The sequence below is a fragment of the Bradyrhizobium sp. MV1.5 genome (assembly GCF_055807615.1).
Genome location: NZ_JBVVPL010000008.1, coordinates 90,860 through 146,903, shown reverse-complemented (window position 1 = coordinate 146,903; position 56,044 = coordinate 90,860). Strand labels below are relative to the sequence as shown.

General features: G+C 63.0%; 52 protein-coding genes and 1 tRNA gene (1 of these 53 only partly in view). 24 read left to right on the top strand and 29 right to left on the bottom strand.

All coding sequences use genetic code 11. The annotated features are described in order from the left end of the window. The 6 genes from AC0L2J_RS10790 to dnaG form a co-directional block, all read right to left on the bottom strand. Positions 1-596, bottom strand: partial view of a non-canonical purine NTP pyrophosphatase gene (locus tag AC0L2J_RS10790; protein WP_473389248.1) — the 5' portion only. 52 nt of this gene lie to the left of the window's left edge; only the first 596 of its 648 coding nucleotides appear in the window; the start codon lies at positions 594-596; its stop codon lies off the left edge, out of view. Next, positions 593-1,285 (bottom strand): SIR2 family NAD-dependent protein deacylase, encoded by a 693-nt coding sequence (locus AC0L2J_RS10785; RefSeq protein ID WP_473389244.1) that lies wholly within the window; start codon positions 1,283-1,285, stop codon positions 593-595. Before AC0L2J_RS10785 ends, AC0L2J_RS10790 begins: the two co-directional genes overlap by 4 nt. A gap of 131 nt (positions 1,286-1,416) precedes the next feature. Then, entirely contained in the window at positions 1,417-2,037 is a 621-nt protein-coding gene (locus AC0L2J_RS10780; RefSeq protein ID WP_473389241.1) for a methyltransferase domain-containing protein, read from the bottom strand. After that, a complete protein-coding gene (locus tag AC0L2J_RS10775) occupies positions 1,997-3,583 on the bottom strand; it encodes an HTH domain-containing protein (protein ID WP_473389237.1) in 1,587 nt (528 codons plus the stop codon). The genes AC0L2J_RS10780 and AC0L2J_RS10775 overlap by 41 nt, the downstream gene beginning before the upstream one ends. A 143-nt stretch (positions 3,584-3,726) precedes the next feature. Then, complete coding sequence (rpoD, locus tag AC0L2J_RS10770) at positions 3,727-5,877, bottom strand: RNA polymerase sigma factor RpoD (protein ID WP_473389234.1); 2,151 nt, start codon at positions 5,875-5,877, stop codon at positions 3,727-3,729. A gap of 377 nt (positions 5,878-6,254) precedes the next feature. Then, complete coding sequence (gene dnaG, locus AC0L2J_RS10765) at positions 6,255-8,264, bottom strand: DNA primase (RefSeq protein WP_473389232.1); 2,010 nt, start codon at positions 8,262-8,264, stop codon at positions 6,255-6,257. A gap of 159 nt (positions 8,265-8,423) precedes the next feature. On the opposite strand from dnaG, the gene AC0L2J_RS10760 reads away from it, so the two are divergent. Further along, positions 8,424-8,987, top strand: coding sequence for a chlorite dismutase family protein (locus AC0L2J_RS10760; RefSeq protein ID WP_473389230.1), 564 nt, complete (start codon positions 8,424-8,426; stop codon positions 8,985-8,987). Here the strand turns inward: AC0L2J_RS10760 and AC0L2J_RS10755 are convergent. Both AC0L2J_RS10755 and AC0L2J_RS10750 read right to left on the bottom strand, forming a co-directional pair. Then, positions 8,984-9,382, bottom strand: coding sequence for a gamma-glutamylcyclotransferase family protein (locus AC0L2J_RS10755; protein ID WP_473389228.1), 399 nt, complete (start codon positions 9,380-9,382; stop codon positions 8,984-8,986). The genes AC0L2J_RS10760 and AC0L2J_RS10755 overlap by 4 nt on opposite strands. Before the next feature lie 89 nt (positions 9,383-9,471). Further along, a complete protein-coding gene (locus AC0L2J_RS10750) occupies positions 9,472-10,383 on the bottom strand; it encodes a transglutaminase family protein (protein ID WP_063993870.1) in 912 nt (303 codons plus the stop codon). A gap of 91 nt (positions 10,384-10,474) precedes the next feature. Between AC0L2J_RS10750 and AC0L2J_RS10745 the strand changes: the two genes are divergently transcribed. Beyond that, positions 10,475-11,281: an N-formylglutamate amidohydrolase gene (locus AC0L2J_RS10745; protein WP_473389226.1), complete on the top strand. Its 807-nt coding sequence runs from the start codon at positions 10,475-10,477 to the stop codon at positions 11,279-11,281. A gap of 11 nt (positions 11,282-11,292) precedes the next feature. Here the strand turns inward: AC0L2J_RS10745 and AC0L2J_RS10740 are convergent, their stop codons facing one another. After that, complete coding sequence (locus AC0L2J_RS10740) at positions 11,293-11,913, bottom strand: LysE family translocator (RefSeq protein ID WP_007614658.1); 621 nt, start codon at positions 11,911-11,913, stop codon at positions 11,293-11,295. Positions 11,914-12,078: 165 nt separating this feature from the next. On the opposite strand from AC0L2J_RS10740, the gene AC0L2J_RS10735 reads away from it, so the two are divergent. Genes AC0L2J_RS10735 through AC0L2J_RS10725 form a run of 3 tightly spaced genes read left to right on the top strand, consistent with a single transcriptional unit; the run spans position 12,079 to position 13,365 of the window. Next, positions 12,079-12,393, top strand: a complete 315-nt coding sequence (locus AC0L2J_RS10735) for an ArsR/SmtB family transcription factor (protein WP_007614659.1) — start codon at positions 12,079-12,081, stop codon at positions 12,391-12,393. Then, positions 12,386-12,856 (top strand): SRPBCC family protein, encoded by a 471-nt coding sequence (locus AC0L2J_RS10730; RefSeq protein ID WP_473247134.1) that lies wholly within the window; start codon positions 12,386-12,388, stop codon positions 12,854-12,856. The genes AC0L2J_RS10735 and AC0L2J_RS10730 overlap by 8 nt, the downstream gene beginning before the upstream one ends. Then, complete coding sequence (locus tag AC0L2J_RS10725; protein ID WP_473389224.1) at positions 12,853-13,365, top strand: SRPBCC family protein; 513 nt, start codon at positions 12,853-12,855, stop codon at positions 13,363-13,365. Before AC0L2J_RS10730 ends, AC0L2J_RS10725 begins: the two co-directional genes overlap by 4 nt. A gap of 18 nt (positions 13,366-13,383) precedes the next feature. On the opposite strand, the gene AC0L2J_RS10720 is transcribed toward AC0L2J_RS10725, so the two are convergent. Beyond that, the gene (locus AC0L2J_RS10720) at positions 13,384-13,605 is read right to left on the bottom strand and encodes a hypothetical protein (protein ID WP_473389222.1); all 222 of its coding nucleotides are present in this window, start codon (positions 13,603-13,605) and stop codon (positions 13,384-13,386) included. Between the two features lie 361 nt (positions 13,606-13,966). Between AC0L2J_RS10720 and AC0L2J_RS10715 the strand changes: the two genes are divergently transcribed. Further along, a complete protein-coding gene (locus AC0L2J_RS10715) occupies positions 13,967-14,773 on the top strand; it encodes a transglutaminase-like domain-containing protein (protein WP_473389220.1) in 807 nt (268 codons plus the stop codon). Beyond that, on the top strand, positions 14,773-14,964 hold the full coding sequence (locus tag AC0L2J_RS10710; protein ID WP_473389216.1) for a hypothetical protein: 192 nt from the start codon (positions 14,773-14,775) through the stop codon (positions 14,962-14,964). The genes AC0L2J_RS10715 and AC0L2J_RS10710 overlap by 1 nt, the downstream gene beginning before the upstream one ends. Positions 14,965-14,991: 27 nt before the next feature. Here the strand turns inward: AC0L2J_RS10710 and AC0L2J_RS10705 are convergent, their stop codons facing one another. Continuing rightward, positions 14,992-15,765 carry a DUF2189 domain-containing protein gene (locus AC0L2J_RS10705; protein ID WP_473389212.1) on the bottom strand — a complete coding sequence of 258 codons (774 nt, stop codon included), beginning with the start codon at positions 15,763-15,765 and terminating at the stop codon, positions 14,992-14,994. Between the two features lie 312 nt (positions 15,766-16,077). Here AC0L2J_RS10705 and AC0L2J_RS10700 point away from each other — a divergent pair, with 312 nt between their 5' ends. Next, the gene (locus tag AC0L2J_RS10700) at positions 16,078-18,306 is read left to right on the top strand and encodes an ATP-binding protein (RefSeq protein ID WP_473389208.1); all 2,229 of its coding nucleotides are present in this window, start codon (positions 16,078-16,080) and stop codon (positions 18,304-18,306) included. On the opposite strand, the gene AC0L2J_RS10695 is transcribed toward AC0L2J_RS10700, so the two are convergent. The 6 genes from AC0L2J_RS10695 to AC0L2J_RS10670 form a co-directional block, all read right to left on the bottom strand. Next, positions 18,307-18,750: a hypothetical protein gene (locus AC0L2J_RS10695; protein WP_007614669.1), complete on the bottom strand. Its 444-nt coding sequence runs from the start codon at positions 18,748-18,750 to the stop codon at positions 18,307-18,309. It abuts the gene before it with no gap. 81 nt (positions 18,751-18,831) lie between these two features. Further along, positions 18,832-19,299, bottom strand: coding sequence for a MarR family winged helix-turn-helix transcriptional regulator (locus AC0L2J_RS10690; RefSeq protein ID WP_007614671.1), 468 nt, complete (start codon positions 19,297-19,299; stop codon positions 18,832-18,834). 9 nt (positions 19,300-19,308) lie between these two features. Beyond that, on the bottom strand, positions 19,309-20,919 hold the full coding sequence (locus AC0L2J_RS10685) for an acyl-CoA synthetase (protein WP_473389204.1): 1,611 nt from the start codon (positions 20,917-20,919) through the stop codon (positions 19,309-19,311). A gap of 10 nt (positions 20,920-20,929) precedes the next feature. Continuing rightward, positions 20,930-22,066: an epoxide hydrolase family protein gene (locus tag AC0L2J_RS10680; RefSeq protein WP_473389200.1), complete on the bottom strand. Its 1,137-nt coding sequence runs from the start codon at positions 22,064-22,066 to the stop codon at positions 20,930-20,932. Positions 22,067-22,288: 222 nt separating this feature from the next. Next, on the bottom strand, positions 22,289-22,744 hold the full coding sequence (locus tag AC0L2J_RS10675) for a GatB/YqeY domain-containing protein (RefSeq protein ID WP_007614677.1): 456 nt from the start codon (positions 22,742-22,744) through the stop codon (positions 22,289-22,291). A gap of 33 nt (positions 22,745-22,777) precedes the next feature. Next, positions 22,778-23,506: an alpha/beta fold hydrolase gene (locus tag AC0L2J_RS10670; RefSeq protein WP_063993883.1), complete on the bottom strand. Its 729-nt coding sequence runs from the start codon at positions 23,504-23,506 to the stop codon at positions 22,778-22,780. 146 nt (positions 23,507-23,652) lie between these two features. On the opposite strand from AC0L2J_RS10670, the gene carA reads away from it, so the two are divergent. Then, entirely contained in the window at positions 23,653-24,843 is a 1,191-nt protein-coding gene (carA, locus tag AC0L2J_RS10665) for a glutamine-hydrolyzing carbamoyl-phosphate synthase small subunit (RefSeq protein WP_473389197.1), read from the top strand. A 166-nt stretch (positions 24,844-25,009) separates the two neighbouring features. Continuing rightward, positions 25,010-25,534: a hypothetical protein gene (locus tag AC0L2J_RS10660; protein WP_473389193.1), complete on the top strand. Its 525-nt coding sequence runs from the start codon at positions 25,010-25,012 to the stop codon at positions 25,532-25,534. A 182-nt stretch (positions 25,535-25,716) separates the two neighbouring features. Here the strand turns inward: AC0L2J_RS10660 and AC0L2J_RS10655 are convergent, their stop codons facing one another. After that, positions 25,717-26,241, bottom strand: a complete 525-nt coding sequence (locus tag AC0L2J_RS10655) for a Dps family protein (RefSeq protein ID WP_473389189.1) — start codon at positions 26,239-26,241, stop codon at positions 25,717-25,719. Positions 26,242-26,354: 113 nt separating this feature from the next. Here AC0L2J_RS10655 and AC0L2J_RS10650 point away from each other — a divergent pair, with 113 nt between their 5' ends. Further along, positions 26,355-27,056, top strand: coding sequence for a class I SAM-dependent methyltransferase (locus AC0L2J_RS10650; RefSeq protein ID WP_473389185.1), 702 nt, complete (start codon positions 26,355-26,357; stop codon positions 27,054-27,056). A 280-nt stretch (positions 27,057-27,336) separates the two neighbouring features. Here the strand turns inward: AC0L2J_RS10650 and AC0L2J_RS10645 are convergent, their stop codons facing one another. Beyond that, complete coding sequence (locus AC0L2J_RS10645) at positions 27,337-27,708, bottom strand: ArsR/SmtB family transcription factor (protein ID WP_473389181.1); 372 nt, start codon at positions 27,706-27,708, stop codon at positions 27,337-27,339. Positions 27,709-27,820: 112 nt separating this feature from the next. On the opposite strand from AC0L2J_RS10645, the gene AC0L2J_RS10640 reads away from it, so the two are divergent. From AC0L2J_RS10640 to greA, 3 genes are all read left to right on the top strand, one after another. After that, a complete protein-coding gene (locus tag AC0L2J_RS10640) occupies positions 27,821-28,990 on the top strand; it encodes an MFS transporter (protein WP_473389178.1) in 1,170 nt (389 codons plus the stop codon). Positions 28,991-29,135: 145 nt separating this feature from the next. Then, positions 29,136-32,600, top strand: coding sequence for a carbamoyl-phosphate synthase large subunit (gene carB, locus AC0L2J_RS10635; RefSeq protein ID WP_063993887.1), 3,465 nt, complete (start codon positions 29,136-29,138; stop codon positions 32,598-32,600). A 212-nt stretch (positions 32,601-32,812) separates the two neighbouring features. Beyond that, a complete protein-coding gene (gene greA / locus AC0L2J_RS10630; RefSeq protein ID WP_007596674.1) occupies positions 32,813-33,286 on the top strand; it encodes a transcription elongation factor GreA in 474 nt (157 codons plus the stop codon). Positions 33,287-33,438: 152 nt separating this feature from the next. Here the strand turns inward: greA and AC0L2J_RS10625 are convergent, their stop codons facing one another. Then, complete coding sequence (locus AC0L2J_RS10625; protein ID WP_007596676.1) at positions 33,439-33,918, bottom strand: Lrp/AsnC family transcriptional regulator; 480 nt, start codon at positions 33,916-33,918, stop codon at positions 33,439-33,441. A gap of 265 nt (positions 33,919-34,183) precedes the next feature. On the opposite strand from AC0L2J_RS10625, the gene trxB reads away from it, so the two are divergent. The 5 genes from trxB (at position 34,184) to AC0L2J_RS10600 (ending at position 38,051) form a co-directional block, all read left to right on the top strand. Further along, the gene (gene trxB / locus AC0L2J_RS10620) at positions 34,184-35,149 is read left to right on the top strand and encodes a thioredoxin-disulfide reductase (protein ID WP_473389173.1); all 966 of its coding nucleotides are present in this window, start codon (positions 34,184-34,186) and stop codon (positions 35,147-35,149) included. 5 nt (positions 35,150-35,154) lie between these two features. Beyond that, positions 35,155-36,078 carry a LysR family transcriptional regulator gene (locus AC0L2J_RS10615; RefSeq protein WP_007614700.1) on the top strand — a complete coding sequence of 308 codons (924 nt, stop codon included), beginning with the start codon at positions 35,155-35,157 and terminating at the stop codon, positions 36,076-36,078. A 461-nt stretch (positions 36,079-36,539) separates the two neighbouring features. Beyond that, the gene (locus tag AC0L2J_RS10610) at positions 36,540-37,448 is read left to right on the top strand and encodes a 4-hydroxy-tetrahydrodipicolinate synthase family protein (RefSeq protein WP_473389169.1); all 909 of its coding nucleotides are present in this window, start codon (positions 36,540-36,542) and stop codon (positions 37,446-37,448) included. A gap of 178 nt (positions 37,449-37,626) precedes the next feature. Continuing rightward, the gene (locus tag AC0L2J_RS10605) at positions 37,627-37,773 is read left to right on the top strand and encodes a hypothetical protein (protein ID WP_473389165.1); all 147 of its coding nucleotides are present in this window, start codon (positions 37,627-37,629) and stop codon (positions 37,771-37,773) included. Positions 37,774-37,871: 98 nt separating this feature from the next. Beyond that, entirely contained in the window at positions 37,872-38,051 is a 180-nt protein-coding gene (locus tag AC0L2J_RS10600; protein WP_473389160.1) for a hypothetical protein, read from the top strand. A gap of 77 nt (positions 38,052-38,128) precedes the next feature. On the opposite strand, the gene AC0L2J_RS10595 is transcribed toward AC0L2J_RS10600, so the two are convergent. Then, positions 38,129-38,806 carry a ParA family protein gene (locus AC0L2J_RS10595; protein WP_007596685.1) on the bottom strand — a complete coding sequence of 226 codons (678 nt, stop codon included), beginning with the start codon at positions 38,804-38,806 and terminating at the stop codon, positions 38,129-38,131. A 437-nt stretch (positions 38,807-39,243) separates the two neighbouring features. Then, positions 39,244-39,594 carry a hypothetical protein gene (locus tag AC0L2J_RS10590; protein WP_473389156.1) on the bottom strand — a complete coding sequence of 117 codons (351 nt, stop codon included), beginning with the start codon at positions 39,592-39,594 and terminating at the stop codon, positions 39,244-39,246. Between the two features lie 321 nt (positions 39,595-39,915). On the opposite strand from AC0L2J_RS10590, the gene AC0L2J_RS10585 reads away from it, so the two are divergent. The 3 genes from AC0L2J_RS10585 to AC0L2J_RS10575 are packed head-to-tail and all read left to right on the top strand — an operon-like array spanning position 39,916 to position 42,953. Next, positions 39,916-41,082 carry a CaiB/BaiF CoA transferase family protein gene (locus AC0L2J_RS10585; protein ID WP_473389152.1) on the top strand — a complete coding sequence of 389 codons (1,167 nt, stop codon included), beginning with the start codon at positions 39,916-39,918 and terminating at the stop codon, positions 41,080-41,082. Then, positions 41,079-42,008 (top strand): HpcH/HpaI aldolase/citrate lyase family protein, encoded by a 930-nt coding sequence (locus tag AC0L2J_RS10580; RefSeq protein ID WP_473389146.1) that lies wholly within the window; start codon positions 41,079-41,081, stop codon positions 42,006-42,008. Before AC0L2J_RS10585 ends, AC0L2J_RS10580 begins: the two co-directional genes overlap by 4 nt. A gap of 6 nt (positions 42,009-42,014) precedes the next feature. Then, positions 42,015-42,953 (top strand): AEC family transporter, encoded by a 939-nt coding sequence (locus AC0L2J_RS10575; protein WP_473389143.1) that lies wholly within the window; start codon positions 42,015-42,017, stop codon positions 42,951-42,953. A gap of 290 nt (positions 42,954-43,243) precedes the next feature. Here the strand turns inward: AC0L2J_RS10575 and tenA are convergent, their stop codons facing one another. Continuing rightward, complete coding sequence (gene tenA, locus AC0L2J_RS10570; RefSeq protein WP_473389141.1) at positions 43,244-43,918, bottom strand: thiaminase II; 675 nt, start codon at positions 43,916-43,918, stop codon at positions 43,244-43,246. A 431-nt stretch (positions 43,919-44,349) separates the two neighbouring features. Between tenA and AC0L2J_RS10565 the strand changes: the two genes are divergently transcribed. Continuing rightward, a complete protein-coding gene (locus AC0L2J_RS10565; RefSeq protein WP_473389136.1) occupies positions 44,350-45,678 on the top strand; it encodes a TIR domain-containing protein in 1,329 nt (442 codons plus the stop codon). A 1-nt stretch (position 45,679) separates the two neighbouring features. Here the strand turns inward: AC0L2J_RS10565 and AC0L2J_RS10560 are convergent, their stop codons facing one another. The 4 genes from AC0L2J_RS10560 to AC0L2J_RS10545 form a co-directional block, all read right to left on the bottom strand. Next, entirely contained in the window at positions 45,680-46,255 is a 576-nt protein-coding gene (locus AC0L2J_RS10560; RefSeq protein WP_473389132.1) for a molecular chaperone TorD family protein, read from the bottom strand. A gap of 11 nt (positions 46,256-46,266) precedes the next feature. Next, entirely contained in the window at positions 46,267-47,331 is a 1,065-nt protein-coding gene (locus AC0L2J_RS10555) for a hypothetical protein (protein ID WP_473389128.1), read from the bottom strand. A 524-nt stretch (positions 47,332-47,855) separates the two neighbouring features. After that, positions 47,856-47,932: transfer RNA gene (locus AC0L2J_RS10550), tRNA-His, on the bottom strand. Between the two features lie 194 nt (positions 47,933-48,126). Beyond that, positions 48,127-48,558, bottom strand: coding sequence for a phasin (locus AC0L2J_RS10545; RefSeq protein WP_007596705.1), 432 nt, complete (start codon positions 48,556-48,558; stop codon positions 48,127-48,129). 651 nt (positions 48,559-49,209) lie between these two features. Between AC0L2J_RS10545 and AC0L2J_RS10540 the strand changes: the two genes are divergently transcribed. Continuing rightward, entirely contained in the window at positions 49,210-52,578 is a 3,369-nt protein-coding gene (locus AC0L2J_RS10540; RefSeq protein ID WP_473389122.1) for a PAS domain-containing sensor histidine kinase, read from the top strand. Between the two features lie 134 nt (positions 52,579-52,712). Here the strand turns inward: AC0L2J_RS10540 and AC0L2J_RS10535 are convergent, their stop codons facing one another. Both AC0L2J_RS10535 and serA read right to left on the bottom strand, forming a co-directional pair. Further along, positions 52,713-53,885, bottom strand: a complete 1,173-nt coding sequence (locus AC0L2J_RS10535) for a thiolase family protein (protein WP_106940730.1) — start codon at positions 53,883-53,885, stop codon at positions 52,713-52,715. A 259-nt stretch (positions 53,886-54,144) separates the two neighbouring features. Next, entirely contained in the window at positions 54,145-55,734 is a 1,590-nt protein-coding gene (gene serA / locus AC0L2J_RS10530) for a phosphoglycerate dehydrogenase (protein WP_027565337.1), read from the bottom strand. Positions 55,735-56,044 lie beyond the last annotated feature (310 nt).

Here is a 56,044-nt window from a genome sequence, read left to right as displayed (position 1 = left end):
ACCAGCGCTTTAGCCGACTGCGATAGTTCTACTTTTCTCTTCAGGCCTAAGTTGGCGTCCGCAACGATCTCGGAATAGGTCATGCTTTCACCTTCGGGTATGAAAATCGGATCCCAGTAGAACTCCCGAACCCCGGCAGGCCGCTCCGCGAGCGTCCCAGCTGTCTCCCCCTGAAAGCACCGAACGCTCAGCCCATCGCAGTATCCAACTACAGCACGCGCGACCACTTTCCGTCCCTTGCTTTGAGTCTCGGAAATGAATTTTTCCGCGCCAAGCGCGTCCCACATAGGCTGGGTGAGCCCACCTGGATAATTCGCACCAAGATAGCTCTGAAAAATCAAGCCGGCGTGTTCTACGATACATGGAACCAGCAGATTTTTGTAAGCGGCTACAGCTTTGTGCCGAACCATCGCCTCGATATCTCGCTCAAGAGGCTCAGATGGCTTACCGTCACGAAATTCAAACTTGAAAGCCTGCCCTACGAGTACGCGACCACCAGTCGGGACAGTTATTGACACAGAGCGGCAAATCTCTTCGACTTCCGCCTTCTTGTAAGCACTCGTGGTTGAATAGACGATCAGGATTGCGGCCGTCACGACGATAACTCCGTCAACAACTCAGCAACAGCGCGCGTTCGATCCAAATCAAACGTCGAAATCACCTCAATCTTTCTCTCTCGAAACAGCTGCAATTCGAAGTCAGATGGATTTGTAACAACGATGTATGCTCGTTTACCTGCAAAGGAATGAGGCAGTTCACCGAACTTCTCATTCACTGTTCTGAACAGGTACGCAATATTTGGATCACGAAAACTATAGCCAACAAAAAGTATCGCCCTACCAAGTATGTCTGATCGGAGTTTGAGATCCATCGCGGATTCAAGCCGCATCCGTCGCTCGTAGTGAGATTCGGAGAGCACCATCTCGTCTGGCGCGTTAAAATCTCCATGAAATTTGATGACGTGAGTATCGTCACCGTGATTCAGATCTCTTTCCGATGTGGTGACTTGCACGGCCCTCCCATGCAGTCGAAGAGAGCACTCCAAGAAGTCGTCAAAATTCGTCGTGTAAAATAACTTGCACTTGGTCAGGCTCGCCAGCGCTGCATGGATTGTTGATTTATGCAGCTCGCCATCAGTCGGCTGCATTTGCGCGAATAGCCAATTGGTTAGCGGAGCAATACCGTTTTTCTTCAAGCGGAAGTACTCGAGGATTTGCAAGTCGGTCCCTCGAAAACGAAGAAGCTCCGGATTCTCGGAACCGAGTTGGCGCACCGCTTCATCCACCAACTCTGTCCAGGAGAGCCCTCTTCTCTCCACCCCACTCGCCATCCACGTTGCGGACATAGAGACGCCGGCGCCGACGAATGGCAAAACTCTTCCATCTCGATAAAGACGGCGCAGCTCCGGTGGACATATCATAGCGGCTTCCGCGCCAAAATTCTTGTTAGCGAATGGTGGTGGGGAATCTTATTGTGAGGATGCTCTTCATGCAGAGTTTCGTCGGAAAGGGCCTCGACATGCCAATCTTGATAGAGATCGACGTAAAATTTATGGGGCAACAGGCACGGCTCAAACCCAGGGTGAGCCGACAGATCGTGATCTCGATCATTAAATGAGCAGATTACGTGATAGCCGCCCGCCTTCGTTGAACTTGCGAGCCTTTCGTGGAGAGCCAAGATGTGAGCCATACTTGGCAAGCAGTGATACAGTCCGTACGAAATAACGACATCGTATTGCGCAGCAAGCAAGCAATCACTGATGTCTCCTTCCATCCATTCCACATCGACGTCCGAATGAAGAATCCGTGCGTGAGCTAACGCCACCCCTGAAATATCCACAGCCTGTACCCGAGCTCCCATCTTGGATAGGAACGCCGCATTCTTTCCTTCACCGCAGCCGGCGTCTAAAACAAGTAGATCGGTACAACCACTTAGTTTCGTGAGCAATTTTTGGACGTAACTTCCAGGCTCGCTCCCCCAGAAGCAGGGACAAAATTTATATCCCTCGTCGTATCCTCCTTGATTTCGCATCGTCATATAAATTCAACTCCGTGCCTAATCTGTCGAGCGCCGCATCGTACTCACTTCGACCTGTCCAGTTGTATATTATAGCATCTGCATCTTGAATGAGATAGCGCACGTCTCGTTCTACTGGAGCGTTGTAAAGCTCGAAGAACTTTCCCGGCGAAATACTTCTCCGCTCGCGAGCAGAGTACAACTTATACGCAATATCCGGTGCGGCTTGAACATAAACTGTCGCCACATCTCGGCTTGAGAACTCACGGATTAAATCCAGCGTTTCTCGATGTCTTATGCCATCTACAACAACCCGTGGAGCACCACTTGCATTAGCAAGATTACATATCGCGCGCGCCAATCTACGCGGACCAACCTTTGAACTGATAAATCGCTCCGCCGCTGCCTGGAACACGCGCCGGCTTGTGCGCGGTATGGGAGGCAGCTGAAGAATTTTCGCGAGGACCTTGCCGCTATTGATCTCTCGATAGTTGAGCCAATCGCGGAAGAACTCCGTTGCCGCCGACTTTCCTGATCCAATCGTTCCAGCAACAACAAGCAGATGCGCGCCGCCGAATGGTTTCTTTCTGATTACCCTATACGAAGGCTGAGACTCCACAACGGGGCGGAAAAAGGCTCGCCAGCAAAGCTGGGACCAATACTCAAACTCATTCAGATCGACTTCGTCTTTAGCTGTGTCAATCCATTCGAGCTGATTGATTGAGGCCTCTCCGCGACGAGGGCTCGACCATGCGATCCAGTCCTTCACCCTATATTCAAAGACCACAGCCACATGCCGACGTCCCACGTCTGACGAGTCATCATTGATCACACCGAGATAGCTTAGCTTCCCATCAGCCACGCCTTGTGAAATGTCATGACTAAGCTCTTCACCTAACTCTCGTAGCGCGCTGCTCTTGATACCAAGGTCATCATGAGAGAATAGCGTGTGGTCGTGCTCGGTGACGTGTCCGCCAAATCCGATACAACGACTTCCTCGAAGGAAGGCGGCAATATTGTTGTAGGAGCCTCGCCTAAACGAGAGCACTTTCTTTTTGTGCGTCACCAAGACGTACGTTAAGACCTGCTTTCGATCGTCCAGGGTTTCAGCCTGAATTCTGGGAATGTAGGAAACCTCGCCAGATCGAAATAGCTTCCCTAACATTGCTGGCTGCAGTAGCCGAAAACCTTGAAAATCTAGATACTGCTTATAATGCTCGCGCGGCACTGTGAGTGCATGTTCTAGCGGTGACGGATATATCCGACGGGCCGTTGTGAAGGGTTTGGCATACCTTGGCGCCTCTTCCGCTATTGAGAGCAAGTCCGAACTCTCGGAAAGGGGACTACCCAATAAATAGCGAAGATAAAACCTTCCTCTCCGCGTTCTGATGAATCTCGACTGTTCGCCCTTTTCGAGAATATCAATACTCAAGCGAGCTTGCATCGACTTTTGCGGAGTCTTGCTGTCCCAGCTCTCTACGAAGCCGTCCTCAATTCCAAGATTGACAAGATCACGAGCTCGTAACGGGAGCTTGTGCTTTGCCAGCACCCGTTCGGCAACTTCCAAGTACCTTTGGCTCCGCGCCATCTGGTCACTACGTTTTCTTTGGAGATGCTTGGTCCGCAATTTTCTCGATTGGAACAGAAACATAAAAGAAAAGGACGAGCAAAGCTCGTCCTTTTCGACTTCTGCACATTATCCAGTGAGGCTCAATTGTCCAAGAAGCTCCGCAGCTTCCGCGACCTGCTCGGATGCTTCAGCTTCCTTAGCGCCTTCGCCTCGATCTGACGAATACGCTCTCTCGTCACCGAAAACTGCTGGCCGACTTCTTCCAGCGTGTGGTCGGTGTTCATGCCGATGCCGAAGCGCATGCGCAGGACGCGCTCTTCGCGCGGGGTGAGCGAGGCGAGCACGCGCGTGGTGGTTTCGCGCAGGTTGGACTGGATCGCGGCGTCGATCGGCAGGATCGCGTTCTTGTCCTCGATGAAATCGCCGAGGTGTGAATCCTCTTCGTCACCGACGGGCGTTTCCAGCGACAGCGGCTCCTTGGCGATCTTGAGGACTTTTCGCACTTTCTCCAGCGGCATGCCGAGCTTCTCGGCCAATTCCTCAGGAGTCGGCTCGCGGCCGATCTCGTTGAGCATCTGCCGCGAGGTGCGCACGATCTTGTTGATCGTCTCGATCATGTGCACGGGGATGCGGATGGTGCGCGCCTGGTCGGCGATCGATCGGGTGATCGCCTGCCGGATCCACCACGTCGCGTAGGTCGAGAACTTGTAGCCGCGGCGGTACTCGAACTTGTCGACCGCCTTCATCAGGCCGATGTTGCCTTCCTGGATCAGGTCGAGGAACTGCAGGCCGCGGTTGGTGTATTTCTTGGCGATCGAGATCACGAGACGGAGGTTGGCTTCCACCATCTCCTTCTTGGCCTGGCGGGCTTCGCGCTCGCCCTTCTGCACCGAGTGCACGATCTTGCGGAACTCGATGATCTCCAGGCCGGTCAGCGCAGCTAACTGATGCACCTCGTGGCGGAGGTCCTTGATGCGGTCCTTCTCGTGGTGGACGAAGTTCTTCCAGCCCTTGGCCGACAGCTTCGAGACACGGTTGAGCCAGCGCGGATCGAGCTCCGAGCCGGTGTAGTTGCGCAGGAAGTCCTCGCGCGCGACGCCGTGGCTGTCGGCAAGGCGCATCAGGCGGCCCTCATGCGAGACGAGGCGCTTGTTGATGTCGTAGAGCTGCTCGACGAGTGAGTCGATACGCGCCTGGTTGAGGCGCAGCGACTTCACCTCGACGATGATCTCGTCCTTGAGCTTGCGGTATTTGCGCTCCTGGTGCGGTGAGAGCGAGGGGCCGTGCGAGGTGCTCTCGAGCTGGTTCTGGATGTCCTGCTCTTGCAGCTTGCGCAGCTTCTTGTAGCTGTCGGCGATCTTGTCGAAGATCTCGACGACCTTCGGCTTGAGCTCGGCCTCGATCGCCGCAAGCGACATCTGGTTCTCGAACTCGTCGTCCTCGTCCATGTCGGCTTCGGCGGCGGACTCCGCGGGATCCTTCGCGGCCTCGCCGGCATTGCCGGGCGCAGGCGCGGCGCGGAACGGGGTCGGCGACGGCGGTGCGGCCGGCGGGGCGACATGCGCGGGCGCGGCACCGGTGGCCTGGCCGCCTTCGGCCGGCGCTTCACCGGTCTCGCCGTTGGGACCCGCGATCATGGCATTGTTCATGCCGGCCTTGGCGTCGGGCCCGGCATAGGTGGCTTCGAGATCGATGATGTCGCGAAGGAAGATCTTTCCTTCGTTGAGCTCGTCGCGCCAGATGATGATGGCCTGGAAGGTCAGCGGGCTTTCGCACAGCCCTGCGATCATCGCCTCGCGGCCGGCCTCGATGCGCTTCGCGATCGCGATTTCGCCTTCGCGCGACAGCAGCTCGACGGTGCCCATCTCGCGCAGATACATGCGCACGGGATCGTCGGTGCGCTCGCCCGGCTCGCTTTTCTTGACCTCGGTGACGGCCTTCTGGGTGACTTCGACGAGCTCGTTGTCGGTCTCGTCCTCGCCGCTCTCGTCCTTGTCCTCTTCGCCTTCGCTATCGTCGGCTTCGGTGACGTTGATGCCCATGTCCGAGAGCATGGACATGATGTCCTCGATCTGCTCGGGAGAGGTCTGGTCGGACGGCAAAACTTCGTTGAGCTGATCGAAGGTCACGAAGCCGCGCTTCTTGGCCTGCTTGATCATCTTCTTCACGGCCGCGTCGGACAGATCGAGCAACGGCGAGGGCGCGTCCTGGGAGTCCTTCTCCGGCGCGTCCGCTGCCTTGTCGTCTTTTTCCTTGTCCTTCGCCTGCAGCGTCTTTGCCTTGGTGGCCATCCATTGCTCCTAAACGCGTTTCACACAGACGTTCGCCGCGCCCGCGTGAAATCACTTGAACCTGTTGCTCGATGCTCTCGCTTCGTCAGATCTCGACACGGAAAGGGCGGCGCGGACCTCTTGTCGCCACCCCCGACCTTTCACTCGCCGGATTTGCCTAACGCTTCGTAGAGCCTCTTTGTCGCAGCGGATGCAGGTGTAGTGCCAACAGCAATTGCGCGGATTCATTCCTGACGCGTCTGTTCTGCCTGCGGCCGCCTGGTGGCCAAAGTGCTACAAGACCGTTAAGCCTCGATTAACCCTGTTTTTGCCGCCAAACCTCGGATTTGGCGAGTCTTTTAGCGGTTCCGGTCCCGGCCGTCCGCATGATTCTTTCATCACACGCTCTTCTGGAACCGGCCCGACAGCTCGCCAAAACCCTCGATCAGGGCCTCGGTGCCGTCGACTTCGCCTATCCGAGCCTTGACGTCGCGCAGCCACGCCATGTTGGCCTCGCTGGGATCCTCCCCCAAGGCCATCTCGGCGTCTTTCAGCTCTCTAAGTAGTGAATGGTACTGCCGATGCAAGGCGACCAGCTGATGCCAGGTGGAGAGAACGTCGTCCCGTGCGGCGCCCTCGCGGGCGCCCCACACCGCCGCGGTCGTGATGCCGCCCTCAACCCGTTGAAGCGCTTGCGAAAATCCACCCTTCTCAAGGTCGCTGCGCATCTTCTCGGCGAGCTCGCCGGGGTCCGGCGAATGGTGATGGTCGTTGGCGAAGGCGGCGATGATGCCGGCCCGGAGCTTGTGAACCTCGGGATGGGCGAGCTCCAGGGCCGCGACTTCCTCGAGATGGTCGTGCAGCAGCCAGGGATGGTTGATCAGGATTTGCAGGATCAGGGCCTCGCGGCGGGAAATCGCGCTGCGCTGGCCGCGCATGATCGGGCTTGCCGCAAGCTGCGCGCTCGCCGCCTGGTAGGGTCCGGAGGGCAGCTGGATCGGACCGGGCGGGCCGCGGCGGCCTCCACCAAATCCCTGGCCGCCGAATCGATTCGCGCCGCCCCCACCACGGGGCTGGAACTGGCGACCCGGGCCGGGGCGGAAATTGCCACGGCCGCCAAAGCCGCCGCGCCCGCCTTCGGGGGCAAAGGCGCGCTGAAGTCGCTCGGCAAGATCCTGCCGATAATAGCGCCGCACCACCTCGTCGCGGATGCCGTTGGAGAGCTCCTTGATGCGCGCCTCCAGCGCGGCACGGCGCTCGGGCGTGGCGAAATTGCCGCCTTCGAGCTCGCGCGACCAGATCATCTCGGCGAGCGGACGCGCCGCCGCGATCACCTCCTCGATCGCGCCGCGACCGCCGGAGCGCACGAGATCGTCGGGGTCCTGCCCCTCCGGCAGCAGCGCAAAACGAAGACTCTTGCCCGGCGCCAGGAAAGGCAAGGCGAGGTCCGCGGCACGATAAGCCGCCTTCTGGCCGGCGCGGTCGCCGTCGAAGCAGAGGATCGGCTCGTCCGCCATCTTCCAGAGCAGCGCGAGCTGGTTTTCGGTGAGCGCGGTGCCGAGCGGCGCCACGCTGCCGGCAAAGCCCGCTGTGACCATGGCGATGACGTCGACATAGCCTTCGACCACGATAAGCGCGCTGCCGTCATGGGTGGCTTTGCGCGCCGTCTGGTGGTTGTAGAGATTGTCGCCCTTGTGGAAGAGCGGCGTCTCCGGCGAATTCAGGTACTTGGCCGGAACGTCCTTCTCCAGCGCGCGCCCGCCGAAGGCGATGACGCGGCCGCGCAGATCCGTGATCGGAAACATCACGCGATCGCGGAAGCGATCGTAGGGCACCGGGATGTCGTTGCCGGCCACCAGCATGCCGGTCTCGACCATGTCGTCGACGGAGACGCCGAGCTTGCCGAGATGCTCCTTCAGCGCGAACCGATCGGACGGCGCATAGCCGAGCCGAAACTGCAATTGCGTCGCAGGCGAGATCGCACGATCGGCGAGATAGCCGCGCGCCTTGGCGCCGACGCGCGAGGCCAGCGTCTCGGCGAAGAACTTCGCCGCGAGATCCATAACGTCATGCAGCGAGCGGCGCCGCTGCTCCTGACGCGCCGCATCCGGCGTCACCGCCGGCAGCGGCAGGCCCGCCATATTGGCGAGCCGCTCCACGGCCTCCGCGAACGGCAGGCCGTCGGTCTCCATCACGAAGCTGATGATGTCGCCGTGCTTGCCGGAGGAGAAGTCGTGGTAAAAACCCTTCTGGTCGTTGACGAAAAACGACGGCGACTTCTCCTGCTGGAACGGCGACAGCCCCTTCCACTCCCGCCCCGCCTTCTTCAGCTTGACGCGCTTGCCCACGACTTCGGAGACCGAAAGCCGGGCACGCAGCTCGTCGAGGAATTGGGGCGTGAAGCGCATCAGATTGATTTCTGGGGTGAGTCGGGCGTTTTGCCAACGAATAGGCATATAAGGATGGCCCCGGGAAATACGAAGCACTTGGGGCTTCTCCCGGCTATTCACAGGTCGAAGATTCGACAGAGGCCTTGAACCCGCCCCGGTTCCACGCTTCCATGGGCGATGTTCAGGACCTTCCGAGGCGGCCAGAGCGGGGGTTGGCGCATCACCTCGATTTCCCCGGTGACGGGCGAGCCCCTCGCGTTCATGCCGGCGCTGTCGGTCACCGACAGCGAGGCCATCGCGCTGCCGCTCGTGCCCTCGCGCAATGCCTGGCGGCTGGTCGGCGCCGCAAGCAGCTTGCGCTACACCGAGCGCGCCGAGAAGCAGCAGCTGATTGCCGTGCAGGCCGGCCTCGGCCGGCTGGAAGCAACCAGCGCGGCGCTGATCCCGATCCGCAAGTCGCAGGCCTGGTGGGATCTGACCCAGGAAGAGCGCCGCAGGATCTTCGAGGACAAATCGCATCACATCGCGAGCAGCCTGCGCTACCTGCCCGCAATTGCACGCCAGCTCTATCATTGCCGCGACCTCGGCGGGCCCTTCGATTTCCTGACCTGGTTCGAATTCGCACCCGCGCACGCCTCGCTGTTCGAGGAGCTGGTGGCGATGCTCAGGCGGACCGAGGAGTGGAGCTATGTCGAGCGCGAGGTCGACGTGCGCGCGGTGAAGGAAGTGCTGTCGGCCTAGTGATCGAGGAAGCGGCCGGATTCGATGCGCGGCAGATCGGTGACGGGCCAGTTGTAGATGTAAGTCCAGGCCGGTGCCGTCACGCCATCTGCGTCTGTCACGTCGACCAGTCTGCGCAGATATTCGGTCGGCTCCGGAAAGCCCTCGCCGCAAGCCTCGTACATGTCGAGCTCGCGCAAGAGTTCGTCGGGCACGCGCAGGTGAAAGAGTTCGCCGTGGACGCGGTCGGACGGCACATCGGAGAGCAGCAGCCCCGGATAGTGCTTCACCAGAACGAGCCGGCCGCCGCAGGTCGCTTCGCCCAGAAAGTCCGCGTGGCCCGCAAGCAGCCGCGCCATCGGATGATCGAAGCCGCGCATCAGCGTGCCGTAGACGAAAAGACGATTGGAGGTCATGGGGCTCTTTAGCTGCGAATGATGCGGAGCGACAGCGCCACATATTCCAGTGTGGTCCTGGCTTTCGTCAGGACGACGACGGTGAGCGGCTACGAAACCTCCGCTTCCAGCTCCTCGCCGCTGCGTTGCTCGTCCGACACCACCCTGATGGTGACGTCCATGGCGTCGAACGCGCCCGCAGGGCCGATATAGACGCCGTGCAGCGGGATCGCCTGGCGCGGATCGCGTGCGACCGCGACGCGGATGAGATCGCGGGTGCCGACGATGCCATTGGTCGGATCGAACTCGATCCAGCCCGCGCTCGGCAGGTAGACCTGCACCCAGGCATGGGTCGAACCACCGCCGACATGGCGCTGCTCGATATCCTCCGGCAGGAAGATGTAGCCGGAGACGAAGCGTGCGGCGAAGCCGAGATGGCGCAGCGCCTCGATCATGAACAGCGCGTAGTCGCGGCAGGTTCCGCTACCGGACTGCAAGGTGTCGAGCGGATGCTGCGTGCCCAGTTCGTGGCGCTTGCGATACTTGAACCGCTCGCGGATGCCGTGGGTCATGCCGCTCAGGATCTTGAAGGTCGGCGTCGGCGCGTCCTCGTCGAGAAAGCCGCGCGCCCATTCCGCGATCTCGCCGTCGGGATCGGTATATTGCGGCGTGATGTAGTGGACGAGGTCGGGAAACTCCTCGTCATCATACGCGAACGGATAGAAATAGGCCGAGTCGTCCGGCGTCAGCGCGAACTCCTCCACCGGATTGTGCTCGACGGTGACGTGCCAGTCGAAGACCAGCGCGTCCGCGCGCTCGTCGAAATTCGCGATCGCGACGGAATTGCCGAACACGTCGTGGATCCAGTGCAGCGACATCGGCTCGGGTGAGATCTCGAGCCTGGAGTCGAGCACGCGCAGATCATGCCCGTCGCGCGGACGCAGCATGATCCTGTGTTCGCCGAACGCCACGGGGCGGGTGTAGCGATATTCGGTCTTGTGATGAATCGTCAGCAGCGGCATCGTCAGGCAATCATGGTGATGTCGGGCGGACCAATCTATAGCAATCCCGCCCGATTCTTCGGGGTGACTGCTGTTTCATTAGGCAATCAGGATGGCTTTAGACACAATCGAGGCGACCAATCAACTCCTCGGCGAGGGTGACGTCCTTCCGGTGCACGAGGTGAATGCGCAAGGGACGTCGCCTTTTTTGCTCACCTCGGACCACTACGGACGGGTCCTGCCGGCTGCGCTGGGCGATCTCGGCGTCGCGGGAGGCGAGCTAACGCGGCATATCGCCTGGGACATCGGCATCGCGGGGGTCGCCGACCGGCTGGCAGAGATGCTGGGCGCACATCTGATCGCCCAGCGCTATTCGCGGCTGGTGATCGACTGCAACCGCCCGCCCGCCGCAATGAGCTCGATCCCCGTGATTTCCGAAGCAACCGCGATCCCGCGCAACGAGGGAATTTCGGAGCAGGAGCGCAAAGCGCGCAGACACGAGATTTTCGAGCCCTATCACCGCCATATCGATGCCGCGATCGACCGCCGCGTGCACGACAAGCGGCCGACGGTGCTGGCGTCGCTGCACAGCTTCACCCCCGTTTACGCCGGCGTCGCGCGTCCCTGGCACATCGGCGCGCTCTACAATCGGGACACCGTGCTGCCGCAGCTGCTGCTCAAGCATCTGCGCGGCCAGGGCGATCTCGTCGTCGGCGACAACGAGCCCTACGCGGTGGACGACCTCACCGACTACACCATCCCCGTGCACGGCGAAGCCCGTGGTCTCGTCAACACCGGCATCGAGATCCGCCAGGATCTGATCGCCGACCAGTCCGGCCAGCAACAATGGGCCGAGCGGCTGGCGCGGATTTTTGCAGAGATCGAGCTGGAGCTGCGGGCGCAGAGGCTGGTCGACTAGCCCGATGGCGGCTATTTCGCCCTGGTCAGCGCCAGCCAGATGCCGCCGCCGATCATGAAGCCGCCGGAGATGCGCGACATCATGCGGGTGCGGCGAGCCGAAAAGAACTTTCGAGCCCGCCCCGCGGCGATGGCGTAGAGCGCGTCCGTCATCACCGCAGTGACCATGAAGGTGGCCCCCAGCAGCGCGACCTGCGGGAAGTGGTCGCGGTTCATGTCCATGAACTGCGGGATGAAGGCGCCGAAGAACACCAGCACTTTCGGGTTCGACAGCAGCACCAGGAAACCTTGCAGGAAGAATCCGCCGCGCGGCGGCGCCGGCGGCTGGTCCACATTGACGCCCTCGACCGGCGCCCAGATCAGCTTGACGCCGAGCCAGACCAGATAGGCGGCGCCGGCAAAGCGCACCCAGTCGAACCAGTAGCCCATGGTCGCCATCAGCGAGGTCAGGCCGACCGCGACGATGCCGATGACGATGGCGAGGCCGGCCTGCGCACCGGCCACATTGGTCAGCGCCGCACGCGTGCCGTGGCGCAGCCCGTTGGCGATGACGAGGGTGACGATCGGCCCCGGCAGCAGCGCGAGCGCGACGCAGGCGGCAAGGAAGGCGAGATAGGCTTGCAGAGACATCATGGGGAGGACTCGCTGACAGCGGTTTGGGGCATTAATGCATGGCACTCATTTTCCGTCCAGCGCCGCCGTCACCCACGTCTTCGTCTCGCGTCTCCAGGAACACGAGCACCACGCGCTACATCACCATCTTGACAGGCAACCATTCGGTTGCATATTATCGCGGCCATGGATGAGGTCTTCAAAGCGCTCGCCGATGCGTCACGACGGTCGCTGCTCGACAGGCTTCACGCCAGGAACGGCCAGACGCTGAACGAGCTCTGCGAAGGTCTCGCGATGACGCGCCAGGCGGTGACCAAGCACCTTGCGATTCTGGAAGAGGCCAATCTGGTCACGACCATCAGGCACGGCCGGGAGAAGCTGCACTATCTCAATCCGGTTCCGATCCATCAGATCGGCGAACGCTGGATCAAGAAATTCGAGCGCGGCAAGCTCGCCGCACTCGGCGAGTTGAAACGCCAGTTGGAGAAGCGTGATGAGTAATCCGCAATTCGTCTATGTCACCTACATCGAGACCACGCCAACGAGATTGTGGGAGGCGCTGACATCGAGCGAGTTCACCAAGCAATACTGGTTTGGCGCTGAGGTCAGATCCGACTGGAAAATCGGCTCCCCTTTCGCGCTGCTGCTGGACGGCGAGACTACCGATTCCGGCGAGATCCTCGAAGCCGATCCGCCGCGGCGGTTGTCCTACAGCTTCAAGCACCAGAAATACGAGGAGCTGCGCGGCGAACCGATATCGCGCGTCGTGTTCACCATCGAACCGTTCGGCTCGCTCGTGCGTTTGACCGTGCTGCATGACGGCTTCGTCGAAGGCGGCAAATATCTCGGCGCCGTTTCCAACGGCTGGCCGGCGATCCTGTCCGGTCTCAAGAGCCTGCTGGAAAGCGGCAAAGTGCTGGCCATTCCGCGCGCAGCCCTCAACAAGGGATTCGATGCAAGATGAACCTCGATCAGTTCAAGCCGCTCACCGTCTACACGATTTACATCGCCGCGACGCCGGACAAGGTGTGGGAGGCCCTGACCTCCGCCGAGTTCAGCCGCAAATATTTTTCCGGCTTTGCGGTTGAGATGGAGCCAAGACTCGGCGGCAAATTCGTCGTGCGCGCGCCTGACGGATCGGAACACATCTCGGGCGATGTGTTCGAATACGATCCGCCGAACAAGCTGACGGTGACGTGGAACGTCAACTGGCCCGACCTCGTCGCGAAGCTCGGCACCACGCTTGTCACTTACGAGATCGAACAAGCCGGCGAGGCCGTCCGCCTCACCATGAGCGAACGTCACGATCGTTCGCTCAGCGACGACATCCTGTCCGGCGGCCGCACCGGCTGGCCCGCAATCCTGTCGGGGCTGAAGAGCCTGCTGGAAACGGGCAAGGCGCCGCAGATCAAGATGGCGCCGCCGGCGCAGATGCTGGAAGCGTTGAAGGCAATGGGTATCAAGACGCCGTAGCGGGCGAACTCCGCGCCGTCATCGCTTCTTCTTCACCGGCGGATTGATTTCGTCGATCTTGCGACTGCAATCCGCTTCCGAATCGTGCGGGCCCGAGACAAAGGTCCCGCTGACCTTGATCGCGTACCAGCCCGACTCGACGCCGAGCCGGAGCGCTTCTTCTGTCTTGACGTGCCGTGGCGAGAGAGCTTGCATCGGTTGAGTTTGCATCGGGTGCTTTCGGTTGGCGTTCGATCTCATGATCGATCGCGGTGAAACCTTCAGGCGTCTGCGGCACGAGGCTGCCGCGTCCAACTCACCCGCTGGAGCGGGCAATATGCGCGACGACCGCTGTTACGACGTCGCTACGGGTCGGCTCCGCCGGTGCGAGGGAATGAGGCGCTTCACGTCGCGCGAATAGTCGTGGCGCTGCATAGGCGCAGAAACGACAGATCTTTCGACATTCCCGCACCGTGCGCGCAATCGCAGCAATTAGCTATCGTTTTCTCGCCCGTGTCGCGCTTTTGAGGCGCCAAATGCCCCGCGCGACCGAATAGGCCGTCAAAGCCTTGTGATCGGCCGCTTCGTAGCCATGTTACGAGCTTAGCCAAGGGAAAATCGTATGAAGCTCCGCGTCGGGTTTGAGATGCTGTACGAATTCCCGCAGCCCACGCCTATGATCATGGTGTTGGGCACGCACTTCACCCGCGCCTCCGACGTCATCGTGCCCGACCTGCTGACCACGAGACCCTCGGTGCCGATCACCCCCTATCGCGACCTCTTCGGCAATTGGTGCAGCCGGATCGTGGCGCCGGCCGGCGCCTTTCGCCTTGCCGGCGATGGGGTCGTGAGCGACAGCGGCCTGCCCGACCCGGCGTTTCCGAACGCAGCTCAGCACGCCGTCGAGGCGCTGCCGACCGACACGCTCGTCTATCTGCTCGGCAGTCGCTACTGCGAAACCGACCGCCTGTCGGATATCGCATGGAAACTGTTCGAGCACACTCAGCCGGGCTGGGCGCGGGTCCAGGCCATCTGCGATTTCGTTCATCGTCACATCGCTTTCGGCTATGAGCACGCACGCGCAACCAAGACGGCGCGGGAGGCCTACGACGAAGGCAAGGGGGTGTGCCGCGACTATGCTCATCTTGCCATCGCGTTCTGCCGCTGCATGAACATCCCGGCGCGCTACTGCACCGGCTATCTGAGCGACATCGGCACGCCGAAGCCCTGGGCCGTGGGAGATTTCGCCGGCTGGTTCGAGGCTTATCTCGGCGGAAGCTGGCACATGTTCGATCCCCGCAACAACACGCCCCGGATCGGCCGCGTGCTGATCGCGCAAGGACGCGATGCCGCGGACGTCCCGATCACCCAGACCTTCGGTCCGAATAAGCTGGTCAATTTCAAGGTATGGACCGACGAGGTTGCCTGATGGCAGACAGCAGCGTTGCGCTCAGCGCCAATGAATTTGCGTCCTTGGCCGAGATCGCCAAGGGCAAGGCGCAAGGCGAAATTCCGCAAGCGCACGGCGAGCGCCTGACCAACCTCGGTTATGCGATCAGGCGCCTCGGCGCCCTCGAACTGACCTCATCCGGCGCGCGCCGGCTGGCAACGGGCGAATAGCTCGCTGCCGTTGCGTCCGGCTGCCTGTTACGCCACCGGCACCACGATCCGCCGATAAAGATGCCAGGTCGCGTGCCCGAGCACGGGCAGCGTCACCACCAGCCCCAGAAAATACGGCAGCGCCGAGACGATCAGGACCATCACGATCACCGCGGCCCAGCCAATCATCGGCAGCGGGCTGGCCACGACCGCGCGCACGCTCGTCACCATCGCCGTGACGAAATCGACCTCACGATCGAGCAGCAGCGGAAACGACACCACGGTCAGCGAAAACAGGATCAACGACAGCACCGCGCCGACCGCATTGCCGATGCCGAGGAACAGCAGGCCCTCGTTCGTGGTCAGCACCACCGTCATGAATTCCTGCAGGCTCGAGAACGAGGCATGCAGGCCGAGCAGCAGCGCAATCAGAAGCCGCACCTGATACATCCAGACCACGAACACGAACAGCGTGACGAAGGCCATCCAGCCGATCTCGCTGCGCGCGCGCACGGCCGACCAGATCGCGCCGGGCGAGACGGGGTCGCCGCGCTCGCGACGGCGGCTGACTTCGTAGAGACCGATCGCCACGAATGGCCCGAGCAGCGCGAAGCCGGCGGCGAGCGGATAGACCAGATAGACCATGCCGAACGCGGTGAAGCACAGCATGATGGCGATGCCGCCGGCGGCGTAGAGCCCGCCGAAGCAGAGGCCGTAAAGCGGCAGCGCCTGGAAATCACGCAGGCCCTCGACCAGCGCCTCGGCGATATCGGTCGCCGCGACGGGACGCACCACCGGATCGACCTTGCCCGAAATAGACATCAGCTTCCTCCTCGTTGGACAGCGCGATCTTCGTCGCACGCGGATTGACATCGATCTTAGCGTCCCCGCAGCCGGCACGCACGCGAGTTGGCGGCCGGACGACGGTATCCCGAAGCCGCCGGCGCAGACCCGGGAAAACCGCCGCGCCGTCGGCGGCGCTCCCTTCAGGAGGCTCATCCGTGGTGCACGCGGCCCGAAATCTTTCCCCGTCGAGGACTTTTTCGGCCCCTTGCCTATGGACTGAGCGGAGGGTGGTGCCGCAAATTGGGTCTTTGAACGAACGCGCGATGACCAGGATGGACCGTCCCACCGATGAGCTTGCGTACCCGGCTACTGATACTCGTCATCGCGGCCATGCTGGTGCCGGCGAGCCTCGTCGGGTTGCGTTTCGTGCAGAACCGGAGCAGCGAAATCAACGCCGCCCTAGCCAATCTGGCAGCCTCGGCCGACGACATTGCGAGTGATCTGGGCGAGAAGATTCAAGGCACCGCGCAGCTTCATTACGGTCTGGCCCGTGCGCGCGACCTCGACACGCGCGACAAGGCGGCGTGCTCGGCGTTTCTGTCGGATGTGCGCGAGGAATACCCTCAGTTTACGGGAATCCTGACCATCGATCCGGACGGCAGCCTGTTCTGCGACTCGCTGCGGACCAACCGCACCCTCGATCTGAGGGATCGCGCCTATTTCAGGCAGGCCCTGGTCTCGCGCAGCGTCGTGGTTGAGCCGGTATTCGGCCGGCTGACCGGAACATCGGTGCTCCAGATCGCATATCCGGTGCGATCGGAGGCGGGCGCGCTGAAGCTGGTGCTGCTCGCCTCGTTCAACCTGCGCAAATTCGCCGAGTATCACCACAAGCGGCTGCTCGCCGAGAAGGATATCCTGCTCATCGACGCCAAGGGCACCGTTCTCGTCGCCCCCTCGACAGCCGGCTGGTCCGCGCCCGTGGGCGCGTCGATTGCAGGATCCGACCTGCTCCGCTTCGCGACGGCTCCCGATCAAAAAGCATTTCAGGAAGTGACCGATCGCGACGGCCGCACGCAGGTCTGGGCCGTCGCCCACTCGCCTTCGATCCGTGATGCCGGCCTCTACATCCTGGTCGGACGCTCCAAGGACGGATTGGTCGCGGCGGCGAATCGCCGGCTCTACGAGGACATGGCGATCCTCGCGGTGGCCTTGCTGCTGCTGCTGGCCGGCGTATGGATCCTCGCGACAGTGAGCGTCGGCCGCCAGGTCGGGCGGCTCGCCAACATGGCGAAGAGACTCGGGCTCGGAGATCTCAGCGCGCGAATTCCCCCTCCCCATCCGCTTGGCGAGCTGGGCGGATTGATGACCCTGCTCAACGGCACCGCCGAGTCGCTCGAGCAGCAACGCGCGGCCATCGCGGACCTCAACCAGAAGCTCAGCCAATCCCAGAAGATGGAGGCCATGGGCCAGCTCACCGGCGGCGTGGCGCATGATTTCAACAACCTCCTCACCGTCATTCTCGGCAATTCGGAGCATCTTGCCGACAGGCTGGCGGGGAACAAGGAGTTGCACCGGATCGCCGGCGACATCGCGACAGCCGCCGAGCGCGGCTCCGACCTGACGCGGAGCCTGCTCGCCTTCGCGCGCAAGCAGCCCCTGAGGCCGCGAGACATCGACATCAGCGAGAAGATTCAGGAGATGGAGCAGTTGTTGCGCCGCCCCCTGGGCGAGCACATCGAATGCACCTTCGCGCTCGAACCGGATGTGGGGTTGACCAGCGTCGATCCCGGCCAGCTGACGACTGCGCTGCTCAATCTCGTGCTCAACGCGCGCGATGTCATGCCGTTGGGCGGCAGGCTGACCATCGAGGCGCGCAACGCCTCGCTCGGTGAATCCGACCTTGACGTCAACGGCGAGCCGCGACCGGGCGACTATGTCATGGTGGCCGTGACCGACACCGGCAGCGGCATGACCGCCGAGGTGGCGAGCCGGGCGTTCGAGCCGTTCTTCACCACGAAGGAGGTCGGCAAGGGGACCGGGCTCGGCCTGAGCATGGTCTACGGGTTTGTGCGACAGTCCGGCGGACTGGTGCAGATGCAGTCCGCGCCGGGACAAGGCAGCACCGTCAGGCTGTTCTTTCCCCGCCTGGCAACGACGCCGAACGAGCATCCGTCACCCGCCGAAGAGATCGTCGCGCGCGAAGGAAGCGAGACCATTCTCGTCGTCGAGGACAACGACATGGTTCGAACTTATGTCGAAAGCGAGCTGAAGACGCTCGGCTATCGCGTCATCACGGCCGCAAGCGGCCCGGCGGCGCTCGACGTGTTGCGCCAGTCCGGCGACATCGACCTGCTGTTCACCGACGTCGTGATGCCCGGCGGCATGTTCGGGCCGGAGCTTGCCAGGCAAGCAATCCAGTTGCGGCCCGGGCTCAAGGTGCTCTTCACCTCCGGCTACAGCCAAAATCCGGTCAAGGCGCCCGATGGAATCGGCGATGCCCGCATCCTGACCAAGCCGTTCCGGCGGCGAGACCTCGCCGCGATGCTGCGGTCCGCGCTGTCGACGCCGTCGCGGTAGTCAGGAGCGCGACGCGAGGAGAAGCGCCGCACCCAGATTGGCCACGAACAAGGCCGCGTCGATGACGAAGATCCTGAGCATCGGGCCCTTCAACACGGGCCAGTAAGCCACTCCGACGCGTCCTCCTCGCAGCAGGACCGGAAGGTTGTAGGCGAACTGGCTGAAATGGCAGGCGGCAAAGAACAGGAACAGCACCAGCTGCGCTTCGACCGGCTGGAAGAAGACCGGTCGGGCTGCCAGAAGATAGAGCGACAGAAGGCCGATCGGCAGATTGATGCCGCCGAGGAATGCCACGCTGGCCGACAATGTCGGCGCGATCGGATTGGCGCGCTCCTCGCGCGGTACGAGAATTTTCAGCGTGTTGGCTTGCGCAATGCTGAACTGGATGAAGGCGCCGCCGAACCAGAGCGCGTTGAGGAGCAGCACGATATCCGAAAGACGCATGGCGGAGCCCTCCCACGGCTCGTTGGCCAGGAAAGTGGCAAAGCCCAGTCCTCATGTCAACCATGTTGACGTCAGGAATCGTCAGTTGGTGTCGGCGATCGCCTCCATGACGCCCATCCACGCAGCCGCACCGGTCGCTCCGATGCGATCGAACGCCTCGCGCAGCACCTTGCGCTCGTGGTCCGATGCACGCTGCTCGATGCGCTGCCCCGCGGCAGTCAGGCGCAGCAGTTTCGAGCGATGCTGCTCGGGCGAGCGTTTCGAGTTCACGAGCTTGCGCTCCAGCAACAAATTGAGCGGCCGGTTCAGGGCCTGCTTGGAAATGCCGAGGATCTCGATCAGCGAGCCGATCGCAATATCGGGCCGGCGCGCCACCACGTAGAGGATGCGATGGTGCGGCCGCGACAGTCCCTGCTTGGCGAGATACGCGTCGGCTTCGAGTGTCATCCCGCGCCAGCCGTAATACATGAGCTCCAGCGCCGCATCGAGATCGTGCAGCTTCGCAAGTGACGCGCGGTGAAGCCCCGCGGCTTGAGACGTCTTTGCCATTGCAGGAAGCTAACCCCTCGCCCGCAGCTCGCGCCGCAGCACCTTTCCGGTGGCGGTCATCGGCAGTGTCTCCGCGAAATCCACGAAGCGCGGGTATTCGTGGGCGGCGAGCTGCACCTTGACGAACTCCTGGATCTCGCGCGCGAGTGCGTCGCCGGCGGCGAAGCCCGGGCGCAGCACGATCCAGGCCTTGATCGATTCGGTGCGGATCGGATCGGGGATGCCGACCACCGCCGCCATCGCCACCGCCGGGTGCTTCATCAGCGTGTGCTCGATCTCGGACGGGCCGACGCGATAGCCGGCGGTGGTGATGACGTCGTCCTCGCGGCTGACGTACCAGAAGTAACCGTCCTCGTCCTGCACGCCGAGATCGCCGGTGAGCAGGAACTCGCCGGCATATTTCTTCGCCGTCGCCTCCGGATTGCGCCAGTATTCGAGCATCGTGCAAGGACAGGGCTGGCGCACGCCGATGATGCCGCGCTGTCCCCTCGGCTGCTCCTCGCCTCTGTCGTTGACGATGCGGACATCGAAACCCGGCGTCGCCTTGCCCATCGAACCGGGGCGGATCGGAAACAGATTCGCGTTGCTGCCGATCACGAGATTGCATTCGGTCTGGCCAAACACCTCATGCGCGTCGATGCCGAAAGTCTCGCGTACCCAGCCGAGCATCTCGCCCCCGAGGGACTCGCCGCCGGTAAAGATGCTGCGCAGCTTGACGCCGGAATGCGTCACCCCAGCCCGCCGCATCAGCTTCAGCGCAGTCGGCGGCAGAAAGACATTGCGCACGCCGAGATCGACCATCATCTGCATCGCCGCTTGCGGCTCGAACTTTCGCGCGCGGTGGCCGACCAGGGGAATGCCGTGATACCAGAACGCGAACAGGCCGTTGATGAGGCCGCCGATCCAGGCCCAGTCCGCCGGCGTCCACATCAGATCGCCGGGGCGCGGCAGGAAGTTGTGGCACATCTCGACATTGGGGAGATGTCCGAGCACGACGCGATGCGCATGCAGCGCGCCCTTCGGATTGCCCGTCGTGCCCGAGGTGTAGATAATCAGCGCGGGATCGTCCGCAGACGTGTCTACCAGCGTGAAGTCGGGCGATGCAGCCTTGAGCGAATTCCAGAACGATGTCGTGCTCGCCGGCGTTCGTTCGCCAACGATATAGACATTCTTCAGCTCCGGCAGACGGTCGCGAATCTTCGAAAGCTTCTCCCAGCCCCCCGCGTCGGTGACGATCGCCTTGGCTTGCGAGTTCGACAGGCGGAATTCCAGTGCGTCTTCGCCGAACAATGCGAACAGCGGAATGGAGATCATCGCCGAACGGAACGCCGCCATGTGCGCGATCGGCAGCTCCAGCGACTGCGACAGGAACACCGCGACGCGGTCGCCGCGGGCAAGACCATCTGCCTTCAGCACATTGGCGAAGCGGCGCGACATCTCCGCGACCTCGTCGAAGGATGTGCGCGTGATGGCGCCGCTTTCATCGACATAGACCAACGCCAGCCGGCCGGTGCCGTCGGCGTGGCGATCGCAGCAAGCCTCCGCCAGGTTGAAGCGCGCCGGGATCTCCCAGCGGAAATTGCCGTAGAGTTCGTCGTAGGTCCTGGCTTCGGTGAGCATGGGATCGATCCTACCGCACCGTCGCGAAGAACTTGCGGACCTCTCCGACATAGAGCTCCGGCTGCTCGAATGCGGCGAAATGCCCGCCCTTCTCCATCTCGCTCCAATGCGTGATGTTGTGGAAGTTCGGCTCCATCCAGCGCCGCACCGGCGTGATGATCTCCTTGGGGAAGACAGCCACGCCCGTCGGCACCTTCACGACCGGCGTGGTCCGGCGCTTGCCGAAGCTTTCCCAATAGAGCCGCGCCGACGAGGTCGCGGTCTCCGTCGCCCAATAGAGCATGATGTTGTCGAGCAGCTCGTCCTTGGTGAAGATGTTCTCGGGATGGCCGTTGCAATCGGTCCAGGCCCAGAATTTTTCCAGAATCCAGGCCGCCTGCCCGCTCGGCGAATCCGTCAGACCGTAGCCGAGTGTCTGCGGCCGCGTGGATTGCTGCTTCGAATAGCCGGAGTCGAGGTCGACGTAATGCTTGAGGCCGGCGAGCGCGCGCTTCTCTTCCGGTGTCGGTTCGCCTTCGACTTTCGGCGCGGCGTTGAAGGCAAGCGTGACGTGGATGCCGGCGCAATGCTCGGCGTCCTGCATGCCAAGCGAGGTCGTCACCGCCGAGCCCCAGTCGCCGCCCTGCGCGCCATAACGCGCGTAGCCGAGCCGGTCCATCAGCCTGGCCCAGGTCGCGGCGATACGATCGACGCCCCAGCCGGTGGTGTTCGGCTTGCCGGAGAACCCAAAGCCCGGCAGCGATGGACAGACGACGTGGAAAGCATCGGCAGGATTGCCGCCATGCGCGGCAGGATCGACCAGCGGCGCGATCACCTTCTGGAATTCGACGATCGAGCCGGGCCAGCCATGAGTGATGATCAGCGGCAGCGCCGACGGCTCCTTCGAGCGCACATGCAGGAAGTGGATGTCGAGCCCGTCGATCTCGGTGGTGAACTGTTCGAAGCGATTGAGTTTTGCTTCGCGCGCACGCCAGTCGTAACCATCAGCCCAATAGGTGCAGATCTCCTGGATCCATTTCAGCGGCGCACCCTGGCTCCAGTCGGAGACGAGCTCCGCCTCCGGCCAGCGTGTCCGGGCGAGGCGCGACTTGAGGTCGGTGAGAATGTCGTCGCTGATGGCAATGCGAAACGGTTCTATGGCAGTCATCGGTTGCTCCCGATTTGTCTATCGGGAGAGAGTAGACCGAACGGGCGCCGCATCAAAGGTGCACCTTCTCCCCTTGTGGGAGAAGGTGGCGCGAAGCGCCGGATGAGGGGTTTCTATCGGCAAATTCATGTCGTGAGAATGGTACACGCGGAGAGAGACCCCTCACCCGTCTCGCCGCTTACGCGGCGATCCACCCTCTCCCACAAGGGGAGAGGGCAAGAACTAGCCCGTCAGCGCAGCCTTCACCAAACCAGAGGCCTTGCCGAAATCCATCTGGCCGGCGTACTTCGTCTTCAACACGGCGATCACCTTGCCCATGTCCTTCATGCCGGCGGCGCCGGTCTCGGCGATCGCGTCCGAGATCGCCTTCTTGACGTCGTCGTCCGACATCTGCTTCGGCAGATACGCCGAGATCACCGCGATCTCCTCGCGCTCCTGCGCCGCGAGCTCGGCACGGCCGCCCTTCTCGTAGAGCTCGACCGACTCCTGGCGCTGCTTGATCATCTTCTGGAATACGCCGAGCAGGTCCGCGTCCGAGAGCGGCGGCTTGCCGCTGCCGCGCGCCTCGATGTCGGCGTTCTTGATGGTCGAGTTGACCATGCGCAGCGTGGACAGCTTGCGCTCTTCCTTGGCCTTCATGGCCTCCTTGACCGCATTGTTGATGTCGTCGCGCAGCATGATCGTGACCCCTTCGCATATCCGACGCCTGATCTAGGCCGTTCGCGGCCCCGAGACAACCGGGGTTCCCAGCCATTCGACCAGCGCCCGCACCGTCGCCGCAGGCTGCTCCGGCTGCGGCAGATGTCCGCAATTCTCCAGAACGACGAGCCTTGCGCCGGCAATGCCCTCCGCCATCTCCTTCGAGAAGGCGTTGGGAATCGTGTTGTCCGCATCGCCCGTCAGCACCAGCGTCGGGCATTTGATCGTGGCAAGCGTCGGCCGTGAATCCACCCGCGCGATGATCGCGGTCTGCTGCCGCAGATAGCCTTCGACGCCCACGTCCTCGCCCTGCTCGTGGACGAGTTGGCGAATGCCGGAATCGTCGCGGCGCGACGGATGTACCAGTTCGGGAAACATCTCCTCGCGCGCGGCACGCAGCTCGCCTCGCCGGGCCCGCTCCATCAGGCCGCGGCGGCGCGCGGTCGCCTCCTCCGTGTCGGGCCGCGCCTGAGTGTTGATCAGCGCCAGCTTCGTCACCCGCTCGGGCGCCTGGCGCATGATCTCCAGCGCGATGTAGCCGCCCATGGAATGGCCGGCGAGCGCGAAGCGCGGCGGCGCCTCGCTCAGCACCCGCCGGGCGATCGCCGCCATGTTGTCGTCGCGAACATGGTTGGCGACCATCACCGGGCCGAACCGCCACAGCGCCGGGATCACCGGCGCATAGATCCGGGCCGAGGAGGCTAGTCCCGGAACCAGCAAAATCGGCGTCGTCTGGTCCATTATTGCCTCCGAAGCCCCCGAATTTGCCGGAAATTATGCCGCGGAGCTTAGGGGCCCAAGGCGACCTGTCAAATATGCAAAAACGCATGTGAATCGCCACATCTCCGCTTTGACGCGGGCGCCCGCGGGGACTATGAACCGGGCTCATGACACAACATGACAACGATCCCGCCTGGCCGGACCACAAACCGACCGCGCTGTTGGTGCTTGCCGACGGTACGGTGCTGGAAGGCTTTGGCCTCGGCGCCGAAGGCCAAGCCGTCGGCGAGGTCTGCTTCAACACCGCGATGACCGGCTATGAGGAGATCCTCACCGATCCCTCCTATGCCGGCCAGCTCATCACCTTCACCTTCCCGCATATCGGCAATGTCGGCACCAATGACGACGACATCGAGACGGTGAACATGGCCGCGACACCAGGCGCGCGCGGCGTGATCCTGCGCACCGCGATCACCGATCCCTCGAACTACCGCGCCACCAAGCACCTCGACCAGTGGCTGAAGGCCCGCGGCATCATCGGCCTCTCCGGCATCGACACCCGCGCGCTGACCGCGCTGATCCGCAACAAGGGCATGCCCAACGCCGTGATCGCGCACGCCAAGGACGGCGAGTTCGACCTGCACGGCCTGAAGGAAGAAGCGCGCGAATGGCCGGGCCTCGAAGGCATGGACCTCGTGCCGATGGTCACCTCCGGCCAGCGCTTCACCTGGGACGAGACGCCGTGGCTGTGGGAGAAGGGCTTTGGCCGTCAGGACAAGCCTGAGTTCAACGTCGTCGCCATCGACTACGGCATCAAGCGCAACATTCTGCGCCTGCTCGCCGGCGTCGGCTGCAAGGTGACGGTGGTCCCGGCGACGACATCATCCGAGGACATCCTGGCGATGAAGCCGGACGGCGTGTTCCTGTCGAACGGTCCCGGCGATCCGGCCGCGACCGGCAAATATGCCGTGCCCGTGATTCAGGACGTGATCAAATCTGGCACGCCGACATTCGGAATTTGCCTCGGCCATCAGATGCTCGGCCTCGCGGTCGGCGCCAAGACCAAGAAGATGCACCAGGGCCATCACGGCGCCAATCATCCCGTGAAGGACGAGACCACCGGCAAGGTCGAGATCACCTCGATGAATCACGGCTTTGCCGTGGACGAGAGCACGCTGCCGACGGGCGCGACCCAGACCCACATCTCGCTGTTCGACGGCTCCAATTGCGGCATCCAGCTCGACGGCAAGCCGGTGTTCTCGGTGCAGTACCACCCCGAGGCCTCACCGGGTCCGCGCGACTCGCACTATCTGTTCCAGCGTTTTGCGGACCTGATGCGGCAGAAGAAGAGCGCGTAAGGCGCGCGCTCTCCTGCGACTGCTTTGACGACATCGAGCCCGGGCCTTCTCCCGGGCTTTTGTCGTTCCGGGGCGCAGCGCAGCGCGAACCCGGAATGACAGCGGAACGAGGAACGCCGCTCAACTCCTATCGTTGATCACTGCTACGGTCACGCAGGAGCCCCTTATGTCCGTCGTCCGCGACAATGCCGAGCCGCTCGCCATCGTGTTTGAGGATGACGGGCTCGTGCCGAACAATATCCTCCCCTTCCTGGTCTACCAGGCCGCAGTGAAGCTCGATTCCAGACAGCCGGAAGAGACGATCGAACGCTTGTTCGAAGCGAACGGCTGGGGCGGCACGTGGCGCAATGGCGTCTTCGATTATCTGCATTATCACGCGACGGTGCATGAGGTGCTCGGCGTTGCGCGTGGCAGCGCGCGCGTTCGCTTCGGCGGCGACCATGGCCAGGAGCTGGAGATCAAGGCCGGCGACGTCGCGATCCTGCCCGCCGGCACAGGTCACCAACGCATCAAGGCCAGCGCGGATTTCTGCGTGATCGGCGCCTATCCGCCGGGCGCGAAGATGGAGATCACCCGCGCAACACCGGAGAACCACGCCAAGGCGCTGAAGACGATTCCTAACGTCGCGCTGCCGCCGGCCGATCCGGTGACGGGCAAGGATGGGGCGCTGATGCGGTTGTGGCGGTACTAGCGGCGCTCCTCCAACAAACTCCGCAGTCGTCCCGGCGAAGGCCGGGACCATAGCCACGAAAGGTAGCTTGGCGAAGATTCGCTATTGCGCATCTCGCGCCACAACTTCTCCCTGGGGGTATGGGTCCCGGCCTTCGCCAGGCCTTCGCCGGGACGACGACGTGGAAGGAATCCAGCGTGCCCTTACGCCTCGTTGCCGCCTTCCTGTCTCGTGGCTTCGAACAGGAACCAGGTGCGGCGCTCGGTCTCGTCGATGAAGTTCTCGAGGATGCTGGCGCTGGCGACGTCACCGGCGTCGTCGCAGACCTCGTGTGCCTTGCGCATTGCCGCGGCGACATGCTTGTTGTCCTGCATCAGCTCGCGCAGCATCTCGCGCGGCGGGACATAGTCCTCGTTGTTGTCCTTGATGGTCTGGAGTTTCGCGACCTGGCCGATCGATTTCAGCGTGGTGCCGCCGATCTTGCGGACGCGCTCGGCGAGCTGGTCGGTGGTGGCGAAGATCTGGTCCGACTGCTCGTCGAGCAGCAGATGATAGTCGCGGAAATGCCGGCCGCTGATATGCCAGTGGAAATTCTTGGTCTTCAGATACAGCGCGAACGCGTCGGCCAGGAGCACGTTGAGTGCCTCCGAAACCTTGCTGACCGCCTGGGACGACAGATCGGTGGGGGTGTCGAGGTCGGGCGAGACCTTTTGTGGGGCTTTGCTCACGGGAAACCTTCCTGTTAGGACGCGGACATTGACGGCGCGCCGCCGCACCCCTAACGCAGGCGGGCAGCGCCGGTTCCTTCAGCGGAACCGTTTGGCCGGGGCCCTCGACGACCATGGACGATTGGATCGATTATTACGACTCGACGCATACGATCTATGTCAGCAAGTTGCATCGCGACTTGCACTTTCAGATCATCGCGCGGGACATCATCGGCTACATCTCTTCGGCCGAGGCGACCGTGCTCGACTATGCCTGCGGCGAGGCGCTGTCCGCGAGCCAGGTCGCGGCGGCCTGCGCCCAGCTGATCCTGGCCGAGCCCGCGCCGGGCGTGCGCGGGCGGTTGATCGCGCGGTTTGCCCCGAATACGAAGATCCGCGTCCGCTCGCTCGACGACGTCCGCAAGATGCAGGAGCAGTCGATCGATCTCGTCGTGATGAACTCGGTCGCGCAATACATGACGCCGGACGAGCTCGACGCCGCGCTCCTCAACTTCCGCCGTATCCTGAAGCCCGCGGGCAAGCTCGTGCTGGGCGATGTCCTCCAGCCCAATGTCGGCATGCTCAGGGACGTCACGGCGCTGCTCAGCTTCGGCCTGCGGCACGGCTTTTTCAAAGATGCGCTGATCGGGCTGATCAGCACCGCACTGTCAGATTACCGTCAGCTGCGCACGCGCATCGGGCTGCAACGCTACAGTGAGGAGGAGATCACCGCCAAGCTGAAGGCAGCCGGCTTCGCGGTCCAGCGCGCTCACCGCAATATCGGCCACAATAGCTGGCGCATGACGTTCGTCGCGCGGCCGCCATTGGTTCGGTAAGCTTCCTGGGTTCGGTAAGCTCCCTGGATCCGTTAAGCATAACGTCTGCCTGAGGTGGCTTGTCGCACCCCGATCGGCAATGATCGCCGCGGCCCGGTGGCGGAAGTGTCTACGCGAGGGCGATGCATCGCTCTTTATCCTGGTTCAAATCCAGGCCGGGTCTCCACGCTTCGCCCCTTCGGGGCTACGCGTGGCGCAGCCACGCAAGACCCGCAGGGGCGAAGCGTGTCCGGCGCAGCTGGAGCGAAGCGCAAGCGTAGACGGACTGGCCGCTCAATCCTCAATCAGCCTCAACCACTTCACATTCCGACACAAGCCGCAGCCGGTCGGCATCCTTTGCGGCGGAGGTGATGACGGCATCGAGCAGGCCCGGAAAACGTGCGTCCAGATCCTCACGGCGCAGCCGCATGAAGCGGTTGGTGCCGGCCACGCGGGTCTGCATCAGGCCGCATTCGCGTAGCTTGGCGAAGTGATAGGCCAGATTCGACTTGCCGCTGAGCCCGTTGAAATCGCCGCAGCACAGCTCGCCGCTGACACGTTCCTGCTGCGCGAGCTGGTACACGATCGCCAATCTGATCGGATCGCTCAGGCAATCCAGAACCATCGGCAGTTCGATCTGCTCGCGGGCGGGGTGGGGTGGGGTGCGGCTCATGGTCTGAAGATCATAGCGGAATGGCCTCGATGTTCAATAGTTCTTGAACCAATTGACTCCTGACCCGGCCCCATCGATAGTTCAATAAACATTGAACATAGGGAATTCTCGGATGAGCGTGTTCTGGTTGGCCTTGGCGGCCTTTGCGATCGGCACGGAAGGCTTTGTCATTGCTGGGCTTTTGCCGTCTATCGCAACGGACTTGGCGATTTCCGTCCCCGCCGCCGGGCAGTTGGTCACGGCCTACGCGCTCACCTATGCGGTCGGCTCGCCGATCCTGGCGGTGACGCTGAACAATATCGACCGCCGCACCGTGCTGGCCCTGGCGCTATTGACCTTCATCGCCGGAAACCTCGCGGCGATGGTGGCCTCCAACTACGCTCTGCTGCTTGCCTCGCGCATGCTGATGGCGCTGGGCTCCGGGCTGTGCATGCCGACCGCGCTGGCCGTATCGGTGGCCGTCGCCGCGCCGGAGCGGCGCGGCCGTGCGGTGGCACTCGTCACCTCCGGCCTCACGGTTGCGACCGTCATCGGCGTTCCCCTCGGCAATCTCGTCGGCAGCCTGCTCGGCTGGCGCGCGACCTTTGCCATGGTCGCGCTGATCGGCGCCGTTGCGCTCGCCGGCCTGCTGCTCGGCCTGCCCCGCGGCCTGCCGCGCAACACGGCCTCGCTCGGCGATCGGCTGGCAGTGGCGCGTCACCGCAATGTCCTGACCGCGCTTCTGATCACGATCTTATGGGCGCTCGGCGGCTTCACAGTGTTCACCTATTTCGCGATCCCGCTGCGCGGCCTTGGATTCGATGCGTCGCAGATCAGCCTCGCGCTGCTGGTGTTCGGCGGCGCCGCCGCGATCGGGAACATGCTCGGTGGCGTCCTGGCCGACCGGCTCGGCACGCTCGCCACGGCAGGTCTCGGGCTTGCCGGCATGGCCAGCGCGCTGATCCTGCATTCGCTGGTCCTGAAGCTGATGCCGGGACAGGCGCATTATGCGGTGCTGGGCGCGATCTTCCTCTGGGGCATCTCGGGCTGGGCGTTCTACCCGGCCCAGGTCGCCAGCATCATCCGGATCGAGCCGCAGGCCTCGATGATCGCGCTCTCGCTCAACGCCTCGGCCATGTATCTCGGCTTTGCGATCGGCGGAGCCTTGGGCGGCGCCGTGCTTGCGGCGTGGAGCCCAGCCGATCTCGGCTGGGTCGGCGGATTGAGCGTTTCGGCGGCTGTTCTGGTGCATCTCGCTCGGGGTTGGCAGGCCCGGCCAAAACCGGTCAAAATTGCCGGTTGATGGGCGTTTTTCGGGGTTTCGCCGCCCCGAAAACTGGTCTAAGACCCACCCCGCGCGCGAGGGGGGACCACCGCGCTCTCGGCCAAAGGGACGCGCAGCAGGCGCGCCCTTTTTTTGTGCCCAAATTCCACTTCGGCGAGAGTTGATGCCCAAACGTACAGACATCACCACCATCCTGATCATCGGCGCCGGTCCCATCGTGATCGGCCAGGCCTGCGAGTTCGACTATTCGGGCACCCAGGCGGTGAAGACGCTGAAGGAAGAGGGCTATCGCATCGTCCTCGTCAATTCCAATCCGGCCACCATCATGACCGACCCGGAATTGGCCGATGCCACCTATATCGAGCCGATCACGCCCGAGATCGTCGCAAAGATCATCGAGAAGGAACGTCACGTCATTCCGGGCGGCTTCGCGCTGCTGCCGACCATGGGCGGACAGACCGCGCTGAACTGCGCGCTGTCGCTGCGCCAGCAAGGCACGCTCGAAAAGTTCGACGTCGAAATGATCGGCGCCACCGCGGACGCGATCGACAAGGCCGAAGACCGCCAGTTGTTCCGCGAGGCCATGACCAAGATCGGGCTCGAGACGCCGAAGTCGCGGCTCGCCAACGCCTCCGCCCTGAAGAAGGCCTTCCGCGACAAGTACCAGGCCGAACGCGCAAAGGCGTCGGGCGCGGAGCTCGCAGAGCTCGAGCGGCAGTGGACGCTCGGCGAGAGCGACCGCCGCAAGCGCTATCAAGAATATGCGCTCGGCCAGGCGCTGATGGCGCTGTCCGAGATCGGCCTGCCCGCGATCATCCGCCCCTCCTTCACCATGGGCGGCACCGGCGGCGGCATTGCCTACAACAAGGAAGAGTTCCTCGACATCATCGAGCGCGGCCTGGATGCGTCTCCCACCAACGAAGTGCTGATCGAAGAATCCGTGCTCGGTTGGAAAGAGTACGAGATGGAGGTGGTGCGCGACAAGAAAGACAATTGCATCATCGTCTGCTCGATCGAGAACCTCGATCCGATGGGCGTGCACACCGGCGACTCCATTACCGTGGCGCCGGCGCTGACGCTGACCGACAAGGAATACCAGATCATGCGCGACGCCTCGCTGGCGGTGCTGCGCGAGATCGGCGTCGAGACCGGCGGCTCCAACGTGCAGTTCGGCGTCAACCCCGAAGACGGCCGCATGGTCGTCATCGAGATGAATCCGCGCGTGTCGCGCTCTTCCGCCCTGGCTTCGAAAGCCACCGGCTTTCCGATCGCAAAGGTCGCCGCCAAGCTTGCGGTCGGCTACACGCTCGACGAAATCGCCAACGACATCACCGGCGGCGCCACGCCGGCCTCGTTCGAGCCGACGATCGACTATGTCGTCACCAAGGTGCCGCGTTTCGCGTTCGAGAAATTCCCCGGCGCCTCCACCACGCTGACCACGTCGATGAAGTCGGTCGGCGAAGTCATGGCGATCGGCCGCACCTTCCAGGAAAGCCTTCAGAAGGCATTGCGCGGGCTCGAGACCGGCCTCACCGGCCTCGACGAGATCGAGATCGAAGGTCTCGGTCGCGACGACGACAAGAATGCGATCCGCGCTGCGCTCGGCACGCCGACGCCGAACCGGCTGCTCCAGGTCGCGCAGGCGATGCGGCTCGGCTGGTCGGACGAGGAGATCTTCAATTCCTGCAAGATCGATCCGTGGTTCCTCAGCGAGATGCGCGGCATCGTCGACATGGAAGCGAAGGTCCGCAAGAACGGCCTGCCGGGCAACGCCTTCGGCATGCGCACGCTCAAGGCCATGGGCTTCTCCGATGCCCGGCTCGCGGTGATCGCGGAGACGACGGAGGCGGAGGTCACGGCGAAGCGCCACGCGCTCGGCGTTCGCCCGGTCTACAAACGCATCGACACCTGCGCGGCCGAGTTCGCTTCGCCCACCGCCTACATGTACTCGACCTATGAGGCACCGTTCGCGGGCGCGCCTGCGGACGAGAGCTCGCCGTCCGACAAGAAGAAGGTCATCATCCTCGGCGGCGGCCCGAACCGCATCGGCCAAGGCATCGAGTTCGACTATTGCTGCTGTCACGCCTGCTTCGCGCTGCACGACGCCGGCTACGAATCCATCATGGTCAACTGCAACCCCGAGACGGTGTCGACCGACTACGACACTGCGGACCGGCTCTATTTCGAGCCGCTCACCGCCGAGGACGTGCTGGAGATCATCGCGAAGGAACGCACCAACGGCACGCTGCACGGCGTGATCGTGCAGTTCGGCGGCCAGACCCCGCTCAAGCTCGCGCGGGCGCTGGAAGCCGCCGAAGTGCCGATCCTCGGCACCTCGCCCGACGCCATCGACCTTGCGGAAGACCGCGATCGCTTCAAGCGGGTGCTCGACAAGCTGCGGCTGAAGCAGCCCAAGAACGGCATCGCCTATTCGGTCGAGCAAGCGCGCCTGGTCGCAACCGATCTCGGCCTGCCGCTGGTGGTGCGCCCGTCCTACGTGCTCGGCGGCCGCGCGATGCAAATCATCCGCGAGGAAAACCAGCTCAGCGATTACCTGCTCGGCACGCTGCCGGAGCTGGTGCCGGGGGACGTCAAGGCGCGCTACCCGAACGACAAGACCGGCCAGATCAACACCGTGCTCGGCAAGAACCCGCTGCTGTTCGACCGCTATCTGTCCGATGCGACCGAGATCGACGTCGACTGCCTCTGCGACGGCAAGGACACTTTCATCGTCGGCATCATGGAGCACATCGAGGAAGCCGGCATCCATTCCGGCGACAGCGCCTGCTCGCTGCCTCCGCACTCGCTGGACGACAAGATGATCGAGGAGCTGGAGCGGCAGACCCGCGAGCTGGCGCTCGGCCTCGACGTCGTCGGCCTGATGAATGTGCAATACGCCATCAAGGACGGCGAGATCTACGTGCTCGAAGTCAATCCGCGCGCCTCGCGCACGGTGCCCTTTGTCGCCAAGGTGGTCGGCACGCCTGTCGCGAAGATAGCGGCGCGCGTCATGGCCGGCGAGAAGCTTGCCGATTTCAAGCTGAAGAAGGCGAACCTCGATCATGTCGGCGTGAAGGAATCGGTGTTTCCGTTCGCCCGCTTCCCCGGGGTCGATACCGTGCTCGGCCCCGAAATGCGCTCGACCGGCGAGGTCATGGGCATCGACCGCTCCTTCGCGGTGGCGTTCGCCAAGAGCCAGCTCGGCGGCGGCACGCGGGTGCCGCGCAAGGGCACGGTGTTCGTCTCGGTTCGCGAGAGCGACAAGACGCGCATCACCGAGGCCGTCCGCGAGCTGCATTCGCTCGGCTTCAAGGTGCTGGCGACGTCGGGCACGGCCCGCTTCCTGACCGACCAGGGCATCCCGACCGAGAAGGTGAACAAGGTGCTGGAGGGCCGGCCGCACATCGTCGACGCCATCACCAATGGTGACGTCCAGCTCGTCTTCAACACCACCGAAGGTCCGCAGGCGCTCGCCGACAGCCGTTCGCTGCGGCGCGCGGCCCTCTTGCATAAAGTGCCGTATTACACCACTCTTTCCGGGGCCGTGGCGGCCGCGCAGGGCATCCGCGCCTATCTGGGCGGGGACCTTGAGGTTCGGACCCTGCAGAGCTACTTTTCGGAAACCTGATCGCGAGCGGAAGGCCCCACCTTCCGCTAAGTGATTGGCGATGAAGCCACTATGGCCGGAGGAACTGTCCGGCCATATGGTTGTTCTGTTCCGGTGCCAAGCCCATATGAACGTTCGGCGGCACGCGCGTTGAGCCCCCGGACAGACTGACGAATCAAGTTGCGTGCGCGCTGACATGTCAGGGCGCGCGCGACCGAAGGACGAGAGAAGAGATGGAAAAGGTACCGATGACAGCGGGCGGCTTTGCAGCGCTCGGGGAAGAACTGAAGAAGCGCCAGTCGGAGGACCGTCCGCGGATCATCGAGCATATCGCCGAGGCGCGCTCGCACGGAGACCTGTCGGAAAACGCGGAATACCACGCCGCGAAGGAAGAGCAGTCCCACAATGAAGGCCGCATCGCCGAGCTCGAGGACAAGCTGGCGCGCGCCGACATCATCGACATCTCGAAGCTGTCCGGCGACACCATCAAGTTCGGCGCCACCGTGACACTGGTCGACGAGGACACCGAAAAGAAGACGGTGTGGCAGATCGTCGGCGAGGTCGAGGCCGACGCCAAGAAGGGCCGCATCTCCATCACCTCGCCGCTCGCGCGCGCGCTGATCGGCAAGAAGAAGGGCTCAACCGTCGAGGTCAACGCACCCGGCGGCGCCAAGGCTTATGAGATCACCAAGGTGGAGTGGCGGTAGCGATTTGCCGTCGCGTGTGATTTGAAAAAGGCCGTGCACCGCGCGGCCTTTTGGTTGTGTGTGTGTTGCTGGCAATGAGGTGGGATGATCCTCCCCCTCGTCATTGCGAGCGCAGCGATTGCTTCGCTCCGCTCGAAATGACGGAGGAGGCGCTACCTTCGTCCCCTCACGTCCAGCGGCACGGCCGCCTCGTATTTCGAATTGTGCAGCACCAGCGAGGTCCGCACGTTGCGGACGTGTGGGGCGGCGGTCAAATGGGTGACGAAATCCTGGAAGGTAGCCATGTCGGGTGCGACGCATTTCAGGATGAAATCGACTTCGCCCGACAGCATCCAGCACTCGCGCACCAGCGGCTCGGCGCGGACGAACTCCTCGAAGGCGCGCAAATCCGCCTCGGCCTGGCTGGAGAGATGCACTGCGGCAAACACCGTAACGTCGAAGCCGAGCTTGCGCGCGTCCAGAAGCCCGCGATAGCCATGGATATACCCCTCCTCCTCCAGCGCCCGGACTCGGCGCAGGCAGGGCGGCGGCGAAATGCCGACGCGCTTGGCCAGCTCGACATTCGTGATTCGACCGTCGGCCTGAATCTCGGTGAGAATCTTCAGGTCGATCTCGTCTAGGTTCCGCGACACGTGATTGGAACTCCTGGCATTTGCGGCGGTATTGGTGGGTCTGTCGCAATCCTCATAGCCCAGACCGCATGACTGGCGCAATTTTATTGCGCGTGCAGCGCAATCGACTTTTGTTCCTTGTTGGAAAAATCCGCCGACAGGGAATGCAATTCTTGCATAGCTCACCAGAAGGCTTAGATTACCTCTGATATTTCAGCGCCTCCGCGAGGCCTCCCGGCACGTTCCGCGCCCGCGCTGCAGTCCCCCGTGAAAGGCATCCGTCGAAATGTCCGCCGCTGTCCATGCAAAGGTCGTCATCATCGGCTCCGGCCCCGCCGGCTACACGGCGGCGATCTACGCCGCGCGCGCGATGCTCGAGCCGATCCTGATCCAGGGCATCCAGGCAGGCGGCCAGCTCACCATCACCACCGACGTCGAGAACTATCCCGGCTTTGCCGACGTGATCCAGGGCCCTTGGCTGATGGAGCAGATGGAGAAGCAGGCACTGCATGTGGGCACCCAGATCAAGACCGATCTGGTGACGAAGCTCGACACCTCGCAGCGACCCTTTCGCCTGACCTGCGATAGCGGCGACGTCTATCTCGCCGACACCGTGATCCTCGCCACCGGCGCCCAGGCGCGCTGGCTCGGGCTGCCGTCCGAAGCGAAATTCCAGGGCGGCGGCGTCTCGGCCTGTGCCACCTGTGACGGCTTCTTCTACCGCAACAAGCAAGTCGTAGTTGTCGGCGGCGGCAATACCGCGGTCGAGGAAGCCCTGTACCTGACCAACCATGCCTCGCAGGTCACCATCGTGCATCGTCGCGATCACTTCCGCGCCGAGCGCATCCTGCAGGAGCGTCTGTTCAAGCACCCGAAGATCAAGGTGGTCTGGGACTCGGCCGTCGACGAAATCTGCGGCACCGAGAACCCGAACAAGGTCACTCATGTGCGACTGAAGAACGTCAAGACCGGCGCGTTGACCGACGTGCCGACCGACGGCGTCTTCATCGCCATCGGGCATGCCCCGGCGACCGAGCTCGTGGCCGGGCAGATCAAGCTGAAACCGTCGGGCTATGTCGAGGTCGCCCCGAACTCGACCGCCACCTCGATCCCCGGCCTGTTCGCCGCCGGCGACGTGGCCGACGAGACATATCGTCAAGCGGTCACGGCGGCCGGCCTCGGCTGCATGGCGGCGCTCGAGGCGGAACGATTTTTGGCCCTGCGCGCCAGCGAGCGCGCGGCAGCGGAATAGACATCATGGCACGCACACGCGACGGATTTACGGATATGGACTGGGACAAGCTGAAGGTGTTTCACGCGGCGGCGGAAGCTGGCAGCTTCACGCACGCGGGCGAGCAGCTCGGCCTGTCGCAATCGGCGGTGTCACGCCAGGTCTCGGCGCTGGAGCAGGAGCTCTCGGTCTCGCTGTTCCACCGCCACGCCCGCGGCCTGATCCTCACCGAGCAGGGCGACCTCTTGTTCCGCACCGCGCATGACGTGTTCATGCAGCTGCAGGCGGCGCGCGCGAAACTGACCGACAGCCGCGAGCGGCCGAGCGGGGATCTCAAGATCACCACCACGCCCGGCGTCGGCATCAACTGGCTGATCCCGCGACTCGGCGAATTCACCGCGCTCTATCCGGAGATCCGGATCTCGCTGATCGTCACCGACGAGGAGCTCGACCTGTCGATGCGGGAGGCCGACGTCGCGATCCGCACCCGCAAGCCGACGCAGCCGGATCTCATCCAGCGCAAGCTGTTCGCGATGGGCTTCCACGCTTATTGCTCGCCTGATTACATCAAGCGCTTCGGGACGCCGCGCACGCTGGAGGAGCTCGACTCCCACCGCATCATCACGCTCTCCGACGGCAACTTCGCGCCGCATCTTCAGAACCGCAACTGGCTGGTCGAAGCGGGGCGCAACGGCTCGGGTCCGCGCGAAGCCTATTTCAGGGTCAACAACATTCTTGGCCTCGTCCGCGCCTGTCAGCAGGGCCTCGGCATCGCCGCGCTGCCGGACTATCTGATCGAAGAACAGAGCCGCCTCGTGCAGCTGTTCGGCGAATCGGATTCGATCCAGCTCGATACGTATTTTGTTTATCCGGAAGAGCTGAAGACGGTCGCGCGCGTGCAAGTGTTCCGCGACTTCGTGGTGAGCAAAGCGCAGCGCTGGCCGTCCTGATTTCCGCATGTCAGACATGCGGCTTGGACGCTTGATGCAGGGCGCGAGGCTAGCCCATAATGTTTCTACGCTGAGCCTTCGCGTTGCGCATTTGTCCCCCTCCTCCAGTGGCGCGGGAGTTCAGTAATCCCTCTTGGAAGGTGATTGTGTCGGCCTCACGTGGCCAATACCTTAAGCCGGGCTCGATCGAGCCCGGCTTTTTTTTGGCGGATTCGGCCTTCGCCCTCCACGTGTATTGACAGTTCCATGCTTACCCCGCATCATTTGCAGATGATCACGAAGTCGTGCGCAATCTCGTCGCAGGCAGTCGCCTCGAAAAGAGGCCCCCATTCGGGGACCTCGGATTTTTGCGCGCGCTAACAGCCTTCGTCATCGCGAGCCGAACTTCGAAAACCCCGCCGCCTGGACGGGGTTTTTTCATGTGCCTCGTCTCAGGATTTTCCCGAGAAGGAGAGTGGAACATGACCGGACTACAGGAACATTTGCACGGGCTCTGGCTGCCGCTGATAACGCCGTTTCGCGACGGCGCTCTCGACGAGAGGTCGCTGCGGCGGCTGACACGGCATTACAGCGGACAGGCCGTTGACGGCTTCATCCTGGGGGCGACCTCCGGTGAAGGCATGACGCTGCGCGACGCCGAGCTCGAACGCCTCGTCGCTATCGTGCGCGACGAACTGACCACCGGCCACAGCAAGATTCCGATCTGCCTCGGACTGTCAGGCGCGGACACCTCGCGGCTGAAGGAGCGTCTCGACGAAACCGCGGATTGGCCGATCGACGGTTATCTGATCGCGAGCCCCTATTATGTGCGGCCGTCGCAGCGCGGGCTCTTGGCGCATTTCGAGGCGCTCGCCGATCACGCCGCCTGGCCGATCGCGCTCTACAACATCCCCTATCGCACCTCGGTCAACATCACCAACCAGACACTGCTGCGGCTTGCCGGGCATCCGAACATCATCGGCCTGAAGGATTGCGGCGCGAGCCGCGAGCAATCCATCGCGCTGCTGCGCGACCGCCCTGCGGACTTTCGCGTGCTGACCGGCGAGGATGCGAATTATTTCGAGGCCCTCAGCGACGGTGCCGACGGCGGCATCGTGCTGTCAGCCCATCTCGAGACCGCGACGTTTGCGGCTGTCCATGCCGAGCTGAAGCGCGGCAACCACGATGCAGCGCTGGCGCGCTGGCAGGAGGTCGCGGACCTGACGCGCCTGTTGTTCACCGAGCCCAGTCCAGCGCCGGCAAAATACTGGCTGTGGCGCACGGGCCTGATCGACAGCCCCGAAGTGCGCCTGCCGATGGTCGAGGTCGGCAGCGAGCTCGCAGTCCAGCTTGACCGCGAGATCGAACGGCGGATGCAAGTCGCGGCGTAGCTGATAGCCCCTCACCCCACCCTCTCCCCATACGAACGGGGAGAGGGAGTGAGAGAGCGTGTCCCGTGGTTAACCGCGCCCCAACGGCCTTCGCTGCTGCCGCATGGCGCATCCACGGCTCGTTTACGCAATCGCGCCTATCGTCTTCATTCAAAGTCTTTTCAAATGGGGAATCATCATGGGGCAACGCATCCGCCCGACGGCGGCAGAGATGTTCGCGTCGGCTGATTTAATGCGGGGAATTCTGGTGGTGTCGTCGTTCGGCTTCTGGGCGGTGATGCTCGGCCTGATGCCGGTGCTGGTGTTTCGAGTCTGGCTGGCGTGATGCCAGCGCAGGTCTGGATGGTTAACCCGTGGTAGCACCTGTGTTCGAAAGCGCGCGAAACTGCGACCGGGATTTTTAAAACATCCCATGTAGCGTTCATGCCCATAAGCGAAGAAATCGCGGGGGCGTTTGTGAATCATCATAACAAAATGGCGTCGCATTACGACGCTGGAGAGCAGGGCTTCACCACCGAGGACATTCTCTGGGCCGCCGGCATCTGGTCGGTGATCCTCACTCTGTCGCCGGTGATCGTGTTCTACATGCTGATGGTGGCCTAGCTTCCATAGCAATCTCCAAAAACGCAAAACGCGCGGATGTCCGCGCGTTTTTCGTCCGGGGAATGATTTATGAAAAATTATGCCGCCTGCTTGTGCATTGCGCCGGAAGCCGACGCCGTGCCGCGAATAGCCTTTACCGAACGCTCGATTGCCGCCCACAGCCTTGCGATTTCCTGCGCCGCGCGGCTCTCGGCCTGATATTCCCGCGCGCCCTCGCCGTGGCTCAGCGCCATCAGCAGATCCGAACGGTTGGTGATCTGGCCGCCCCACACCGGAGCACGGAATTTCGCCAGCGCCTCGCGGGCGATGGTGACGATCGGGCTTTCGGACTCGTCGCGGCGCGCCGGCGCACCGTTGAGCACGACCGCGTAGGGCTTGCGCGCCGCACGGCACATCTGGATGGTTTCCTGCACCGCGTTGACGTCGAAGACGCCGGGACGGGCGGGAATCACCACCATGGTGGCGTTGCGGATGGCGTCGTCGACGACGGCCGACAGGTTCGGCGGCGTGTCGATCAACACCCATTCATAACCGTCGCGCTTGGCAGCGGAGACGATGCCGCTGACCGAGTTCACCGCGGACTTGATCGGCGGCTCGTTGGTGCCACGCAGCTTGTGCCACAGCGTGAGCGAGCCTTGCGGATCCGCATCGACGAGCAAGATCGGCTTGGTCGCCTTGATCTGCGCGGCGAGATGCGCGGCCAGCGTACTCTTGCCTGAGCCACCTTTACGCGATGCAAAAACAATAACGTTCATACCTCTGCCTCCAGATTGACCCCAGGCGGCGAAAATGAATCACCGCGGTGATTCGGGAAAGAAAAATTTATCATAAGTTATGTCGGCGCCATGAAATAACAAAGCGCGTTGGCTTTTGAGTCACACTGCTGCGTGCGACGACGGCCTCACGCCGGCAATCGTGCGTTTTTTGAGCAGTGCGGCGGGAAAAAATGGAATGCAACCTCGCCGGGCAATCCGTTTCGCGGCCTGTTTCCATCCCGCCTGGTCGCAAGCGTCCGCACGCAGAGGCGAACAAAACGAGTCCGGTGGCTGGTGTGGGGCTGATGCCTGGGTCAGTTTGACTCAAGGGGCGAGCGAACGAGGGCCGGACACGCAAATGCCCGGGACCTCAAACGCACTGCGCGCTTTGGCCCGGGGCATGATCGAGTTTCAGAAAGGGAACGCGGTGCCCGCGGTCAGCCTTCGCTGGATTTCTTCTTCTTGGCCGTCTTCGTGCTCTTCTTCGAGGTTTTGGGCGCGATGCTGGTCGGCTTGCCGGCGCGGGGTGCGGCCGCCATGCCCGGCTCCGGCCCCGGGCGGAAGAACACCCGGCACTGCGGCGAGAGCTGCGACTTCTTCTGGATCATGCAGGCGGTGATGGCGTCGACGTTCGGTACGAACTCGCCGCACAGCCGCATCGCATCGGGGGTGCAGGCCTGCTGCTCCTCCTGGGAGTAGGCAAAGCCTTCACCCGGGTGGATCAGGACGGCCAGGGCGATCCCCGTGATCGCAGCAGCCAAGGTCTTCTTGAAACGGAACGGCGGCATCGATCCCCCCAAATGTCGAGTCGGAGCGGATAGTGGGTGAACGGCGGTTCGTTGGCAACCGAGGCGAGATGCGAAAGGCGGGACGTGTGCGGTCTCGGCAACAGGGCCCCCCTAAAACAAAAACGCGAAAACAACCCCATGCACAGTAGCCAAGTCCATGTACCGATTGAACTTTGTGAATCGCGTTTTGCGGATTTTACGAAATTAGATTTGACTCGTCGGGCAAAACAGGCGCATGATGCCGTCATCACAGAACGTGCGTGGGGTGGTCGGCTTGTCTCCTGCGCTGGACAAAAGCGCGAGCGGGACGGAGACGATTGCATGGAGCGACATGAGGCGGAGCTGCCGCTGTCGGGCGTGACGGTGGTCTCGCTCGAGCAGGCGATCGCGGCTCCTCTTGCCAGCCGGCATCTTGCGGATTGGGGTGCGCGGGTCATCAAGATCGAGCGGCCGGGCGATGGCGATTTCTGCCGCGACTACGATCACGTGATGAACGGGATGTCGAGCCAGTTCGTCTGGACCAACCGGTCGAAGGAGAGCCTCGCCATCGACATCAAAAGCCCTGAAGGCCAGAAGGTGCTCGACGCCTTGCTGCCACAGGCCGACGTCTTCATCCAGAACCTGGCGCCGGGCGCGGCGGAGCGGCTGGGTCTCGATGCCGCATCGCTGCTGCGGAAGTTTCCCCGCATCATCGCCTGCGACGTGTCGGGCTATGGCGCGGGCGGTCCCTACAGCAACAAGAAGGCTTACGATCTCCTGGTGCAGTGCGAGGCCGGCGTCCTCGCCATCAACGGCACCGAGGCGGAGCCTGCCAAGGTCGGACTTTCGGTGGTCGATATCGCCACCGGCATGTACATCCTCAACGGCGTGCTGATGGCGCTGTATCGCCGCGAGCGGACCGGCAAGGGCACCGCCTTCCAGGCCTCGCTGTTCGATTCCATCACGGACTGGATGAGCTATCCCGCCTTCTACACGCAGAGTACCGGCCGGCCGCTGCCGCGCACCGGGGCCAAGCATGCAACGATAGCGCCGTATGGCCCGTTCCGCGTCGGCGATGGCAACACGATCTTCTTCGGCATCCAGAACGACCGGGAATGGCGATCGCTGTGCGCCATCGTGCTTGGCGACGCGGCCTTTGCCGACCACGCCCGCTTCCGCACCAATCCGCTGCGCATGCAGAACCGGGACGATCTGCAGGTCCATATCGAGCAGCGTTTTGCGGCGATGAGCAGTGACGAGGTGCTGCGGCTGCTCGACGAGGCCTCGATCGCCAACGCGCATCTCAATTCGGTCGAGGCCTTCCTGGAGCACGAGCAGCTTCGCGCCCGCGACCGGGTGCAAACGGTGGGCACTCGTTGCGGCCCGGTGATGAGCTTCCTGCCGGCGCTCACCATTCCCGGCCTGTCGCCCCGAATGGATCCCGTGCCTGACGTCGGCCAGCACAACCAATCCATCCTCAGCGAGCTCGGTCTCGCAAAGGAGACATGACGATGGCCCCTCAGCGGCCGACGCGGGTCTATCTGGCCGTTCCCGCGCATCGCTCTCGTCTCGTCGCCAAGGCGGCTGCCTCGGCGGCAGATGCGGTGTTCATGGACCTCGAGGACGCGGTGCCGCCATCCGAGAAGAGCGTTGCACTGGAGGAAGCTGCGCGGGCGCTGTCCTCGCTGGATTGGGGCAACAAGGTCGTCGCGATCAGGGTCAACGCCGTCGACAGCCCCTTCATCGCGCAGGAAATCCGCAAGCTCGCAGCGCTGCCCAGGCTGGATTCAGTGATCGTGCCGAAGGCGGAGCGCGCGAGCGACATCGCCGCGATTGCCGAGCAGCTGCGCGCGGCAGCGCCCGGTCGCCCTTCGCCTGTTGCGCTCGAACTGCTGATCGAGACCGCGCTGGGTCTCGTCAATGTCGATACGCTCGCCGCCGCGCACCAAAGCGTCGCCGCCCTTCATCTCGGTGTCGGCGATTTCGCCGCCTCGATCGGCGCCCGCTCCTCGGAAATCGGCGCGTCGCCGGACGGCTACCGGCACGTCGGCTCCGCCCAGAACGGTTATGCCTCCGCGCCGCTCGATCTGTTCGCCTATCCGATGATGCGCCTGCTGGTGGCCGCGCGCGCATTCGGGCTACGCGCCATCGACGGTCCGTGCGGCGCGTTCCGGGATGGCAAACTAACCGAAAGCAGTGCGCTCAAGGCCGCGGCGATGGGCTTTGACGGCAAGCAGGTGATCCATCCCGACCAGATCGAACCGACGCTGCGGGCGTTCGTCCCGTCCGACACCGAGCTCGCGCACGCGCGGCGGGTCGTCGAGGCCATGGAGCAGGCCGAGGCGCAGGGCCAGGGCGCGGTGACCCTCGACGGCAAGATGATCGACTATGCCAATGTCCGCATGGCGCGCCGGATCATCGAGATGGGGTCGTAGCGGCGCATGGCCACCGTGCTGATCGTCGCGCCGGTGTTTGCGCTGATCGCGGCCGGCTATGCCGCGGTGCTGTTTCGCTTCGTCTCCGAGACCGCGCACAAGGGCATCTCCGAATTCGCCTTCAGCATCGCGATTCCCGCGCTGCTGTTCCGCACCATCGTCGTCTCGGAATTTTCCGGCGTCAGCCCGTGGCGGATGTGGGGCGCCTATTACGGCGCGCTCGCGCTGACCTGGATCGCGGCGCTGGCGCTCTCGGCGCTGCTGCGGACGCGGCGTGAGGACCGCGAGGACGGCGTCGTGTTCGCGATCGGCTCGGTCTACGGCAACATCGTGATGCTCGGCATTCCCCTGACGCTCTCGGCGCTGGGCAATGAGGCCGCAGGCCCGATGGCGCTGATCCTGTCCGTGAACACGCCGCTGCTCTGGCTCTGCGGCACGCTGCAGATGGAGCTGGTCGACCGCAAGCAGACGGCCTCCGCCGCGTCGCTGATCGTGCCGGTGCTGCTGGATCTTTCCCGCAACCCGATCATGCTCGCGATCGGCTTCGGCCTCGTCTGGCGCCTCACCGGCCTCGGGCTGCATCCCGTCGTCGACCGGACGGTCGAGCTGCTGGCGCAAGCGGGCTCGCCGGCGGCGCTGATCGCGCTCGGCATCAATCTCTTTCGCTTCGAGGTCAAGGGCGAGAAGCTCGGCATCCTCGCCATGAGCGCGCTCAAACTGCTGGCGATGCCGGCGGCCGCCTTCGTGCTGGCAAATCTGCTCGACCTGCCGCCGCTCGCGGCCGGCGTGGTCGTGCTGTTCGCGGCCATGCCGACCGGCGCGAATGCGTACATCTTCGCGGTTCAGTATCAGCGGCTGGTGAACCCGGTGTCGGGCGCGGTGGCGCTGGGCACGCTGCTGGCGGCGGCGACGTTGCCGCTGGTGGTGTGGGTGGTGGCGAAGTGAGGTGGTCGGCGGCTTGGCGAGTGCGCCGCACCACCTCCCAATTTCAAATCAGCGCAGGCCCAGGAACGAAAGCACTACACCAACCACGACGACGAGTCCGACCAGATAGATAATTCCGTTCATGTCTTAGTTCCTCAGCGTTGTCAGTCCTGCCGCGAAACAAACACCCGAGGTCGTGAAAAGGTTCGGCATTGCTCGACGCCGATTTCTCCTGAAATGGGGGAACGAAAGCGACCGATCCTGCGTCGTGGCGTGCCGAGCCCCCGCCCCCATCCTGACTGCCGAAAGAGCTAATGAACGCGCTGGCCCGCGCGCCAGGCCATCTCCCAGAAGTCCGCCTCGAGTCGCGTGGCTTCCTTGAAGATCGCAATCAGCTCTGCTTCGCGGGCCGGCGTGGCGTAGAGATCGGCGAGATGCTCCATGTGCGCCCGCGCTTTGGCAGCGACCGCCTGATACGGCGCGCCGGCGTACTCGGCGATCCAGACGCGGTAGGCGTTCGTCGCAGCGTCCGCGAGGGGGAGCGAGGCGAGCCGCGTTGCGATCTCCGCGTACCCGATCACGCAGGGGGCAAGCGCCACCTTGAGAGCCAGCAGATCGCCGCGCATTCCCGCGTCGAGCACGTAGCGTGTATAGGCCAGCATCTCGGCCGCCGGAGGAGCCTGTTCAAGATCGGTCGGGGACAGACCCCAATCGGCACAGAGCTTCACATGCAGGTTCATCTCGACATCAAGGATGGCCGACAGGCCGGCCGCGGCTTCACGCATGTCGGCAAGTCTGGGCGACTTGTAGACCGCGAGCGCGTAGGCGCGAGCAAACTCGATGAGGAACAAATAGTCCTGAACGAGGTAGTGACGAAACGCCGCTTCGGGGAGCGAGCCGTCCGCCAATCCGTTCGTGAAGGGATGCTCGGTGTAGGCCTGCCACTCGACGGATGCTGCTGTCTTGAGACGCTCGAAGAAACTCACGATGTTTTTCGCCCGGTTTGCCTGTCGGTAAACGTCTTTCGTTCGCTACCGATAGCGCATTGTGGACCGAGGAGCTACGGTGACCGCGGACAGACTGGCTTTGAGCTGGGTTGCGGATGGGGCATCCCCCGCGTCGAGAGTTTGGTGCACTGCCACCCTATCGCATGGCGTGGCGGGCCTGAGCTTGCTCTCCCTGCGATGGGCTATCATCGCGGATGCCGCGCTCAGCAAAGCGAGCCGCGCCTTTGGCCTCGTCAGGCGGCGGCTCGCAGATTCAAGGATAGAGCGGTCCACTCGGGGCCATCGCTCGGGGACCGCCGCTTCTGATAATCGAAGACACACCAAAGTGGCGGCCCTATCAACTCAAACTAGACGAACTCCCCCCGAACCATCTAGTTTCGCGACCTGATTGTGAACTGGATATAGGCCGGATGTATAGCCTTTTAATGAGCGGCGGAGATGACACTTGGGACAGCGGTGTCGCCAAAATGGATCGTGGTCGATTTCTTGAGCATACCGACGAGGCGATAGCGGCGCGGTTTCGCTCGTTGGATGACGAAGTAGTCGCCGAGCTAATAAAACACCCGGTTCTTTTTTCGTATGAAAAGCCCACGGATCGCGCCGCTCGGCTTGGCTGGATAACTGAAATTCAGAGACTTCGAAGCCAATTGCAGCTCAAGTTTTATTTCGATAATCGTTTCGATCCAATCGAGCCTGAACTGCTTAGCAAGTTGCTAGACGCGCTCGAAATCGATTCGAAGTTCGAGATTCACCGACACCATTGGGCGATCAAAGAAGTCGACCTTCTGGACGTTATGATGAATGCTGGCCTCCTCATAAGCGCCCGCCAGCGACCACCGGTCGAGCACACCTTCTCTCGCCAAACCATTTTAAAAGCGAGCACCATACACAAGAAATTGTCGCATAGTGACTTCGACGAATTTATCCTGGAGTTAGGCGTTGAAGGTATTAGGGCTGGACGCGATCGCGGCAGCAGGCAAGCTAGAGCCGTTGGGCTTGGAGAGTACGCGGTCAGCAATCCAGACGAGAAGACCGCCGGCGGCAACCCCCTCGCGTATGAGATCGTTCTGAACGCGGCTCGATTGGACGCAAACTATCCAGACGGCGTCCTTTACGATATTGACGATGCCACGCGTCGCCAGTTCTGGGAGAGCCTGGCACGCGACGGATACTCGTTATCGGATGGGTTCCTGATCCCCTTGGCGGAAATCCCCCAGATGCCGCGATCCCTCCCAACCAATAGGCTGGAAACTCCAACCCCGTCGCCAGAATTTGGGAAAGCTATGCCAACGACATCTAGACCGAAGATATTCATCGTCCACGGTCGAGACGATGCTACGAAAAACGATGTCGCTCGCTTCATTCAGCGGCTTGAACTTGACGACGTGATCCTGCACGAGCAGACCAATCGCGGGCGAACCCTAACCTCGAAGTTCGTAGAAGTCGCTGCGGAAGCTGATTTTGCAGTCGTGCTGATAACCCCCGACGATGTTGGCGGCTTGTCGGAAACACAACTCCGACCGCGCGCTCGACAGAACGTTATCTTTGAGCTTGGCTACTTCATCGGCCTTCTCGGCCCTCAAAAAGTATGCGCGCTCGTCAAGGGCGATGTCGAGCGGCCATCCGATTTTGAGGCGGTGGTTTACGTCAGCTACGGTCCCAATACCGGTTGGCGGGCTGAATTGGCCAGAGAGCTTAGAGCGGCCGGGATTCAGTTTGATGCGAATAAGGTCTTCTAGGTCAGAGCTGCGCATCCTCGAAATGCGGCGCCCAAGGCAAAACGAAATCCTTCACGAAATTATGCTGCGGTCGCGCGTACTTTCGCGCCATAGTTCTCATGACGTGTTCGACGGCCTGCTCTGACAACGTCATGCGAGCCTCGCTGAAGGCGCTGACATCATCGGGCTCGAAATGCTTCTTGGTATTTTGGATGTGCAAGCGGTTCCTGATCTTTCGAAGATCATCGAGCCCCTCGTAGAAGCCGCTTTCGCCCTGATCGAAGAGATCGTGCTTCTTCGCGCTCGCAATGTACCGCTCAAGCTCGTCAATTTTCTTGCCGCGAATATAGTCGATCACCGTCGCTTGAAGATTTGCGACGCCTTCGCTGGTGAACGTCTTCACGCGCAGATGCAGATCATAAAGGATCGCCTCGATGATCGATACGTTCATGACCGTGATCGGCTTTTGCAAATGCCTCTTCTGCAAGGCATTACCTGCCGCGCGGAACTCATAGAGCGTCCTGAGGATAGCTAGATTGAAGCAGATATTATCCCCGAGCTTGAAGTTGCCCATGAAATTGCTCTTGATCGTGACCATGGCGACCCCGCTCAGAAGGTGCTGACACCCATCTCCCTGAGTTCGGCCAGCTCATGCGGCTCGGCATCATCCGGAGCCATGACGCGTATCAGCACTCCCGGCATTACTTGCTTACTGTCTGAAATGAACGATTTCAGCGCTTCCCAATTCGGCACGAGGTGAACGCTATCCGCCTTCGCAGAATTGGTCCGATACAATTCCACATACCACCGTTTGATAATCGATCTCTCTGCAAGCGAGACCATCACATCTACCCATGATTTCAGTGCCTCAAAACTCCTGCGCGAGATCCCTTGCGGAATTTCGAGCGCGGCAACCCCTTCCGGCAGCGGCAAGGTCGCTCTCGGTACTGGCAGTACAGCCTGAGATCGCACTGCTCCATGATGAGGCACGGCCATCTGGAAATTTGGTCCGGTCATCGGCACGGGATATTGCTGACCGCTTGGGCCAGTCGGTCCCGTCACGTACTGGCTAGCGCCGACTCGCACCAAGCCGCCCATCGGCGGAACTTCGGACTCGAAACCATCGCCCACCGAATCTGCTTCATTTATCTCGGATGAAGATAAACCATCCGATCCCTTAAGATCAGCAAAGGCGATTGTTTCATCGAATGACCTCAGAAACGTCTTTGCAGCCGCCTCCGTAAATCCGCGATCCAACCGCAACTCGCTCAAGCAATGTCCGTCACTAGGCCGCCCGGGCAGCCATTTTTCTGCATATTCGGCAAATAGGCGCGGCCGGAGCGCAGCCTCCTTCAAGGCAGCTTCCTTGGCGCCCGGCCGCGTGTCATGAATAATTCTCTGAGCCAGATCAGTTAACTGAATTCTTCTCTCGGCTCCTTTACCGACATCTTCGATTAGCCCATATGCCTTTAGAGCGGATGCCGTTTGGAGCAATCCGCTGCTCGATGGCCCATACCCCCAAGTCTCGCCGACGACAGTCAAACGGGCCGGATTGCGCCTATGAGCATCGCTGACGGCACGAGCGCGATCCAGCGCCTTCGGCAATGAAATAAAGGGGAATGACGGACTGCGCTCCTTCTTTGCGCGATCCTCGCTATCTTCCGAATAAGCCATGACCCACCTCTCAATCTGATTAAAAACTACCATCCAGATCAGACTAAGGCAAGATAAAACAATTTAGTCTCGATAGAAGACAGCCGATCTCTAGTAACGAGATTGTTACTGATGGAGCATTGACCGAATCCCGCCCGTCGATCATGGTCACAGTCGTTCGGTCGGCTCTTGGTATGAGCCATTGCCGGATCTCGGAGGGTGCCGGCCGCATCCGACGGAGATCAAAGCCCCCGCGCGCGGGGGCTTTTTCTTTGCCGCGTCAGCATGGAATTGCACTCCAGATCAGCGTGGGCGACATCATCGCGCTACCGCCGAGATCGAAACAGCGCACCATTAAAAATATGCGGAGAAACGCCGCGATCGTGCACCCGGACTTCTGGCCCTACCTCGATATCTGGCTGACGCCGTAGAACTAACGCAGACTGATGACGTGAGGCAGAGGAGCAGCCGTTGCCATAACGCGACGGCGATTTTCGGCCCCTTGGTTTTGGACCGGCGTTTTGGCAATTGTGCTGAGATACCGCTGGTACAGTTGGGTGGGCTCGAACCACCGACCTCCTGTTCCACAGACAGGCGCTCTAACCAACTGAGCTACAACTGCATCCTTGCGAGCCGCCCGAGGGGCGCCCTTGATAGGGCCGGTCACCGAGGGGGGCTGGACGGGGCGGAAACTAGGTGCAACGGGCGTTTTTGGCAAGGCCGCAACACCCTCAAAACGCCCCGCAAACGAGGTTATTTCCAAAGCAAAACCCGGGCTCTAGGCCCGGGTTTCTTAATTGAGACGGCCGCGCCGGATCAGGCGGCGGGGTAGAGCTTCGCGGCGGAGGCCTTGATCGGCTCGGCGGCGGCAGTGGCGGCGCGCTGGGCGATCTCGGCGAGCTCCCGGGCCTGGGCCTGGAAGGTCTCGAGCTGCGCCTTGGAATGGTTGGTCCACAGCGCGAACGCATCCTGCGGCGCCTTCACGCTGAACAGCTCCTGGGTGAAGTCGAGATGGGCCTTGGTGTTGGCCTTCGCGAACTCCATCAGCTTGGCGGTGTATTCGCTCACGCCCTTGTGGGCGGACGAGAACACGGCCTCGACGGTGCCGTTGTGGGTCTCGGCGGCGTCCTTGAACTTGGCGTAGTTCTCGCGGGCCTGCGACACGCCCTTTTCGGCGAACGCACGCATCTGCTCGGGGACCTCGAACGGAATGATCGAGGCAGAAAACGGATCAGTCGCACCTGTCATGAATTGTCCCTCACACGAATGAAAAAACGGAGTGAGCCTTCAGGCGCGCCCGCCGGCCAACCGGGTGACGGGTGCGAAGACTGGAAACACAAAACGAATGATGGCTCGCCCAGCGCCGAGACCATGCCTGCCTAAAATGTCAACATTGTGCATCGCAACGGGTTTGAGGGTGCGTTGCGCAAATTTAATCTCGGGGAGGATGAGGTTCCCGGGCAGGGGAACCGGTGGTTGAGGTAATTGAGTGCGCTGGCCGCGCTGTCTCCGTTCCCTCCCCCCTTGTGGGGGAGGGTCAGGGAGGGGGGTGCCACACCGGGATTCTTTCCGTCGCGCTCCGGGCCTCGGGGCAACGACTGGCAGCTTTTGCTGGGCTTACCCCTCTCCCTAGCCCTCCCCCACAAGGGGGGAGGGAACGCAGCTGGGTTGGGGCGCGAGCTCGGCTTGATGCGACTGTCCATCCCCCACGCGCGAATCCTGCGGATGCAGCGCTGGCACGCCTTGCGGGCCTGGGGACATTAAGGTTATCGCGGCTTTAGGCCTTGCTCCGTAGGCTTGGGACGTGGACCTGCCCGCGGCTGCGGGCGATACTAACCCTTTCTTAAGGCTGTCATTCCCGGCAGCCTTTGCTGATAAGCGGGACGCGAAGCCGGTCGGATGACGAGTTCGGATTTCCAGTTGCGAGGCGTGGGCGATCCCCGGCTGGCCGTGCACGCGACTTCGCCGCTGCCCGTCTGGCTGTGGTCGATCGACGGCACGCGCGTGCTCTGGGCCAATCCGGTCGGGGCCAGGCTGTTCGGCGCGGCCCATGCCACGGCGCTCGCGGAGAAGATTTTCGGGCCCGCCGACAGCCACCGCCGCCAGATCGTCCGGCTGGCCGGCCGGCTGCCTTCGAACGGCGCGATCCGGCTCGAACGGCTGCGCGGCTTCGGCGCGCGGCTCGGGACGCTGATGACCTGCGCCTGTGCCCGGCTTGAGTTCGCCGATGGCGGCCAATTCTTCCAAGGATCTGCGGTGCTCGTCACCGCGATGGACCCGATGCTCCGCTCCATGCCGCTGGTCGAGCGCCTGCTTCGTCTCGTCGACGGCGCCAAGACGCCGATGGCGGCGTTCGCGCCCGACGGCCTGTTCGTCGGCGCCAGCGAAACGGCCCGCACCCTGCTCGGCTTCCGCGATCTCGGCGAAGCAGGCCTCGAACAGGCGCGCAGCGATGCGCTTCGCCAAGGCCGCGCCGAGACGCCGATCGGCATCGGCCAGATGGTGCTGCAGCGGGTCGGCACCGGGGCTGACATCGGCCTGGTCGCGCTGATCGAGCCTGCCGCGCAGCAGGCGGCGGCTGCGAGTGATCACGTGCGCGAAGACATCGCTCAGCCTGAGCCGGCGCCTGCCCCTGCTCCCGCCGCCGTGCCGGAGCATGTGCAAGCAGCGCCGCCGCACGAGACGCCATCCGAAATCGTGCTGTTCGACGCCTTTGCCGAGCCGGCCGATGCGCCGGAAGGAAGCGAGACGATCGCGCCCAAGCCTCCCGTTGAAAACAAGACACCGGTTGAAGAGAAGACTCCGGTTGAAAACTCGCCGGAAGCCATGGTGTCGCCGCAGGCCGCGCCGACCGTGACCGCCATGGTCGAGCCGCCGTCGGGCCATGAAGAGCCGCCCGCACCGCGTCAGCATCCGCTGCGCTTCCTCTGGAAGGCGGATGCAGAGGGCCGCTTTGCGATTCTGTCCGACGAGTTCATCCACCTGATCGGTCCGCGCACGGCCGCCGGCTTCGGCCGCCCCTGGCACGAGATCGCCGACGCATTCGCGCTCGACCCTGACAGTGGCGTGGCGCAGGCGCTTGCGAGCAAGGACACCTGGGCCGGGGTCACCGTGAACTGGCCGGCCGACGGCGGCGAGCATCTGCCGGTCGAGCTTGCCGGGCTTCCGGTTTACGACGGCGAACGCAATTTCGCGGGCTTCAGGGGCTTTGGCGTCTGCCGCGATCTCGACGGCCTCAACCGGCTCGATGCGCTCAGGCGTTTTGAGCTGTTGGCCGAACCGGCGGCGCCGCAAAGCCTTTTCGCCGATGTGGTCGAGCCGGAGCCCGAGCCAGTGCTAGAGGCGCCGCCGCCTCCGCCGATCGAGCCGCCGCCACCTGAGCCTGAGCCTGAGCCTGAGCCTGAGCCTGAGCCTGAAGCTGAACTGCCCGAACCCATCACCGACGCGAATTCACATCCAACCGATCCGGAAACGCCAGTGGAAACGCCTCCCAATGTCCTGCCGTTCCGCGCGCCCGGCGACACCCGATCGCCGACGCTGACGCCGGTCGAGAACAGCGCGTTCAACGAGCTCGCCCGGCAATTGTCCGAGCGCCTCGAACGCGACAAGGAAACCATCGCGGCATCGTCCGAGCCTGCGGATGCCGAGATCACGCCTGAAGCGCCGTTGCCCACGCCAGAGCCTGAACCGCCGCATGCGCCGGCCGAATGGCTGAGCGAGCCCGCGCCGCCCGCGCACGGCCACAGCACGCGCGACCGCGCGCTGCTCGACCTGTTGCCGACCGGCATCCTGATCTATCGGCTCGACCGCCTGCTCTACGCCAACCCCGCGTTTCTCGCGCGCATGGGCTATGCCAGCCTGAGCGCCCTGGAAAACGCCGGCGGGCTGGATGCGCTCTATGTCGAGCCGGGTGTCTCCGCGGCGAGCAGCACGTCGCAAGCAGGCACGCCTGTCACGATCAGCGCGACGTTCGCCCATGGCGAAGCGCCGCTGCCGACCACCGAGGCGCATCTGCACGCGATCGACTGGGACGGCGAGAGCGCGCATGCGCTGATCTGCGCGCTGCCGCAAGCAGCGCCCGTTGCGCCCGTCATCGCGGAGACCGTGGTCGCCGAGGCCATTGTCCCGGAGACCTTCCCGCCCGAGCCCGAGGTCGGCGAGGCCGACGCGGAAGATCTCGCGGCGATCCTCGACACCACCGCCGAGGGCATCGTCATGTTCGACGCCGAAGGCAACATCCACGCCTGCAACCGTAGCGCCGAGGCGCTGTTCGGCTATGACGGCGAGACGCTGATGCAGCAGAACCTGGTGACGCTGTTCGCGCCGGAGAGCCAGCATGTCGTCATCGACTATCTGGAAAACCTCAAGAGCCAGGACATCGCGAGCCTGCTCGACCACGGCCGCGAGGTGCTCGGGCGCGAGAAGAAGGGCGGCGTCATTCCGCTCGCCATGATCATGGGCCGCACCCGGCCCGACGGCCCGAACTTCTTCGCCGTGTTCCGCGATCTCTCGCAGAGCAAGCAGGGCGAGAGCGAGCTGACGCAGGCGCGACGTCTGGTCGACGGCGCGGCCAATGCCAAGGCCGACATGCTGGCGCGGATCAGCCACGAGATCCGCACGCCGCTCAACGCCATCATCGGCTTCTCGGAGGTGATGATCTCGGAGCGCTTCGGCACGCTCGGCAACGAGCGCTACGGCGAGTACATGAAGGACATCCGCGCCTCCGGCGAGCGCGTCATCGCCATCATCGACGATTTGCTTGAGCTGTCGCGGATCGAGACCGGCAAGCTCGACCTCAACTTCGCCAACCTCAACCTCAACGATCTCGTCGAGGCCTGCGTGGTCGTGATGCAGCCGCAGGCGAATCGCGAGCGCATCATCATCCGCACCTCGCTCGGCCACGCCCTGCCGCAGGTGAGCGCGGATGCGCGCGCGATGCGGCAGATCACCATGAATCTGATCTCGAACTCGATCCGGCTCGCCAGCGCCGGCGGCCAGGTCATCGTCTCCACCGCGCTCACCGACCGCGGCGAGGTCGCACTTCGCATCCGCGACACCGGTCATGGCCTCAGCGAGCGCGAAGTCGCCGCCGCGATGGAGCCGTTCCGGACGCCGCCGCCTGGCGATGCCGAGGATAACTCGGCGCTGAGCCTGTCGCTGACCAAGGCCCTGGTCGAAGCCAACCGCGCCCGCTTCAACATCAAGAGCGCGGCGAACTCCGGCTCGCTGATCGAGGTGGTGTTCGCACCGGCGCTGGCAAAGGCGTAAGCCTTCACCACATCGTCGTCCCGGCGAAGGCCAGGACGACCCGCGTTGAGAGAGCTCGCAAGCCCAAATCACCCAAACAAAAAGGGCACGGCGTTTGCGGCGCCGTGCCCTTCGCATTCAATGAGGCTATCGTCTCAGCTGTAGATTTCGAACAGGCCCGCGCCGCCCTGGCCGCCGCCGATGCACATCGTCACGACGCCCCACTTGGCCTTGCGGCGCTTGCCTTCCTGGAGGATGTGGCCGGTGAGACGCGCGCCGGTCATGCCGAAGGGATGGCCGATCGCGATCGAGCCGCCGTTGACGTTGTACTTGGCGGGATCGATGCCGAGCTTGTCGCGCGAATAGAGACACTGGCTGGCGAAGGCTTCGTTGAGCTCCCACAGATCGATGTCGTCGATCTTCAGGCCATGACGCTTCAACAGCTTCGGCACGGCAAAGATCGGGCCGATGCCCATCTCGTCCGGTTCGCAACCCGCGGCCGCCCAGGCGACGAAGCGGCCCATGGGATTGAGGCCGCGCTTCTCCGCGTCCTTGGCTTCCATCAGCACGACGGCCGCGGCGCCGTCCGACAGCTGGCTGGCGTTGCCCGCCGTGACGAACTTGCCGGGACCCCTGACGGGCTCGAGCTTGGCGAGACCTTCCAGCGTGGTCTCGGGCCGGTTGCACTCGTCGCGATCGACGACGTAATCGACGATCGATTCCGCCTTGGTCGCCTTGTCGACCACTTTCATCTTGGTCTTCATCGGGACGATCTCGTCCTTGAACTTGCCCGCCTGCTGCGCGGCGGCCATGCGGCGCTGCGACTCCAGCGAATATTCGTCCTGATATTCACGGCTGAGCTTGTAGCGCTCGGCGACGATGTCGGCGGTGTCGATCATCGCCATGAAGATCGCCGGCGCCGTCTTGAGCAGTTCGGGATCGATCGATTCCTTCGGCGTGCCGCCGCCCGGCATCGAGATGCTCTCGACACCGCCTGCGACGATGCAGTCGGAACCGTCCGAGCGGATCGAGTTGGCGGCCATCGCGATGGTCTGGAGCCCGGACGAGCAGAACCGGTTCACCGAGACGCCCCCGGTCGATTTCGGCATTCCCGCCAGCAGCGCGGCCTGGCGGCCGATGTTCGGCGCGCCATGGGCGCAATTGCCGAGATAGCAATCCTCGACATAGTCCTTCTCGACGCCGGCGCGATCGACCGCGTGGTGGATGGCGTGGGCCGCGAGCGACATCGGCGGGGTGATGTTGAACCCCCCGCGGCCGGATTTCGCGAGGCCCGTGCGTGCATAGGAAACGATGACGGCTTCACGCATTGTTTTCTCCCTTTTCGAACGATTTTGAATGGAGCGTCGATCGACGTCTTCTCGGCGCCATTGGTACACAATGTCCAGCGGTCGCGGGAGAAATAAAAACGCCGCCCTCGCGAGAGGACGGCGTTGTTCCGCGGGTCGGAATATACGATCGGCGTCATTCCGGGGCGACGCGCAGCATCGAACCCGGAATCTCGAGATTCTCAGGTGCGCAATTGCGCACCATAGTTCGCGCTTACGCGCGCCCCGGAATGACAGTTACTCAGAACGTCAGCGCCTTGACCTGCTTGACCTGCGGCAGGGCCTGCACCTTGGCGAGCAGATCGGCCGGCACCGCGCCGTCGACTTCGATCAGCGCGATGGCATCGGAGCCCGGCGCGACGCGGCCGAGATGGAAGGTCGCGATGTTGATCTTGGCATCGCCGAGCAGGCTCGCGAACTTGCCGATGAAGCCCGGCTTGTCCTCGTTGGTGACGTAGATCATCGACTTGCCAAATTCAGCGTCGACGCGGATGCCCTTGATGTCGACCAGGCGCGGCTTGCCGTCGGCATAGACCGTGCCCGAGACCGACCGCTCCTGCCGCTCGGTGGTGACGGTGACGGTGATCAGGCTTTCATAGTCGCTCTGGGCGGCGCGGACGATCTCGTCCACCACCATGCCGCGCTCCTTGGCGACGACGGGCGCGGAGACGACGTTGACCTCGCCCAGCATCGGCCGCAGCAGGCCGGACAGCACGGCGGAGGTGATCGCCTTGATCTTCATCTCGGCGACGTGGCCCTCATAGGTGATCTCGACCTTGAGGATGCCGCTCTCGGTGAGCTGTCCGGCGAACGAGCCGAGCTTTTCGGCCAGCGCGATGAACGGCTTCAGCTTCGGCGCCTCTTCCGCCGTGATCGAGGGGAAGTTGACGGCATTCGAGATCGCGCCGGTGAGCAGATAGTCCGACATCTGCTCGGCGACCTGAAGCGCGACGTTCTCCTGCGCCTCGGTGGTGGACGCGCCGAGATGCGGCGTGCAGATCACGTTGGGATGACCGAACAGCACGTTCGCGGTGGCGGGCTCCTCGACAAAGACGTCGAAGGCGGCGCCCGCGATGTGCTTGGAATTCAAAGCGTCGACCACGGCCTGCTCGTCGACGAGGCCGCCGCGGGCGCAGTTGATCAGGCGAACGCCCTTCTTCATCTTGGCAATCGCGGCTGCGTCGATGATGTTCTTGGTCTTCTCGGTCAGCGGCGTGTGCAGCGTGATGAAGTCGGCGCGCTTGAAGAGGTCGTCGAGCTCGACCTTCTCGACGCCGATGTCCCTGGCGCGCTCGGGCGACAGGAACGGATCGAACGCAATCACCTTCATGCGCAGGCCGAGCGCGCGGTCGGCGACGATCGAGCCGATGTTGCCGCAGCCGACGACGCCGAGCACCTTGCCGGTGATCTCGACGCCCATGAAGCGGTTCTTCTCCCATTTGCCGGCCTGGGTCGAAGCGTCAGCCTGCGGAATCTCGCGCGCCAGCGCCAGCATCAGGGTGATGGCGTGCTCGGCGGTCGTGATCGAATTGCCGAACGGCGTGTTCATCACGATGATGCCCTTGGCCGTGGCGGCGGGAATCTCGACGTTGTCGACGCCGATACCGGCGCGGCCGATCACCTTGAGATTGGTCGCCTTCTCGAGGATCTTCGCGGTCGCCTTGGTCGCCGAACGGATCGCGAGGCCGTCGTAATTGCCGATGATCTCGGCGAGCTTGTCCTTGTCCTTGCCAAGATTGGGCTGGAAGTCGACCTCGACACCGCGGTCTTTGAAGATCTGCACGGCGGCGGGAGAGAGCGCGTCGGAAATGAGAACTTTGGGTTTGGTCATGGGAATGTGTCCTTCGCCGTCCCTAGAGGGAGATCGGCCTGAGGGCCGGAATGGGAATTGCTCGGAAGCTCTTTGCTCTCCCTCTCCCCGTTCTTACGGGGAGAGGGTCGGGGTGAGGGGCAGCCACAGGCGAGGTGCTCGCGGAGAGGGGGGCGCCCCCCCCCCGCGGGGGGGCCCCCCCCCCCCCCCCCGGGGGGGGGGGGGGGGGAAAAAAAAACGCCCCGGGGGGGGGGGGGGGGGGGATTAAAAAAAGCAAAAAAAAAAAAAACGGGCGCGGCGATGGGGAGGGGGGGGGGAAGGAGGGAGAAGA

Excerpts from the sequence above, each read along its gene's own strand:
- AC0L2J_RS10780 (WP_473389241.1), bottom strand. The coding sequence starts at position 2,037 with ATGACGATGCGAAATCAAGGAGGATACGACGAGGGATATAAATTTTGT.
- rpoD (WP_473389234.1), bottom strand. The coding sequence starts at position 5,877 with ATGGCCACCAAGGCAAAGACGCTGCAGGCGAAGGACAAGGAAAAAGAC.
- dnaG (WP_473389232.1), bottom strand. The coding sequence starts at position 8,264 with ATGCGCTTCACGCCCCAATTCCTCGACGAGCTGCGTGCCCGGCTTTCG.
- AC0L2J_RS10760 (WP_473389230.1), top strand. The coding sequence starts at position 8,424 with ATGTTCAGGACCTTCCGAGGCGGCCAGAGCGGGGGTTGGCGCATCACC.
- AC0L2J_RS10755 (WP_473389228.1), bottom strand. The coding sequence starts at position 9,382 with ATGACCTCCAATCGTCTTTTCGTCTACGGCACGCTGATGCGCGGCTTC.
- AC0L2J_RS10750 (WP_063993870.1), bottom strand. The coding sequence starts at position 10,383 with ATGCCGCTGCTGACGATTCATCACAAGACCGAATATCGCTACACCCGC.
- AC0L2J_RS10745 (WP_473389226.1), top strand. The coding sequence starts at position 10,475 with ATGGCTTTAGACACAATCGAGGCGACCAATCAACTCCTCGGCGAGGGT.
- AC0L2J_RS10740 (WP_007614658.1), bottom strand. The coding sequence starts at position 11,913 with ATGATGTCTCTGCAAGCCTATCTCGCCTTCCTTGCCGCCTGCGTCGCG.
- AC0L2J_RS10735 (WP_007614659.1), top strand. The coding sequence starts at position 12,079 with ATGGATGAGGTCTTCAAAGCGCTCGCCGATGCGTCACGACGGTCGCTG.
- AC0L2J_RS10730 (WP_473247134.1), top strand. The coding sequence starts at position 12,386 with ATGAGTAATCCGCAATTCGTCTATGTCACCTACATCGAGACCACGCCA.
- AC0L2J_RS10725 (WP_473389224.1), top strand. The coding sequence starts at position 12,853 with ATGAACCTCGATCAGTTCAAGCCGCTCACCGTCTACACGATTTACATC.
- AC0L2J_RS10720 (WP_473389222.1), bottom strand. The coding sequence starts at position 13,605 with ATGAGATCGAACGCCAACCGAAAGCACCCGATGCAAACTCAACCGATG.
- AC0L2J_RS10715 (WP_473389220.1), top strand. The coding sequence starts at position 13,967 with ATGAAGCTCCGCGTCGGGTTTGAGATGCTGTACGAATTCCCGCAGCCC.
- AC0L2J_RS10710 (WP_473389216.1), top strand. The coding sequence starts at position 14,773 with ATGGCAGACAGCAGCGTTGCGCTCAGCGCCAATGAATTTGCGTCCTTG.
- AC0L2J_RS10705 (WP_473389212.1), bottom strand. The coding sequence starts at position 15,765 with ATGTCTATTTCGGGCAAGGTCGATCCGGTGGTGCGTCCCGTCGCGGCG.
- AC0L2J_RS10700 (WP_473389208.1), top strand. The coding sequence starts at position 16,078 with ATGAGCTTGCGTACCCGGCTACTGATACTCGTCATCGCGGCCATGCTG.
- AC0L2J_RS10695 (WP_007614669.1), bottom strand. The coding sequence starts at position 18,750 with ATGCGTCTTTCGGATATCGTGCTGCTCCTCAACGCGCTCTGGTTCGGC.
- AC0L2J_RS10690 (WP_007614671.1), bottom strand. The coding sequence starts at position 19,299 with ATGGCAAAGACGTCTCAAGCCGCGGGGCTTCACCGCGCGTCACTTGCG.
- AC0L2J_RS10685 (WP_473389204.1), bottom strand. The coding sequence starts at position 20,919 with ATGCTCACCGAAGCCAGGACCTACGACGAACTCTACGGCAATTTCCGC.
- AC0L2J_RS10680 (WP_473389200.1), bottom strand. The coding sequence starts at position 22,066 with ATGACTGCCATAGAACCGTTTCGCATTGCCATCAGCGACGACATTCTC.
- AC0L2J_RS10675 (WP_007614677.1), bottom strand. The coding sequence starts at position 22,744 with ATGCTGCGCGACGACATCAACAATGCGGTCAAGGAGGCCATGAAGGCC.
- AC0L2J_RS10670 (WP_063993883.1), bottom strand. The coding sequence starts at position 23,506 with ATGGACCAGACGACGCCGATTTTGCTGGTTCCGGGACTAGCCTCCTCG.
- carA (WP_473389197.1), top strand. The coding sequence starts at position 23,653 with ATGACACAACATGACAACGATCCCGCCTGGCCGGACCACAAACCGACC.
- AC0L2J_RS10660 (WP_473389193.1), top strand. The coding sequence starts at position 25,010 with ATGTCCGTCGTCCGCGACAATGCCGAGCCGCTCGCCATCGTGTTTGAG.
- AC0L2J_RS10650 (WP_473389185.1), top strand. The coding sequence starts at position 26,355 with ATGGACGATTGGATCGATTATTACGACTCGACGCATACGATCTATGTC.
- AC0L2J_RS10645 (WP_473389181.1), bottom strand. The coding sequence starts at position 27,708 with ATGAGCCGCACCCCACCCCACCCCGCCCGCGAGCAGATCGAACTGCCG.
- AC0L2J_RS10640 (WP_473389178.1), top strand. The coding sequence starts at position 27,821 with ATGAGCGTGTTCTGGTTGGCCTTGGCGGCCTTTGCGATCGGCACGGAA.
- carB (WP_063993887.1), top strand. The coding sequence starts at position 29,136 with ATGCCCAAACGTACAGACATCACCACCATCCTGATCATCGGCGCCGGT.
- greA (WP_007596674.1), top strand. The coding sequence starts at position 32,813 with ATGGAAAAGGTACCGATGACAGCGGGCGGCTTTGCAGCGCTCGGGGAA.
- trxB (WP_473389173.1), top strand. The coding sequence starts at position 34,184 with ATGTCCGCCGCTGTCCATGCAAAGGTCGTCATCATCGGCTCCGGCCCC.
- AC0L2J_RS10615 (WP_007614700.1), top strand. The coding sequence starts at position 35,155 with ATGGCACGCACACGCGACGGATTTACGGATATGGACTGGGACAAGCTG.
- AC0L2J_RS10610 (WP_473389169.1), top strand. The coding sequence starts at position 36,540 with ATGACCGGACTACAGGAACATTTGCACGGGCTCTGGCTGCCGCTGATA.
- AC0L2J_RS10605 (WP_473389165.1), top strand. The coding sequence starts at position 37,627 with ATGGGGCAACGCATCCGCCCGACGGCGGCAGAGATGTTCGCGTCGGCT.
- AC0L2J_RS10600 (WP_473389160.1), top strand. The coding sequence starts at position 37,872 with ATGCCCATAAGCGAAGAAATCGCGGGGGCGTTTGTGAATCATCATAAC.
- AC0L2J_RS10595 (WP_007596685.1), bottom strand. The coding sequence starts at position 38,806 with ATGAACGTTATTGTTTTTGCATCGCGTAAAGGTGGCTCAGGCAAGAGT.
- AC0L2J_RS10590 (WP_473389156.1), bottom strand. The coding sequence starts at position 39,594 with ATGCCGCCGTTCCGTTTCAAGAAGACCTTGGCTGCTGCGATCACGGGG.
- AC0L2J_RS10585 (WP_473389152.1), top strand. The coding sequence starts at position 39,916 with ATGGAGCGACATGAGGCGGAGCTGCCGCTGTCGGGCGTGACGGTGGTC.
- AC0L2J_RS10580 (WP_473389146.1), top strand. The coding sequence starts at position 41,079 with ATGACGATGGCCCCTCAGCGGCCGACGCGGGTCTATCTGGCCGTTCCC.
- AC0L2J_RS10575 (WP_473389143.1), top strand. The coding sequence starts at position 42,015 with ATGGCCACCGTGCTGATCGTCGCGCCGGTGTTTGCGCTGATCGCGGCC.
- AC0L2J_RS10565 (WP_473389136.1), top strand. The coding sequence starts at position 44,350 with ATGTATAGCCTTTTAATGAGCGGCGGAGATGACACTTGGGACAGCGGT.
- AC0L2J_RS10560 (WP_473389132.1), bottom strand. The coding sequence starts at position 46,255 with ATGGTCACGATCAAGAGCAATTTCATGGGCAACTTCAAGCTCGGGGAT.
- AC0L2J_RS10555 (WP_473389128.1), bottom strand. The coding sequence starts at position 47,331 with ATGGCTTATTCGGAAGATAGCGAGGATCGCGCAAAGAAGGAGCGCAGT.
- AC0L2J_RS10545 (WP_007596705.1), bottom strand. The coding sequence starts at position 48,558 with ATGACAGGTGCGACTGATCCGTTTTCTGCCTCGATCATTCCGTTCGAG.
- AC0L2J_RS10540 (WP_473389122.1), top strand. The coding sequence starts at position 49,210 with ATGACGAGTTCGGATTTCCAGTTGCGAGGCGTGGGCGATCCCCGGCTG.
- AC0L2J_RS10535 (WP_106940730.1), bottom strand. The coding sequence starts at position 53,885 with ATGCGTGAAGCCGTCATCGTTTCCTATGCACGCACGGGCCTCGCGAAA.
- serA (WP_027565337.1), bottom strand. The coding sequence starts at position 55,734 with ATGACCAAACCCAAAGTTCTCATTTCCGACGCGCTCTCTCCCGCCGCC.